The organism is Streptosporangium sp. NPDC050284, assembly GCF_044459525.1.
In the GTDB taxonomy this organism is placed as follows: domain Bacteria; phylum Actinomycetota; class Actinomycetes; order Streptosporangiales; family Streptosporangiaceae; genus Streptosporangium.
Window position 1 is genome coordinate 57,298 of sequence record NZ_JBITIZ010000004.1, and the last position, 56,130, is coordinate 113,427.

The 56,130-nt window shown below is 70.0% G+C and carries 64 protein-coding genes (2 of these 64 cut by a window edge); 7 read left to right on the forward strand and 57 right to left on the reverse strand.

From position 1 onward, the window contains the following. Positions 1–904, forward strand: the 3' portion of a protein-coding gene (locus ACIBH4_RS11000; protein WP_362766742.1) for an MFS transporter. The gene continues 548 nt to the left of window position 1, outside the view; the window shows 904 of its 1,452 coding nt (coding positions 549–1,452); the start codon falls outside the window, past its left edge; it ends in the stop codon at positions 902–904. An 86-nt stretch (positions 905–990) separates the two neighbouring features. Here the strand turns inward: ACIBH4_RS11000 and ACIBH4_RS11005 are convergent, their stop codons facing one another. After that, on the reverse strand, positions 991–2,082 hold the full coding sequence (locus ACIBH4_RS11005) for a hypothetical protein (protein WP_362516131.1): 1,092 nt from the start codon (positions 2,080–2,082) through the stop codon (positions 991–993). A gap of 48 nt (positions 2,083–2,130) precedes the next feature. Beyond that, the gene (locus ACIBH4_RS11010; protein ID WP_362766745.1) at positions 2,131–3,375 is read right to left on the reverse strand and encodes a transposase; all 1,245 of its coding nucleotides are present in this window, start codon (positions 3,373–3,375) and stop codon (positions 2,131–2,133) included. Between the two features lie 31 nt (positions 3,376–3,406). On the opposite strand from ACIBH4_RS11010, the gene ACIBH4_RS11015 reads away from it, so the two are divergent. After that, complete coding sequence (locus ACIBH4_RS11015) at positions 3,407–3,904, forward strand: ATP-binding protein (protein WP_362766748.1); 498 nt, start codon at positions 3,407–3,409, stop codon at positions 3,902–3,904. 21 nt (positions 3,905–3,925) lie between these two features. Continuing rightward, complete coding sequence (locus ACIBH4_RS11020; protein WP_362516125.1) at positions 3,926–4,075, forward strand: hypothetical protein; 150 nt, start codon at positions 3,926–3,928, stop codon at positions 4,073–4,075. Positions 4,076–4,091: 16 nt separating this feature from the next. On the opposite strand, the gene ACIBH4_RS11025 is transcribed toward ACIBH4_RS11020, so the two are convergent. Next, on the reverse strand, positions 4,092–4,376 hold the full coding sequence (locus tag ACIBH4_RS11025) for a DUF1540 domain-containing protein (RefSeq protein WP_362516122.1): 285 nt from the start codon (positions 4,374–4,376) through the stop codon (positions 4,092–4,094). Positions 4,377–4,711: 335 nt separating this feature from the next. Beyond that, on the reverse strand, positions 4,712–6,430 hold the full coding sequence (locus tag ACIBH4_RS11030) for a right-handed parallel beta-helix repeat-containing protein (RefSeq protein ID WP_362766750.1): 1,719 nt from the start codon (positions 6,428–6,430) through the stop codon (positions 4,712–4,714). A gap of 84 nt (positions 6,431–6,514) precedes the next feature. Here ACIBH4_RS11030 and ACIBH4_RS11035 point away from each other — a divergent pair, with 84 nt between their 5' ends. Continuing rightward, positions 6,515–7,525, forward strand: a complete 1,011-nt coding sequence (locus tag ACIBH4_RS11035; protein ID WP_362766753.1) for a TetR/AcrR family transcriptional regulator — start codon at positions 6,515–6,517, stop codon at positions 7,523–7,525. Between the two features lie 188 nt (positions 7,526–7,713). Here the strand turns inward: ACIBH4_RS11035 and ACIBH4_RS11040 are convergent, their stop codons facing one another. The 17 genes from ACIBH4_RS11040 to ACIBH4_RS11120 form a co-directional block, all read right to left on the reverse strand. Beyond that, a complete protein-coding gene (locus ACIBH4_RS11040; RefSeq protein ID WP_362516116.1) occupies positions 7,714–8,823 on the reverse strand; it encodes an LLM class flavin-dependent oxidoreductase in 1,110 nt (369 codons plus the stop codon). A 28-nt stretch (positions 8,824–8,851) separates the two neighbouring features. After that, positions 8,852–9,121 (reverse strand): hypothetical protein, encoded by a 270-nt coding sequence (locus tag ACIBH4_RS11045; protein WP_362766756.1) that lies wholly within the window; start codon positions 9,119–9,121, stop codon positions 8,852–8,854. Positions 9,122–9,362: 241 nt separating this feature from the next. After that, positions 9,363–9,572, reverse strand: coding sequence for a hypothetical protein (locus ACIBH4_RS11050; RefSeq protein WP_362766759.1), 210 nt, complete (start codon positions 9,570–9,572; stop codon positions 9,363–9,365). Next, positions 9,569–9,823 (reverse strand): hypothetical protein, encoded by a 255-nt coding sequence (locus ACIBH4_RS11055; RefSeq protein WP_362766762.1) that lies wholly within the window; start codon positions 9,821–9,823, stop codon positions 9,569–9,571. Before ACIBH4_RS11055 ends, ACIBH4_RS11050 begins: the two co-directional genes overlap by 4 nt. 387 nt (positions 9,824–10,210) lie before the next feature. Next, on the reverse strand, positions 10,211–10,366 hold the full coding sequence (locus tag ACIBH4_RS11060; protein WP_362766765.1) for a hypothetical protein: 156 nt from the start codon (positions 10,364–10,366) through the stop codon (positions 10,211–10,213). Between the two features lie 3 nt (positions 10,367–10,369). After that, on the reverse strand, positions 10,370–11,524 hold the full coding sequence (locus ACIBH4_RS11065) for a hypothetical protein (protein ID WP_362766767.1): 1,155 nt from the start codon (positions 11,522–11,524) through the stop codon (positions 10,370–10,372). Positions 11,525–11,935: 411 nt separating this feature from the next. Continuing rightward, positions 11,936–13,006 carry a helix-turn-helix transcriptional regulator gene (locus tag ACIBH4_RS11070; RefSeq protein WP_362766770.1) on the reverse strand — a complete coding sequence of 357 codons (1,071 nt, stop codon included), beginning with the start codon at positions 13,004–13,006 and terminating at the stop codon, positions 11,936–11,938. Between the two features lie 13 nt (positions 13,007–13,019). Next, positions 13,020–14,027 (reverse strand): hypothetical protein, encoded by a 1,008-nt coding sequence (locus ACIBH4_RS11075; RefSeq protein WP_362766772.1) that lies wholly within the window; start codon positions 14,025–14,027, stop codon positions 13,020–13,022. Next, a complete protein-coding gene (locus ACIBH4_RS11080) occupies positions 14,024–15,469 on the reverse strand; it encodes a hypothetical protein (RefSeq protein ID WP_362766775.1) in 1,446 nt (481 codons plus the stop codon). Before ACIBH4_RS11080 ends, ACIBH4_RS11075 begins: the two co-directional genes overlap by 4 nt. A 106-nt stretch (positions 15,470–15,575) precedes the next feature. Next, complete coding sequence (locus ACIBH4_RS11085) at positions 15,576–16,001, reverse strand: hypothetical protein (RefSeq protein ID WP_362766777.1); 426 nt, start codon at positions 15,999–16,001, stop codon at positions 15,576–15,578. 193 nt (positions 16,002–16,194) lie between these two features. Next, positions 16,195–16,470, reverse strand: coding sequence for a holin (locus ACIBH4_RS11090; RefSeq protein WP_362766780.1), 276 nt, complete (start codon positions 16,468–16,470; stop codon positions 16,195–16,197). Then, positions 16,449–17,231 carry an N-acetylmuramoyl-L-alanine amidase gene (locus ACIBH4_RS11095; RefSeq protein WP_362766783.1) on the reverse strand — a complete coding sequence of 261 codons (783 nt, stop codon included), beginning with the start codon at positions 17,229–17,231 and terminating at the stop codon, positions 16,449–16,451. Before ACIBH4_RS11095 ends, ACIBH4_RS11090 begins: the two co-directional genes overlap by 22 nt. Before the next feature lie 191 nt (positions 17,232–17,422). After that, positions 17,423–17,710 carry a hypothetical protein gene (locus tag ACIBH4_RS11100; protein WP_362766785.1) on the reverse strand — a complete coding sequence of 96 codons (288 nt, stop codon included), beginning with the start codon at positions 17,708–17,710 and terminating at the stop codon, positions 17,423–17,425. Next, the gene (locus tag ACIBH4_RS11105; RefSeq protein WP_362766788.1) at positions 17,703–17,999 is read right to left on the reverse strand and encodes a hypothetical protein; all 297 of its coding nucleotides are present in this window, start codon (positions 17,997–17,999) and stop codon (positions 17,703–17,705) included. The genes ACIBH4_RS11100 and ACIBH4_RS11105 overlap by 8 nt, the downstream gene beginning before the upstream one ends. After that, positions 17,999–18,589 (reverse strand): hypothetical protein, encoded by a 591-nt coding sequence (locus tag ACIBH4_RS11110; protein ID WP_350947003.1) that lies wholly within the window; start codon positions 18,587–18,589, stop codon positions 17,999–18,001. The genes ACIBH4_RS11105 and ACIBH4_RS11110 overlap by 1 nt, the downstream gene beginning before the upstream one ends. A 3-nt stretch (positions 18,590–18,592) precedes the next feature. Beyond that, a complete protein-coding gene (locus ACIBH4_RS11115) occupies positions 18,593–18,922 on the reverse strand; it encodes a hypothetical protein (RefSeq protein ID WP_350947002.1) in 330 nt (109 codons plus the stop codon). Between the two features lie 26 nt (positions 18,923–18,948). After that, the gene (locus ACIBH4_RS11120; protein ID WP_362766791.1) at positions 18,949–19,758 is read right to left on the reverse strand and encodes a hypothetical protein; all 810 of its coding nucleotides are present in this window, start codon (positions 19,756–19,758) and stop codon (positions 18,949–18,951) included. Positions 19,759–20,031: 273 nt separating this feature from the next. On the opposite strand from ACIBH4_RS11120, the gene ACIBH4_RS11125 reads away from it, so the two are divergent. Continuing rightward, positions 20,032–20,412 carry a hypothetical protein gene (locus ACIBH4_RS11125; RefSeq protein ID WP_362766793.1) on the forward strand — a complete coding sequence of 127 codons (381 nt, stop codon included), beginning with the start codon at positions 20,032–20,034 and terminating at the stop codon, positions 20,410–20,412. Here the strand turns inward: ACIBH4_RS11125 and ACIBH4_RS11130 are convergent. The 23 genes from ACIBH4_RS11130 to ACIBH4_RS11240 form a co-directional block, all read right to left on the reverse strand. Then, a complete protein-coding gene (locus tag ACIBH4_RS11130) occupies positions 20,409–20,639 on the reverse strand; it encodes a hypothetical protein (protein WP_362766796.1) in 231 nt (76 codons plus the stop codon). The two genes, ACIBH4_RS11125 and ACIBH4_RS11130, sit on opposite strands and share 4 nt — an antisense overlap. A gap of 840 nt (positions 20,640–21,479) precedes the next feature. Further along, positions 21,480–21,680 (reverse strand): hypothetical protein, encoded by a 201-nt coding sequence (locus tag ACIBH4_RS11135; protein WP_350946998.1) that lies wholly within the window; start codon positions 21,678–21,680, stop codon positions 21,480–21,482. A gap of 13 nt (positions 21,681–21,693) precedes the next feature. Next, a complete protein-coding gene (locus ACIBH4_RS11140) occupies positions 21,694–22,743 on the reverse strand; it encodes a hypothetical protein (protein ID WP_362766800.1) in 1,050 nt (349 codons plus the stop codon). A 3-nt stretch (positions 22,744–22,746) separates the two neighbouring features. Further along, entirely contained in the window at positions 22,747–24,072 is a 1,326-nt protein-coding gene (locus ACIBH4_RS11145; RefSeq protein WP_362766803.1) for a hypothetical protein, read from the reverse strand. Positions 24,073–24,087: 15 nt separating this feature from the next. Further along, positions 24,088–27,963 carry a hypothetical protein gene (locus ACIBH4_RS11150; RefSeq protein WP_362766805.1) on the reverse strand — a complete coding sequence of 1,292 codons (3,876 nt, stop codon included), beginning with the start codon at positions 27,961–27,963 and terminating at the stop codon, positions 24,088–24,090. A gap of 56 nt (positions 27,964–28,019) precedes the next feature. Continuing rightward, entirely contained in the window at positions 28,020–28,607 is a 588-nt protein-coding gene (locus ACIBH4_RS11155) for a hypothetical protein (RefSeq protein ID WP_362766808.1), read from the reverse strand. Between the two features lie 3 nt (positions 28,608–28,610). Next, positions 28,611–29,072 carry a hypothetical protein gene (locus ACIBH4_RS11160; RefSeq protein WP_362766811.1) on the reverse strand — a complete coding sequence of 154 codons (462 nt, stop codon included), beginning with the start codon at positions 29,070–29,072 and terminating at the stop codon, positions 28,611–28,613. A gap of 101 nt (positions 29,073–29,173) precedes the next feature. Next, positions 29,174–29,617 carry a hypothetical protein gene (locus ACIBH4_RS11165; protein WP_362766813.1) on the reverse strand — a complete coding sequence of 148 codons (444 nt, stop codon included), beginning with the start codon at positions 29,615–29,617 and terminating at the stop codon, positions 29,174–29,176. A 140-nt stretch (positions 29,618–29,757) separates the two neighbouring features. Beyond that, positions 29,758–29,994, reverse strand: coding sequence for a hypothetical protein (locus ACIBH4_RS11170; protein ID WP_362766816.1), 237 nt, complete (start codon positions 29,992–29,994; stop codon positions 29,758–29,760). A 61-nt stretch (positions 29,995–30,055) separates the two neighbouring features. After that, complete coding sequence (locus ACIBH4_RS11175; RefSeq protein ID WP_362766818.1) at positions 30,056–30,523, reverse strand: hypothetical protein; 468 nt, start codon at positions 30,521–30,523, stop codon at positions 30,056–30,058. Between the two features lie 10 nt (positions 30,524–30,533). Next, positions 30,534–31,154, reverse strand: a complete 621-nt coding sequence (locus ACIBH4_RS11180; protein WP_362766821.1) for a hypothetical protein — start codon at positions 31,152–31,154, stop codon at positions 30,534–30,536. Then, complete coding sequence (locus tag ACIBH4_RS11185; protein WP_362766825.1) at positions 31,151–31,960, reverse strand: hypothetical protein; 810 nt, start codon at positions 31,958–31,960, stop codon at positions 31,151–31,153. The genes ACIBH4_RS11180 and ACIBH4_RS11185 overlap by 4 nt, the downstream gene beginning before the upstream one ends. 4 nt (positions 31,961–31,964) lie before the next feature. Next, on the reverse strand, positions 31,965–32,669 hold the full coding sequence (locus ACIBH4_RS11190; RefSeq protein WP_362766827.1) for a hypothetical protein: 705 nt from the start codon (positions 32,667–32,669) through the stop codon (positions 31,965–31,967). 143 nt (positions 32,670–32,812) lie between these two features. Further along, positions 32,813–33,406, reverse strand: a complete 594-nt coding sequence (locus ACIBH4_RS11195; RefSeq protein ID WP_399171907.1) for a hypothetical protein — start codon at positions 33,404–33,406, stop codon at positions 32,813–32,815. Further along, a complete protein-coding gene (locus ACIBH4_RS11200; RefSeq protein ID WP_362766833.1) occupies positions 33,403–33,534 on the reverse strand; it encodes a hypothetical protein in 132 nt (43 codons plus the stop codon). Before ACIBH4_RS11200 ends, ACIBH4_RS11195 begins: the two co-directional genes overlap by 4 nt. Before the next feature lie 36 nt (positions 33,535–33,570). Then, entirely contained in the window at positions 33,571–34,215 is a 645-nt protein-coding gene (locus ACIBH4_RS11205; RefSeq protein ID WP_362766835.1) for a hypothetical protein, read from the reverse strand. Positions 34,216–34,255: 40 nt separating this feature from the next. Then, entirely contained in the window at positions 34,256–34,744 is a 489-nt protein-coding gene (locus tag ACIBH4_RS11210) for a hypothetical protein (RefSeq protein ID WP_362766838.1), read from the reverse strand. A gap of 3 nt (positions 34,745–34,747) precedes the next feature. Then, entirely contained in the window at positions 34,748–35,005 is a 258-nt protein-coding gene (locus tag ACIBH4_RS11215) for a hypothetical protein (protein WP_362766841.1), read from the reverse strand. Positions 35,006–35,125: 120 nt separating this feature from the next. Then, the gene (locus ACIBH4_RS11220; RefSeq protein ID WP_362766844.1) at positions 35,126–35,569 is read right to left on the reverse strand and encodes a hypothetical protein; all 444 of its coding nucleotides are present in this window, start codon (positions 35,567–35,569) and stop codon (positions 35,126–35,128) included. Then, positions 35,569–36,180, reverse strand: coding sequence for a hypothetical protein (locus ACIBH4_RS11225; RefSeq protein ID WP_362766847.1), 612 nt, complete (start codon positions 36,178–36,180; stop codon positions 35,569–35,571). Before ACIBH4_RS11225 ends, ACIBH4_RS11220 begins: the two co-directional genes overlap by 1 nt. 90 nt (positions 36,181–36,270) lie before the next feature. Further along, positions 36,271–36,651 (reverse strand): hypothetical protein, encoded by a 381-nt coding sequence (locus ACIBH4_RS11230; RefSeq protein WP_362766850.1) that lies wholly within the window; start codon positions 36,649–36,651, stop codon positions 36,271–36,273. Next, positions 36,641–36,769, reverse strand: coding sequence for a hypothetical protein (locus ACIBH4_RS11235; protein ID WP_362766853.1), 129 nt, complete (start codon positions 36,767–36,769; stop codon positions 36,641–36,643). The genes ACIBH4_RS11230 and ACIBH4_RS11235 overlap by 11 nt, the downstream gene beginning before the upstream one ends. Positions 36,770–36,843: 74 nt before the next feature. After that, positions 36,844–37,095 carry a hypothetical protein gene (locus tag ACIBH4_RS11240; protein WP_362766856.1) on the reverse strand — a complete coding sequence of 84 codons (252 nt, stop codon included), beginning with the start codon at positions 37,093–37,095 and terminating at the stop codon, positions 36,844–36,846. Between the two features lie 137 nt (positions 37,096–37,232). On the opposite strand from ACIBH4_RS11240, the gene ACIBH4_RS11245 reads away from it, so the two are divergent. Next, entirely contained in the window at positions 37,233–37,733 is a 501-nt protein-coding gene (locus tag ACIBH4_RS11245) for a hypothetical protein (protein WP_362766859.1), read from the forward strand. Positions 37,734–38,021: 288 nt separating this feature from the next. Here the strand turns inward: ACIBH4_RS11245 and ACIBH4_RS11250 are convergent, their stop codons facing one another. The 7 genes from ACIBH4_RS11250 to ACIBH4_RS11280 form a co-directional block, all read right to left on the reverse strand. Beyond that, positions 38,022–38,564: a hypothetical protein gene (locus ACIBH4_RS11250; protein WP_362766863.1), complete on the reverse strand. Its 543-nt coding sequence runs from the start codon at positions 38,562–38,564 to the stop codon at positions 38,022–38,024. Further along, positions 38,555–39,145, reverse strand: a complete 591-nt coding sequence (locus ACIBH4_RS11255) for a hypothetical protein (RefSeq protein WP_362766866.1) — start codon at positions 39,143–39,145, stop codon at positions 38,555–38,557. Before ACIBH4_RS11255 ends, ACIBH4_RS11250 begins: the two co-directional genes overlap by 10 nt. A gap of 321 nt (positions 39,146–39,466) precedes the next feature. Continuing rightward, entirely contained in the window at positions 39,467–40,153 is a 687-nt protein-coding gene (locus ACIBH4_RS11260; protein ID WP_362766869.1) for a hypothetical protein, read from the reverse strand. A gap of 412 nt (positions 40,154–40,565) precedes the next feature. Continuing rightward, complete coding sequence (locus ACIBH4_RS11265; RefSeq protein ID WP_362766872.1) at positions 40,566–40,868, reverse strand: hypothetical protein; 303 nt, start codon at positions 40,866–40,868, stop codon at positions 40,566–40,568. Positions 40,869–40,879: 11 nt separating this feature from the next. Next, complete coding sequence (locus ACIBH4_RS11270) at positions 40,880–43,075, reverse strand: hypothetical protein (RefSeq protein WP_362766874.1); 2,196 nt, start codon at positions 43,073–43,075, stop codon at positions 40,880–40,882. A 269-nt stretch (positions 43,076–43,344) separates the two neighbouring features. Then, positions 43,345–43,659 (reverse strand): hypothetical protein, encoded by a 315-nt coding sequence (locus ACIBH4_RS11275; protein WP_362766877.1) that lies wholly within the window; start codon positions 43,657–43,659, stop codon positions 43,345–43,347. Positions 43,660–43,662: 3 nt separating this feature from the next. Continuing rightward, positions 43,663–44,136 (reverse strand): hypothetical protein, encoded by a 474-nt coding sequence (locus ACIBH4_RS11280; protein ID WP_362766880.1) that lies wholly within the window; start codon positions 44,134–44,136, stop codon positions 43,663–43,665. A gap of 353 nt (positions 44,137–44,489) precedes the next feature. Here ACIBH4_RS11280 and ACIBH4_RS11285 point away from each other — a divergent pair, with 353 nt between their 5' ends. Continuing rightward, entirely contained in the window at positions 44,490–45,425 is a 936-nt protein-coding gene (locus ACIBH4_RS11285) for a hypothetical protein (protein WP_362766883.1), read from the forward strand. A gap of 173 nt (positions 45,426–45,598) precedes the next feature. On the opposite strand, the gene ACIBH4_RS11290 is transcribed toward ACIBH4_RS11285, so the two are convergent. The 6 genes from ACIBH4_RS11290 to ACIBH4_RS11315 all read right to left on the reverse strand — a co-directional run. Then, positions 45,599–46,273, reverse strand: a complete 675-nt coding sequence (locus tag ACIBH4_RS11290; protein ID WP_362766886.1) for a hypothetical protein — start codon at positions 46,271–46,273, stop codon at positions 45,599–45,601. Next, the gene (locus ACIBH4_RS11295) at positions 46,270–49,581 is read right to left on the reverse strand and encodes a hypothetical protein (RefSeq protein ID WP_362766889.1); all 3,312 of its coding nucleotides are present in this window, start codon (positions 49,579–49,581) and stop codon (positions 46,270–46,272) included. Before ACIBH4_RS11295 ends, ACIBH4_RS11290 begins: the two co-directional genes overlap by 4 nt. Continuing rightward, entirely contained in the window at positions 49,581–54,176 is a 4,596-nt protein-coding gene (locus tag ACIBH4_RS11300; RefSeq protein WP_362766891.1) for a hypothetical protein, read from the reverse strand. Before ACIBH4_RS11300 ends, ACIBH4_RS11295 begins: the two co-directional genes overlap by 1 nt. 1 nt (position 54,177) lies before the next feature. Continuing rightward, a complete protein-coding gene (locus ACIBH4_RS11305; protein WP_362766894.1) occupies positions 54,178–54,606 on the reverse strand; it encodes a hypothetical protein in 429 nt (142 codons plus the stop codon). Positions 54,607–54,616: 10 nt separating this feature from the next. Further along, the gene (locus ACIBH4_RS11310; RefSeq protein WP_362766897.1) at positions 54,617–55,456 is read right to left on the reverse strand and encodes a hypothetical protein; all 840 of its coding nucleotides are present in this window, start codon (positions 55,454–55,456) and stop codon (positions 54,617–54,619) included. A gap of 88 nt (positions 55,457–55,544) precedes the next feature. Next, positions 55,545–56,130 carry the 3' portion of a major capsid protein gene (locus ACIBH4_RS11315; RefSeq protein WP_362766899.1) on the reverse strand. Its footprint extends 1,046 nt past the window's final position, so the window shows 586 of its 1,632 coding nt (coding positions 1,047–1,632); its start codon lies off the right edge, out of view — the gene reads right to left on this strand; its stop codon occupies positions 55,545–55,547.

Consider the following 56,130-nt stretch of genomic DNA (forward strand, 5'->3'; position numbering starts at 1 on the left):
CTTCTACGTCAACGTGCCGATCGGCGTCCTGGCCGTCGTCCTGGCCTACCGCTACATCGGGCCCGCCGCCAAGGAGTCTCGCCCCCGGCAGACCATGGACCCGGTGGGCGTGCTGCTGCTCGCCGCCTGTGTCCTGCTGGTGCTCCTGCCACTCGTCGAAGTTCAGGAGTGGGACGCCTCGGCCAGGTGGCCGGCCCTGCTCGCCGGGCTTGCCCTGCTCGCGGCCTTCGTGGCCTGGGAGCGCCGGTACGGGCGGCACCACCAGCCGGTCGTCGACCTGTCCCTGTTCCGAAGGCGCTCGTACGCGCTCGGCGCCCTGCTCGGGGCGCTCTACTTCGCGGGCTTCACCGCCATCTTCTTCATCCTCACCCTGTACCTGCAGAACGGCCTGGGCTACTCGGCCCTGGAGGCGGGACTTGCGACCACGCCGTTCGCGGCAGGGTCGGCCGTGACCTCCCTGTTCGGCGGCAGGTTCGTCACCCGGCTCGGCCGCCCGCTGGTGGTGGCCGGACTCGTGACGGTCGCGGTCTCCCTCGCCGTCACCGCGCTCGCGGTGGAACTCGTCCCCGGCACCCAAGTGGCCTGGGCCACCGCGGTCCCGCTGCTCCTCGCCGGCCTGGGCAGCGGCCTGGTGATCTCCCCGAACCAGACACTGACCCTGTCGGAGGTGCCGGTCTCCGAGGCGGGCACGGCCGGGGGCGTGCTCCAGACGGGGCAGCGCATCGGCGCCGCCGTCGGCATCGCGGCGATCGGCTCGGTGTTCCTCTCCGAGGTCGCCTCCTCGGGCGGCGAGTATGCGACGGCGTTCCGGCACTCGCTGCTGGTCACCATCGCCTTCGTGCTGGTCGCGCTGGTCGTGGCCGTCACCGACGTGATCGCCTCCCGCCGCCTCTCCCGGACCTGAGCCCCGCCACCGAGAACTCACGGCTCCCCAAGCAGGATGCGAAACGATTCGCCACCCATGAATGACACTCCCGAGCTCGCGCCTGGTCAGGCGGCCAGCTCGCTGTTCAGGTGATCACGGAACTCGCGAACCATCACACTGTCCCCGTACGGCTCAAGCTGTCCGGCGAACTGGCGGGCAAGCTCCACCGTGCGGGCGGAGGTCAGCGTCTTGGTCGCCGGGATCGCGGCTCGGGCGAAGTCCAGAGCCTGCTCCAACTCCCCCATGCCGAGGTATGCCTCGGCGGCATGCAGCTGATTGAACTGGGCGGAGCGAGGAAGGCGTGCGCTGAACTCGGCCACGACCTCCTCCGCACAGACCGCCGCCCGCCGGTGCTCACCCAGCAGACTCCAGCAGCGCCCGGCCTGGGCCGTCAACTCCACCGCCTCGAACCTGCCGACCCATGTCGGATCGCGGTCGGTCGCTCCTTGAGCGTGAGCACGCTCGGCCTCGGTGATCAGTCGTTCGACCTGCTTGGCAGTGTGCCGGTCCTGGGTCTCGGACGGTCTGGCCTGCACGGCCATCGCCCTAGCCTCACCGGCCAGCACCAATGCCATGACACGCGGAGGCGCCTGCGCCCGGCTGGCCGTGTCGACGGCGGCTCGGGCCAGCCACACGGCCCAGGCCCCCTGCTCCAGATGGATCGCCTGGCGGGTCAGCGTCGCCAGCACCCAGGCGCCGGTCAGCGGGTCGTCAGCGTTCTTGGCCAGCCTCAGCGCCTGGCCGAAGTGCTGCTGGGCCTGGCCGTGCCGGTTCAGGTCGAAGGCCGTCCAGCCTGCCAGCCAGGTCATCCCGGCCGCCGCCGTCATCAGCTCGGAACCCACCCGCTCGTCGTAGCGGCCCCGCAGCAGCGGCGCCACCGTCTCGTGCAGGTATTTGACCACCACCGGGCGCACCAGCCCGGCCCCGAACCGCTGGTCTATCTGGCCGAACGCCTTCTGCGCCTCGACGATCCGCGCCACGTCGGCGAGACCCACATCTCGCCCCTCGTCCTGCCGGGCGGCCGATGCGGCCGGAGTGCCGTAGTTCCAGGAGACCAGCCACTCGCCCAGGGCACCGGGCACGAACGGCAGCGAGGCCAGTAGGTGACGCCGGGACGGGTCCATCTCCAACCTCCACAGAAGCGCGGCCGACTTCACGTTGACGCGCTCCCCGGTCTGAAGGCCGGGGGTTCAGTCCGTGCCGCGTCATGCGGCACCTCTGTGGCTTCCTGCTTCATCGGTGTCTGCCGCCGCGAGCGGTGGTCTTACGTCACCTCCACAGGCGTTTAACGTCTCCGCCTCCCGCCGCGTTTCAGCGATGGGTTTCCGTCCAGCGGCGACGGTTCGTTGGCCTTCGGTGAGGATGTTGCGTGCGGCGTTGACGTCGCGGTCATGGGTCACGCCGCAGGGGCAGGCCCATTCCCGCACGTTCAGCGGCATCGACTCTTGCCGGCTGCCGCACTGCGAGCACGTCTTCGAGGACGGGAACCAGCGGTCGATCTTGGCGAAGGTGCGGCCGTACCGTTTCGCCTTGTACTCCAGCATCCCGACGAAGGCCGACCAGCCCGCGTCATAGACGCTCTTGGCCAGCCGGGTGCGGGCCAGGCCGTTCACCGACAGGTCCTCCACGTAGATCGCTTGGTTGTCGCGGATCAACTGGGTGGAGAGCTTGTGGGCGAAGTCCCGGCGCGCATCGGTCACCCGGGCGTGTGCGCGGGCGACCTTGACGACGGCCTTGCTGCGGTTGTTCGACCCCTTCGCCGTGCGGCCGAGGGCCTTTTGCGCCTTGCGGAGTTTCTTGGCCGCGCGGCGCAGGAATCGTGGGTTGTCGATCTTCCGGCCGTCGGAGGTGACCGCGAAGTGGGTGAGCCCCAGGTCGACGCCGACCTCGGCCGCGACCCCGGCGAGCGGTTCCTCGGACGCCTCCACGACGAAACTCGCGAAGTACCGGCCCGCCGCGTCCTTGATCACCGTGACGCTGGACGGCTCCGACGGCAGGGGTCGCGACCAGCGCACCGGCACGTCGCCGATCTTCGGCAGGCGGAGTTTCCCGCCCGCGGTGATGGCGAACCGGGCGTTGCGGGTGAAGCGGATCGCCTGGCGGTTGTCTTTTCGGGACCGGAACCGGGGCGGGCCGATCTTCGGCCCCTGACGCTTACCGGTGATCGAGGCGAAGAAGTTGCGGTAGGCGGTGTTCAGGTCGGCCAGCGCCTGCTGCAGCACCACCGCCGACACCTCGCCCAGCCACGATCGTTGCGGCGCGTGCTTCGCCTCGGTGATGACCCGCTTGGACAGGTCGGCATCGGAGATGTACGGCAGGCCCGCCCGGTGGGCGTCGGTGCGAGCGCGCAGCCCGTCGTTGAACACCACCCGCGCGCACCCGAACGCCCGCGCCAGCGCCTGGCACTGAGCGGCGTCCGGATAGAGCCGGTACCGGTAACGAAGCTGCACGGCACCGATGGTTCCATGACCGAACGCATGTGTGTTCGAGAACTCCGCGACCAGTTGGGGCCCCGGATCGACGTCCGTGATGGGAGGCGGCGGCGTTCGCGTACTGATCAAGATCCTTCAGCCGGGCTCGGCCTCACGTCGCGCCCGCGCCGTGCTCCGGGAGGTGCTCCGGGAGGCCGGTCTGGACGACGAGGCCGTCTCCGACGCGGAGACCATCGTGGCGGAGCTGGCCGCCAACGCGGAGAGACACGCCCGTCCCCCGTACGAGCTGCGCGTTCTCAGCCTGGGCGGCGTCCCCACCTGGTGCGAGGTCGTCGACGGCGACCCCGACCTCCACGAGGTCCGCATCATCCTCGGCCTTCTGGACTCGGTGGAGGAGATCGGCCTGCCTCTGCTCACCGAGAACGGCCGCGGCCTGCTCCTGGCCCACCGGCTCTCCCAGGGGCGGTGCCACGTCCACCCCGCCACGACCCACACCACCGGCACCCCCGGCAAGGCCGTCGTCTTCGCCCTGCCCACCCAACGTTAATCTTGCCTTGCGATCCGTCACATGAGCCTGGGTGAGATCCGGTCGGCGGGCAACCGTACCCAGCGCAAGGTCGAGCTCGGCGTGACGATGGACAACGTGTCGGGTGGCGCCCTCTACGACGAGGTGCGTCTCATCACCGCACGGCTCGGCCCGGTCCTGCCGTCGTCCTGATCCGGGCCGCCCGATGTCAGGCGGGGGCGTAGGTGAGGCAGTCGATGTCCTGCTGCGCGTAGCCGACGACGATGCCGGAGGCCTGGCACTCGTACTGGATGTTGTGCTGGCAGTCGGCCATCTTGCAGGCGCCGACGCGGCCGGTGCGGGCCGGGTCGCCCCCCTTCGAAGGGACCTTGAAGAAGGTCTCGCACTCCGCGTGGCTGCTGTTGCCGACCGTGATGGCGAGGGCGTGGCAGCTGTGCGCGGTGTTGTACGCGCACGCCTCGACCTGGCACTCGTTGACCGCGGGCATCTCCATGGCTGAACTCTCCTTGCTCGGGCCGCTCCCAGGCTCGACGAGCCGTCGCCCAGTGATGTGTCGGCGTCACCCGTGGCGGCACCGGCGTGTCCCCCGGTCAGCGTCCGGGACGTCGGCCCGCCTCGCGCCGCGCCATGTCACGGCTGCCGATGCTCACGGCAGGACATGGCGCGGCCCGTGCCCACTACGGGCACCGGGACTATCCCGTCTCATACCGCGCCCGCGTCGTCTTCACGCTCCCGGCGGCCCCAAGGCTTCTCCAAGAGAGCCGGGGCGTTCGTTTCGCGTGTGACGGGTTTGGAAGGCGGCCGACGGTGCCCGAGGAGTGCCCGCGGTCACCGGCCGAGCAGGTGGGCGTAGCCGGGCTCCAGGCCGGCTCGCGCGGCGATGTCCGCCGTGCGGACCTCGAAGTCCTTCTCGTCGGTCAGTGTCGCGTTGTCCTCCAGGGTGACGCCCTGCGGCGGGTCGTCCCAGCCCACGGGGTCGGCGTCCCAGACGTTGCCTCGGAAGACGACGTTCTCCAGCGGCGGCCATGCCTGCAGGGTGGCGGTGTTGTCGGCGCGCTGGACGGCGTTGTCCTCGACGGTGACCCAGGCGGCGCCGTAGTCGGTGTAGAGCGCGAAGTTGTACGGCGTGAGCGTGTCGCGCACGACGTTGCCGCGGATCACCGCGCCGTTGTCGTGGGAGTCGCCCTGCGGGCCCGACAGGTAGACGCCGCCACCGTCGGCCAGCACCTTCAGCGTGTTGAAGGTAAGGTTTCGCAGGATTCGGGTGCTCCTGCCGACGCCGGCCACGATGCCGCAGTGCGGGACGTCGTTCACCTGGTTGTGCGCGATCGTGGTGTCCTCGCTCGCGGTCACCGCGATGCCGGGCGAGCCGGAGTATTCCAGGCCGATGTCGTGGATCCAGTTGTTCTCGACCGTGGCGCCACGGCTCCCGCTGATCAAGATCCCGCCGCCGCAGACGCCCTCGAACACGTTGCCCCGCACCAGGATGCCGGTGCTGTCGCCGGAGAACCGCAGGGCCGTGGCGCCCAACCTGGTGAAGCGGCAGTCTTCGACCGAGACACTTCCCGCGCCCTCGAACACGACGTTCGCGGGGATCGCCAGCGACTCCCCTGGAACCGTCACCCACGCTCCCTCGCCGAACGACACCTTCTCGATGGGTCCGCCGTCGTAGTAGCCGGTGCCGTGGTAGTGCAGGAACCCCTCGGGGCGGCTCGGCCGCATCCAGGTGGCGTCGGCGAAGGTGATGCCCAGGAAGGCGACGTCACGGGCGCCGGTGACGTTGACCAGTTCCTCCAGCACGGGTGCGACGACCTCCGTCCGCCCGGGATCCTCACCGGGGCGCGGCCGGTAGCGCAGGACGTGACGGCCGGGGCGGGATCTGTCGAGGGCGAAGGTGCCGGGCTCGGTCAGGAAGCCCACGCCGTTCTCCACCCGGGTCGGCAGGCCGGGGCCCTGGGATTCGATGCTCGCCCACGGGACGGCCGAGTTGTAGAGGTCGATCGCCCAGCCGAAGGCGGGCTGGGCCATGGTGATGACGGTCGACTGCTCGTCCCCCTCGACGGCGGCGACGCCGAGGCGGGCCTCGGTCCACGGGTAGACGCCGCGCAGGACGAACTCGACGTCGCCGGGGTTTCCCCAGCCCTGTGGGGCCGTGCTGTCGGTGACGTAACCCGTGTCGGTTCTGGTAGCGTTCCCGGGAATCGTGTCGATCGCGGCCCGTTCGGCCCTGCGCCCGTCGACGTGGAGCTGCCGGGTGTCGAGGTCGCCGACCTCTGCCAGCCACACGCCGTCCCGCTCGTGCCAGCCGGTGATCACCCTGCCCCCGCTGATGACGGCCTCGCCCACGGCCCGGTAGGTCACGCCCGAGTCGGCCTCGGTGAGCCGGAAGGTTTCTGTGAGCCTGTGGGTGCCCGCCAGCAGGTTGACCACCGTGCCGACGCCGGTGCCGCGTGCCAGGTCACGGGCGCGGGTGAGGCTCGCGAGGGGTTGTCTGCCGGTGCCTGGCCAGGTGTCGTCGCCGGATGGGGAGACGTAGAGCTCACTCAAGGAACGCTCCTCGTTTATAATGTAAACAGCGTTATACAGCATAAACAGATATTGGGTCTAAGCGTCAAGCCGGAAGGAGGACGGGTGGCCGTCGAGGAGGGTCCCGACCGGACGGTCGAACTGCTGTGGCGAAAGCCGCATGACGCCGTGCCGAGACAGGGGCTGAGCGTCGACGCGATCGTGCGCGCGGCCGTCGAGATCGCCGATGCCGACGGGATCGAGGCACTGTCGATGCGCCGGGTCGGCGAACGGCTCGGCTTCACCAGCATGTCGCTCTACCGGCACGTGCCGGGGAAGGCGCAGCTCGTCGAGTTGATGTGCGACGCGGTGCTGGCCGACACCACGCCGGATGCCGCGCCGGGCACGGGTGGCGCACCGGGTCAGGCGGCGGGTGACACGGGGAGTACGTCAGGCGAGGCGGGCACGGCGGAAGCGGCGGCGGGCGAGGCGGGCGGGGGCGCCGCGGCGGCGGGAACCTCGGCGAGCACGGCACATGGGTGGCGCGAGGCGCTCGAGGGGTGGGCGCGGCGCGGCTGGGCCCTGCGCCTGCGCCACCCCTGGCTGGCCGGAGCGCGCGGCAGCCGGCACATCCCCGGCCCGAACTCCGTCGCCAACTTCGAGTACGCGCTCAGCACCGTGGCGAAGAGCGGCCTGAAGCCCGCCGAGATGGTCGCCGTGGTGGGCCTCGTCGGCCGGTTCGTGGACAGCGAGGCGGCCAGGGCCGCGGAGATCACCAGGGTCGAGCGGCACACCGGGGTCTCCGAGGAGGAGTGGTGGGGCGCCAGGGAGTCCCTGTACGAGAACCTCCACCGCTATCCCACGCTGACCCACATCTGGGAGGCGGGCGGCTACGACGAGCCGGAGGACTCCTTCGAGTTCGGCCTGCGGCGCGTACTGGACGGCATCGAGGCACTGATTCGCGAGCGTGATGTAAGCCGTGACGAAAGAGCCTTGTGTGTGATGTGCGGAACGAGCATGGACCGGGCCGAGGCGGGCCGCCCGCGCGCCTACTGCTCGCGCGCCTGCCAGCAGCGCGCCTACCGCAGGCGCCACCGCTCCACGCCGCGACCGGGCGACCCGCCGGACCGCACCTGACCCTCTCGAACGGGTCCTCACCGAACGGGTCCCGGCCGGTCACCTCCCAGCCGAGGTCCGGCCGGGTTTCAGCCGAGCTGCTTCCAGCCGGGTTTCGGCCGGGCCTGTTTCGCCGGGCCGCCTCCGGCCGGTCGCATTCCGGCGAAACAGGCCCCGGTCGGCGAACCCGGCCACGACCGTCCTCGCGCTCACCTCGACGCGGGTGCGGCGGCGAACCGGGGAAGCACGTTCTCACCAAACCAGTACGACTCCTCCAAATGGGGGTAGCCGGACAGGACGAACTCCTCGATGCCGAGCGAGGCGTACTCCTCGATCCGCTCGGCGACCTGGGAGTGGCTGCCCACCAGCGCGGTCCCGGCGCCGCCCCTGACGAGACCGACCCCGGCCCAGAGGTTCGGGTGGATCTCCAGGTCGCGGGCGCCGCCACCGGTGAAGCCCTCGTGCAGTTCCAGCATGCGTTTCTGGCCGACCGACTCGCTGCGGCCCAGCAGCTTCCTGGCCGAGACGATGTCGGCCGGGTCGATGGCGGCCAGCAGTCGTTCCGCCTCCGCCCAGGCGTCGCGCTCGGTGTCGCGGGTGATCACGTGCAGCCGGATGCCGAAGCGGAGCTTGCGGCCCTGCTCCTCGGCCAGCCCGCGGATCCACTCGATCTTCCTCGCGACCTGTTCCGGTGGCTCGCCCCAGGTGAGGTAGACGTCCACGTGCCTGGCCGCGACCGGTCCCGCCGCCCGCGAGGAGCCGCCGAAGTAGATCTCCGGGACGGGGGCGGGCGTCTCGGAGACCATCGCGCCCTCGACCCGGTAGTGCGTGCCGTCGAAGTCGTACGGGGTGCCGCTCCACGCTCCGCGCACGATCGAGAGGAACTCGTCGGTGCGCTCGTAGCGTTCGTCCTTGGACAGGTGGTCGCCGAACCTGGCCTGTTCGACGGTCTCCCCGCCGGTCACCACGTTGAGCAGGAGCCTGCCGCGCGAGAGCCGCTGGTAGGTGGCGGCCATCTGCGCGGCCAGCGTCGGGGACATGAAACCCGGCCGGAACGCGACGAGGAACTTCAGCCGTTCGGTCTCTCTGGTCAGCGCGGCGGTGACCAGCCAGGCGTCCTCGCACCAGGTGCCGGTCGGGGTGAGGACCGCCTCGAAGCCGAGTTGCTCGGCGGAGCGGGCGACCTGCGCCAGGTATTCGATGTCCGGCGAGCGGAACGCCGCCGCCTCGGAGCGGCCGTGCCCCCTGGCGAGGCCGTGGCCGCCCCCGGTGAGGACCCGGCTGTCACCGGCGGTGGGCAGGAACCAGTGGAACTTCATCGAGTGCCTCCGGGCCTCGGAAGGGGGGTCACGAGGGGTTCTCCAGGGTGGCGTCGAACCGGGTGTCGACGACGTCGGCGAACGTTATGGACACCGGGATGAGCTTCTCCTCGCTGAAGGCGTCGGCCACGAGCTGCTCGCGTTCGACGACGTCACCGGCGAGCTTGAGGTCCCGGTACGAACTGCGCTTGATCGCCGTGCCGACGATCCCCCGGTCCAGGCCGGTGAGCTCGGAGAAGACCTTGGTCCACCCGATTGTTAATTCGCCATATAGGTGTGACACCGCTGCCCTTAACAATTAACCTACTGAACATATCCATAATAACCGGTCGGACATGCATGGAACAGGGGAGCGAAAAAGCGGTACCCGGCTTTGAATCCAGAAGCCGGGCACCGCTGATTGAGATGATCATGATCAGGGCGGCGACCCCGCCCGCGCCTGGCCGACTCAGCCCGGACCGGCCGCCCGCCACCCCGGCTCACAAGTCAACCGGGCCGTGCCGGCCTCGCGCGGTAGTGCGCCGTCCACCGCCGGACGTCTACGCGGGTTCCCGCACCGAGACGTTCATCGTCGCTGGACAGCGAGAGCATCTGAACCGGTAGTCCGACAGCTGCTCGCCCTGGCCTGGTTTGCCCGTCCACCCCGTGGTGGAGCCGCGTTCTTCCATCCGCTGCCCGCAGTGCAGCAGCGTGAACTCGCACCCGTCGGGCAGGAACAGCGCGGTCGGCGGCAACGCGCTGGCGGTCACGCGGCCTTCCGTTCCCAGCCGCAGTCCAGGCAGCGCAGCGCGCCCGGCCACCAGAAGTGGCCCCAGCTGAGCGCGCACCAGATGATCCGCCACGGCCGGAACGGGATCGGCGCGGAAGGCGCCGCCTCGGCGGTGACCGCCGCCAGGGGCAGCATCGGGATGGGGGCGGTGATCCGCGGGGATGGCACGGTGACGCGCGGGATCACCTCGGTTACGGCATCAGGGCTCGCGGCCCAGGAACTGCTGCTCATGGGCCGAATGTAGCGAGCCACACCGCCGCCGTGCGGGGCTCGGCTCGCGTTCCTCGCCTTGACGGTTTGTGCGATGACCTGATCAAACACCGATCTGCGTGTGATGTCACAAGCTGCACGGTAAAGCGTTTTTTACATTGTAGATTCCTGGATTGTGGGTTCGGCTGGTCAGGTTCGGCGCCGGCGCAGCGGGATCACGTTGTCGAGCCTCGGCTGCGGCGGGGCCGGCGCCGGGGGGCGGCCCAGCGGGTCGGTGGCCAGGCCGGGAATCACCAGCTGGACGGCCGACCTGCGGGGGCGGCACGTCACCTGGTGCGGGACGAACCGCTCCTCCAGCGGGTGCGGCGGGTAGTCGGCGTCGGCAGAGGCGAGCAGCGACCGGCACCACTACAGCCGCACCCCCTGCCGGTAGGCGGCGACGCTACCGCGAACCGGGTCGGATTTCACATCGAGCGGCTGCCGTTCACCGTTCCGCGTCACCGCGAAGAAGATCGGCTTCCCGCACTGTGTGCAGCTGGTCTTCTCCCGGCTGTTCGGTTCCACCGCTCACCCCTCCTGCACGTCGGCGAGCTCATCTTCGGTCACGCCGAGCTGTTCCAGGGTGCGCTCCCAACCGGCCAGGTCCTCCTCGGTCCACGCGGCGTCGGCGGGCCGCGCCTCCGTCGGCCGGCACCGGCACCGGCCGGGGTGTTCGCCGCAGCCTCTGCAGGCTTCGCCGATCTGGACGGCCTGTCCGAGCAGGCGCAGCGCGTGCCGGAACTCCGGGATGTGCTGGTGCGGCTGGAACAGCTCCGGGTCGACAAGGTGGGTGTAGGCGACGATGGCGTCTGGGCCAAAGTGCTGCAGCGCCGCCTGGGCGAGCTCGCCGAGGTGGGTCTTCGCCCAGGGTGGCGCCTCCCGGTAGCGGGGCACCTCCGAGATCAGAGCCCTGCCACGCATGATCTTTCCTGGTTGCGCCGCAGGCGCCTCGCTCGCGCGGCCAGTACGGACCGTAAGCCCGCCTACGGCGGGAACCGGAGTTCTCTCTTCTCTCTCTTCTTCTCTCTCTAAAACCCCTTCTCTTATATGTCCGCAGTTTGCGGACTGGCGGTTCCGCAAACTGCGGAGCGGCGGTTCCGCATTCTGCGGACTGGTACCGACCTGCGGAGACTCGGTGTTTTCGCAGGTCGTGGCCAGTCCGCATTCTGCGGACTGGTCGGCCGCCGCTTCGTCCTCTTCGCCCGCCGTGTCACCTTCTATCCTTTCCGCATTTTGCGGACTGGCTCCTACCTGCGGTTTTTTCTTCTGCGTGGCACGGAGTTGACGATTCTCTTGCTCCAGTTCCAGGACTCTTGCCGCCAACCGGTTCTTATGGCTGTCCTTGAGGAGGTACTGGGACGTTTTCCAGTTGCCGGTGCGCTCGTCACGGGCGCGGATCACTGTCAGATAGCCGCACTCCACGAGGTTCTTGACGCCCCTGTCGAAGGTGTCAGTACTGATCGCCATCGCCGACGCCAGCCGCTCCCGCGTGATCTTCTGCGGGCGCCTCTCCTTACGCCAGCCCAGCGCCCGCACGATGCACACGTACGCGTCACGCCCCTGACGAGTCACCCGCGGATCGTCCAGAACGTGATACATGATCATCGCGAAGTACTCGCGCTCCGGATCCGCATCGACGTCGATCTCTTCGTCGGGCGCCTGAGTCGGCCACTCCTCACTCACCAGTCACCGCCGGAACGCCGCACGACCACCACGCGCCAGCGCACCCCGGGACCCGTACCGTTCCAGGCCCGCACAACCGGCGAGGACACCCCCACACATCCCGAACCCGACTCACCTTTTGTGCGGGTCTGCAACCCCCGATCGCCTGTGAAGCTGGGACCTGTATGGGTACAGTGGTGCTTAGCACCGCGACCTCCTCGACTAGGTCGTTACAGCCCCGGACCGCTGGCAGGCGGACCCCGGGGCTAAACACTTTTATGGGCTCTTGTAGGGCTCTTCGGCACATTCGTACGGAACCGGGGCGCCAGGAAAGCCGTAAGGGAACAGTAACGAGCGTTTGACATGCACCGCCGGAGATCCGCGCCAGACACGGATCTCCGCAGCCCCCGCGCTTTCCGCCAGCGGCCTGGCTCAGCCGTCGCCCACCCCCTGGTCTTCCTCGCGTTGCCGCTTCTGGGCGTCGAGGTCTTCCAGCCAGGCGACGAGGAGCGCGGCTGCTTTCACGATTTCGGCTCGCAGCTCTTCCGGGTTGTCCCGGCGCAGCACTCGGCCGAACACAGCCTGGGCTCGCACCGCCCACGTGAGCCGATCGCGCCGGCCAGCTTCGACTTCCTGACGTGCCGCCTCCTCGGCGACCGGCCCCCACTGGGGGCCGGTGCCGTCGGCGTGGAAGGGGCCGCCGCCTATCTGTGCTTCCCGGGTGCCGCGCTCCACCTCAATCTCCCGCAGCACGTCACGGCGGCGCCGCACCTCGGGCGCGGCCTCCTCGCTGCCGCGCCGCACCACGTCCAGGTCGCAGTGAAGCGTCCGCGCGTACGTGATCAGGTCATTGAGGCTGGGGGTGACGAACCCGCTCGCCCACCGTTGCAGCGACGTTTTCGTCAACGCGTGCGACGACCGGCGCGGAATCTCCGACCGTGGCCAGCCCAGCTCGATCCGGATCGCTTCGAGCAGGACAACCAGCCGGTGCGGCGGCCGCCGTACCCGCTGCGCCGAAGCGCCGCCATCAGCCGAGGCCGGGGGCGGGGCGGTGGGACGGGCCGGCGGTGGTGTCCGCCGGGTGAGCGTCACCGCCCAGCCAACCGCGTCGGCGTAGCCGACGAAATTGGACAGCGACGGCGGATGGCCGACGCTCCACCGGTTCGCCGTGTTGTACGACACGCCGACGGCCCGGGCGAGTCCTCGCCGTGACATGCCGATCTCGGCACGGCGGCCTTCCAGCACCTCCAGCAGCCACGCAACACCTGCTGGTTCAGCGCCAGCTGGCCCGGCTGGGGCTTCGGGGCCGGTGAACCCGACCGTGTAGCCGAGGGCAGCCGTGTAGCCGACGACCTCGCCCAGCGACGGCAAGCGCAATCCCGCCGCCCACCAGCAGACCTCTTCAGGAGCGACGCCGACCGTGTCGGCGACGTCTTCAACGGGAACGCCGAGCTCGACGCGGACCGCGTCAAGCTCGGCGACCAGGCGGTGTACGGTTCTCACCGGGTTAAGCCTGCTACTCCGCGGCGTCACCCGGGCCGGGTTCGGGTGCGGGGCCGAGCGCCAGGACGTCACCCAGCGCACCCGCCCGGTACAGGTCCTCGATGCGCTGCTTGCCGTTGGGGCGGCCGTTCTTCGCCGTGGCGTAGCGGGTGACGAACGCCCCCTTACGCTGGCCCGGGGCGACGATGGCCAGCTTCACCAACTCCCCCGTTTCCGGGTCGGCCTTGCAGCCCTGCTCGTCGATCTCCGACAGCAGGCGCGTCAGGTACGCCTCCCGCACCAGGGTCTTCACATAGGTGGGGTGGGTCATCGCGATGTACGCCACCACATCGGTCAGGGCCAGCGCGCCGGGAGCCGCCTCCTGGTACAGCTCCGTGCTGGCGTGCTTCTCGCAGAACGCCCGCACCGCGTCCATGTCCCAGGTGATGTCCGGCTTGACGTCCTGGATGTGGAGGGTCGCCACGGGCGGGCCGCCGCCGTCGTCAGCCACGTCCAGCGATCTCATGCCGTGCACCAGCTGGGCGGCGGCGAACAGCTTCTCGGCCCGCTCGCGGGTGCGTTTGACTTCCCGGCCCAACGCCTTGTGCACCTGGTCCTGGTAGGCGAACGCGTGCGCCAACTCCAGCGGCCCCTCCCCCCGCTCCTCGGCCTCGGCCAGCAGCTTCCTCGCGGCGGCCGTCTCCTCTTTGAGGATCTCCCCTTCGAGGATGTCGTCGCTGCCGGGCGGGGTGGGGACGCCCGCCATGCCCGCAAGCTGGGCCAGCTCCCGGAAGGACAGGTTGTCGAAGCCGGGCAGCGCGTCGCCGCCAGTGAACACGACAGGCTCGTCACGGCCAGGGATGTCGTGAATGACAGTGGACAGCTCCGGCTCCGGATCAGGCTTGGCCTCGGCCAGGGCCGGGTCGGCGGGGGCGGCGGGGGTGAACTCGCCCTTCTCGAAGTCGTACGTTCCAGGCCCCATGTCCGGCTTCCACACCCGGCTCTTACGGGTGGTCTTCTTGTGGGGGTTGCGGCGGCTCATGCGGCGGACCTTTCCTCGGTCGGGACGGACGTGCGGGCGGTCATGTTGGCGGTCAGCTGCGACTGCATCAGGGCGCGCAGCGCGTCGTTCGGTGCGGGGACGGCGACCACCGGGGCGAGCATGACGACGAGTTCGGCGCCCATCGCGGTGGTCAGGGTGCGGCTGTTGGCCAGCCGCTTGCCGGTGAGGATCTGCAGCACCACGTGCCGCTCGTCGGGGGTGGTGATCCCGCAGTCGGCGAGCATGCGGTGCACCACCAGCAGCGTCTGCTCATCAAGCGGAGCCCCCGGATCCACCACCTCCTCCACCACCTGCTGCTGCTGGGGGGCGGCTGGTGGTGCGGGTGGTGGGGTGGCGGGGATTTCCGGCCGGTCAGCGGACCCCTGGATCACCTGCCCGCCGGGGCCGGGCTGGGCGACCACGCGAACCGGTTCGGTACCGTACTCGTCGCCGCCCTGACCGGACAGCGCCCGCAGGCGGCGGCCGATCAGCTCGGTCAGCGTCTCCTCGGCCCCGTACTCGTTGTCGACCGGCAGGCCGCGGTGAACCGGGTGGGCGGCCTCGGTCAGCAGCTGCTGCAGCCGTTCCCGGTCGACGGTGGCCAGCGCGTCGTCACGGATCGCCTCCGGTAGCCGTTCCTGACCGAGCCTCACCAGCTGGCGGGGCTGGCTGCCCGGCGACACCCGCAACATCTTGAAGATCAGGTCGGCCAGGTTCAGGTCCGGGACGATGCGCGCCTCGTCCGTGCCGTGCGTGATGTTCAGGTGCTTCGACTGCGCACCAATGATCGTCGGTGGGGCGTCGAGGCTCAGGCGGATCCACACGGTCGCCGCGTGCAGCAGGTCCCGGTGGCAGTCGACCTTGTAGCTGGCCATCTTCGGCACCGGGTCGGTGCTCTCCTCGTCGATCCACATTTCCCGGCCGCGTGCGGTGATCACCGTGATGCCGGGGAACGTCGTGAGCAGGTGCAGGAACTGGTTGTGCCGGTCGCGGACGTCGTCCCAGATGTTGTTGGGGATACGCACCTCGGCGTTCGGGTCCCAAGCCAGCAGCCGCTGATGCTTGATCGACCCCTTGGCGCGGGCGTTGCCCCACGACTTGAGCATGTCCCACACGCGGGAGCCGCTGTCGACGCACAACACGACGGGCTTTTCCCCGGCGGCGTGCGCGCGGGCCGCTTCGGCGTGCGCCGCCTCAACCTGCCCGATGATCGACGACCAGGTGCCGTCGTGCTCGATGAGCTCGTAGGTGGGAGTGCCGGTGATGGCGTCGCCGTACTCGTCGCCGCGGCCGTCGCCGAGGTCCAGCAGCAGGCAGCGGCCGACCAGCGGGGAGGTGGTGAGCTGCACGAACATCCACGTTTTGCCGGAGTCCGCGGGCCCTTCGACGAGGATCGTCGGGTAGGGCACCACGCAGGTCGGCGGGCGCGTTTGAAGAACCACGGTGCTGTTTTCCCTTTCCACGGGGGAGCTGTCCGGGAACTTTCCTCGACTGTCCCCTTGCAGCTAAAGGTCAGAGTTCGCCCCAGGCTGGGGCGAACGGTGGTGCTTACTGCCGGTCGGCCTGGTTGATTCTGTCCAGAGCTGACACGTCGATGGGCCGGCCGGTGCGGTGGGCGAACTCCTCCCACGGCGGAACCGTCCAAATCCGCGTCCGGCCGATCTTCACGGCCGGGGCGGGCGGCCCGTTTCTCCGCTGGAACCAGGCGGTCACGGTGTCGGGATCCACCTCGAACATCGCCGCCACTTCCTTCACCCCCACCAACGGCGGGAGTTTCGGCAACGGCGCATCCGGGTCGGTCCAGCGTTGCTTCAACCAGAACGGGGTGCCCGAGACGACGACGTCGGCTTCGCAGAGCTTGTCGTAGTCCTTCCGTCCCCGCCACGAGTGCAGCGTGTTGATGGACACGCCGAGCATCGCGGCCAGGTCGGGCTGCCCCACCAGATCAGGCAGCGTTTCGGGCGTTTCAGTCACTATTTCACCTCCCTCAGAACGCAACTCTTACACTACACCTAGGGGGGAACTCTGTGCAACTTTTCCCCAACAGTGAGGGTAAAGGGAAAGCAATGCGGTACTCTTCAACGGCTGGGCGCTTACGGGCGCAGCTCTCCGACCACGGGGGAGCGAAGAAGGGCCTGCCACCTCGACGGCGGGCCCTTCGCCCATTTCAGGGCGCGTCGGTGAACGACGCCGATTCGGCGTCGCCGGTGCCCGCCGCGGCCAGCGACAGCAGCAGCGACACCAGCGCGCCGCCGCCGAGCAGCAGCACCGTGCGGAGCGTCGACATTCGCACCGCGCCGAGCTGTTCGGCGCCGACCCCGGTGAGCGCGGCGGCCGCGCCTGCGCGCACCGCCCGTTCCACGGCGTCGCGCCACCACACCCGCGACCAGATACCGCCCTTCCCCGGCCGGCGATGCCGGCCTACGTGATCGGCGCCAGCCACGCCGCGTCCCAGTCGTCGCGGCCCACCTTGCCGTCCGTCCGTAGCCCCTTCTCCCGCTGGAACTGGCGGGCGATGTCCCGCGACTGCGGCCCGTAGGCGCCGTCCACGGTGATGCGCCACCCGCGCAGCCGCATCTGCTCCTGCCAGGCGCGGACATCCTCACCGACCGCGGCCGGCGGATACTCCAGGATCCGGCCTGGCCACGGCGGCACCTTCACCCCCGTCGAGGGCTGCGTCGCCTCGCCGGGCCGCGGCCACCCGTCCTGAATCCACTCATACAGCCAGTCGCCGGGGCAGTCGGTGGCCCACCCGTCGCGGTGCCCCAGCACCTCGTACCCGCATGGCCGCTGTTTCTCCGGCAGGCCCCGCAACCACTCGATGGCGTCGACCAGGCCGTGCAGCATGTCGTCTGGCGGAACGACCAGCCCGGAAGAGCCCACCATCGCCATCACCGCGTAATGGCGGGCGTTGAGATCCTTGCCGTTCGCGGCCGGCAGCACCCCGGGGCCGCGCCCCACCAGGACCTGCCGGTGCGGGCAGCACAACCCGGTGTACCCCAGATCCGCCCACAAGTTGCTGTCCATGTGCTGCTTCTGGATGGTCTTCGTCAACGCCAAACACTTGCTGTGATCTTTCACGATGCCCGGGTCAACACGATCCCCCACATAGTGGATCTTCACTCCTTTGGGCCGGGCCTGCAGCAGCGTCTCTCCTTTCGACGAGCGCGCTCCCCACTTGTCGCGACCCACCAGGTGCACCATCAGCGTTTCCCCCTCGCCATTCGGGCGGCGCGCCGCCGCGCCGCCTGCTTCCGCCGGTCCCGGTAGGGCCGCCCCACCTGCGGCGTCTCCCCCCTGCCGGGCTTGCCCGGCAGGACCGCCCCCGCCGGCGTGTGACGCTCACACGGCATGGTGTCCGCCACATACCAGCGGACGATGTAGCCGGAGCCCACTCACCACCCCCGCCACAGCGCGACCGCGGCGACGAGGAACGCGCCGAACGCGATCAGCGTCGGCAGGCTTTTCGGCCACCGGTTCGCCTCCAGGTCGCGGACACGGTTCTGCAGATCCGACACCGTCGTCACCACCCCGTCGACCTTGTGGTCCACGGCGCACACCTTCCCGTCGACCAAATCGACCTTGTGGTCCACGCCGACGACCTGCTTGCCGACCTCCACTACGGCGTTGTAGACGTGCGCGGCCGTGACCACTCCGCTGAACGGATCAGGCAGGTCACTCATCACCACCTCCGCCGCGGTGGCCGGACAGGCGCCGCGCCGTCGCCTCCGGGACACCCAACGCCAGCAGCGCCTCGTAGTCGGCGCGCCGCACCAGGTCGGCGGCCGCCCCCTGTTCCGCCACCCACGCCTTAGCCTGGGCTGCGTGGCCGGCGCGGAGCTTCTCGGCCTGCTCGGCGGAGATCTCCACCGCGTCGGACGGTACGGTGAGCGCCATCGCGTAGGAGCCCTCGACCTCCAGGGAACGCGACAGCAGCGTCCCGTCGGCCCGCCGGAAAAACTTCGTGATCATCACAGTCCTGCCAGGGCTAGCACTCTCATCTGCCATCTGATCTCGCCGTACTGGGCGCCGCCCTGCCCGGACCCCACATCGATCGGGCTGGTGAACGTGTTGCTGCCGCCCGCGGGAATCGTCCCCGACACCAGGGTCTGGTGCAGATCCCAGTGGACGCCGGTCTCCTGCGTGCCGCCCGCCGGCGACGAGTTCTCCAACGCCATCATGCTGTTGCCGTTGATGCGGAACCCGGCCCGCGAGTCCGTGCCCGGCGGCAAGTAGAAGTCCACGTCGACCTGGATCCACTGCACGACGATCGCCGTGTAGCAGTCGGACGGGTTCTGCACCTCGATCTCCGCCTGGGCGACCTCGGTGAACCCGGCAGGGACGGTGACCAGGGCGCCGCCGGACGTGCCGGACGCGGACGCCCGCCCGGCCTTCGCGTACGGCGGCACCCACAGCCCGCAGTTCGGGTCGATCCGCAAAGGGTTACTACTGGTGGGGCACGCGTACGGCCACGCCTGCTCGGCGGGGCCACCACACAAATCCAGTCTCAAACGGCCGTTCGGGTCAACGGTGAATTCGGGGCCGACACATACCTGAGGCATCGGTCACTCCTCCCCTGCGGGGTAGCCGGCCAGGCGGCGGGCGAGGCCTTCGGGGATGCCGGCGGCGCGCAGCGCCTCGTGGTCGCCGCGGATGCGCTCCTCGTCCTGCGCCCGCAGGTCGGCGAGCAGCCGCTCCGTTCCGGCGCGCAGTCCGGCCAGCTCCCGCCGGTACTGCCTGGCGGTGATCTCCACCGCGTCGTCGGGCAGCGACGAGATCCCGGCGGCGGACTCGGCGACCTCCCCCACGCTGCCGGTGCCGGTGCGGAAGTAACGGACGTGCTCCAGTGCGGCACGGTCCCCGCGGAACCCCTCCGGCGGTGTGGTGTCGTCCATCCTGTCTGACCTCCTCAACGTGTCGGCTACAGCGCGATCAGCACGGCGCGGATGAACGACTGGATCCTGTTGTACGTGGCTCCGGCCAACCCGAACCCCAGCCCGATCACCAGGTCGATGTTCTGCGTGGCACCAGGCGGGACGATGGTGTTTCCGACCACTTTCGTCGTCTGCGTGTGCACGTTGCTCACCGTCGCCGACCCCCGGTTCTCGAACCGGTACGTTTCGTCGCCGTACATGAACATGCCGGCGCGGCCTCCGGCGGGAATCACGAAGTCCACGTCGAGCTCGGTCATCGTGATGGCCAGCGCGGGTCGGCACAGGTCGGGGTTGGTGACCGACAACGACCGCGTCTCCACGATGGTGCCGCCGGTCGTGGTCGTCGTCGGCACCGCCAGGTTCGCGTACGTCTGATTCAACGTGGTGGTGAAATACTCCGTTTTGCCGCGTGGCTCTGATCTGAGGGTGCCGCCGCTGTCGCAGTACACGAGGCCCGCCTGCGCGTCGATCGGGCACGGGTAGGGCCACGCGGAGACCTTCGCCGCCAGCGGCGACGCCGCGGTGCCGGCGCCCTGCAAGCCACACGCGCCGACGGTCAGCGACGCCTGCAGTCCGTTCGCGGCGCACGCCAGCAGGTTCCCCGCGGTCGGCGCGATGATCGGCGCCGCCCTCAACGGCTGCGGCGCCGTGCCCAGGCCACTCAAATCGATACACGGGGTGTCCTGGATCGCGACCGTCGTCAACCCGCCGCTACCGCCGCCTCCGGCCGCGTACAGGCCGCCGTCGCCGCCGATGACCATCGCGTTGCCCGCGTCGCCGGAAATCAGCGCGGACACAACGTACGGGTTCGAGGCACTGCCGTTGCCGGTGACTCTCACCCCGCCACCGGCGGAGATCAAACATGAACAGCCGGACGCGCACCCGCACCTGGGAATCGTGACCACCCCGCACCTGTCCGCAGGTAGGCCCGGCCCTCACGCCAGCAGCTCACGGCCAGCGTACCGGGGGCGGTCGCCTCCTTTCCGAAGCGCCGCCACCCGGCAGGCTCCGCCACGGAGGAGAGCTCTGCGCGTTCTTCGCCCGCCCGGGCGAACTTCTACGATCGGCGCATGCGTCTTCCCGCCACCTGCTGGGCCGCCCTGGCGGTGGTCGGCGTGCTCGGCGTCGCCGTGCTCGCCCTGCTCCTGCCGCGACGCCGCAACCCGTCCCGGGCGCGAACACCGGGCCGCCGAAGGACACCGGTCGGCGGCCGTCTCCCGGCGTACGCCCTCCCAGAAGACACGTACCTGATCTCAACGCCTGGCCTGCCGGAAAACACCGAACCTCCACCGGTGCTGTTCCTGCCGTCACCTGCCGCCGCGCAGAACGGCTACTGCTGCCCGGAGGTGTACTTCTGTCCCACGTCAGGCGACGTCGAATGCCCGCGACATGGCGGGTTCGACGTGTGCTGTGCCTGGCCCGGGGCGCACCGGCCAGTCACCGCCCCTTAGAACAGCTCCAGGGCGACCCCCTGCGCGGCTGCGGCGTGACTGCTGCCGCGCTTCAGGCAGCGCCGGCAGTTGACGGGTTCCTGCGACGCGCACAGCCGCCGCGGATCCCACCCGCCGATCGGGGTCTGGCATTCGGGGGCGGGAAGTTCCACGCCGTACCGGTCCCTGCTCGTGCCGGGCCGGTGCACGATGCGGGAATTCTCAAGGCGTAGGCCGTGTGTTTCCACACGTCAACCCTACCAAGATCACAATTTGTGATGACTTGATTACCCGTGTTGAGTGACAACTTTGTCGGTACGGCAGCTCAGCGCCGCCGGGAACAGTTCGTCGACAGTGACCAACCATCGCGTGAGCCGGAAGCGTCCATTGCTTCGCGCACCGGGACCACGCGAGGCATAATCGTGACATAAATGATCGCCCGCCCATATTTGCCAATACTGGCGGGCGGCCGCCTCTTGATCGAATAGCCGAAGTACGCGTCCAAGGGGCAAGGCAGATGGAGTGTCTTTCCCGTTGGAGAGACCCCATGAAAAACCGATACAGAAACTGAAGATGCACATGTAAAAGACACACATGTAGGTGCGGCACATGAAACTGCGACAGGAAAGGGAACAGGATGGCCGATCGTCTGACGGGCATTTCGTTCGCGGTGTAGATAGCGAATGGCTGGCCTCTGGAGCTTGCTCCAGGCGGCTGGCCTTTGGGGAATCCTGCTGCTCGCCCCCGTTCTGGCCGCTGTCTTCTTCGGAGTGCATGCGCTCAACGCGCAGGCGCTTGACAAAGGGGTGGAACGGTTCGAACTCAGGATCCCTATTCTCGGTATCTTCATCCGCTGGAGCAGAAACGCGCAGGTCGACGCTGAGGAGGAACCGCCCACACAGGGCGTAGAGCCCCCCGCGTCCCCGGGAGAAATCCCGCCGCCCGCGGCCCCCCCGAGCAGCTCGGGAGGTGGTCCCGGCACAACGTGAGAGCAGGGCGCGGGCACCTCCTGGCAGAGGCACCCGCGCCCCGCCTGTTTCACCTCCGGACATCACCGACGAAAGCCCGACCGCGGGCAGGGCTGCGCGTTACGGCAGGGCGACGATGGTGACGGTGCCCGTCATGGCGTGCCGGGCGGTCAACCTCCCGGAGCCGTCGACCTCGAGAACGAACGCGTCCGGGGCCACGCCTACGACCACGCTGGTGCGGTGCTCCAGGACGCGTAGCCGGTCGTCCAGGTCGCGCAGGACCTGGGCGGGTGTGCGTGGCCGTGTCTGCACTCTGGCCATGGCGTCTCCTCGTCTATCCGGTGGCGGTCGCCGCGGTGTCGACGCCGAGCGGCGCCAGCGTGATGCCGACCTTCTCGCCATCGGCTTCGGTATAGGTCACGCGGACGCGCAGCAGCCGCAGGTCGGCGGCGATCGTACGGCACGTGGCCGTGGAGGTGACCGGCACGACGACGCCCGGGATCAGGTCCTCGATACCGACCGGCGCTTCTGGCGCCAGCTGCGCGTCGTCGGGGACCTCCACGAAAACGGGGGCGGGTTCACCGGCGCCCACCAGGGCAACCGCTTCGGCTCGGGCGGAGGCGACGTCCTGGATCTCCTCCTCGGAGGCGAGGTACTCCAGTAGCCCGCACGCGCCGATGCCGCCCGACTCGGCCATGACGCCCTTGCCGAGGACCGTCGCGTGAGTGATCGCCGACAGGCCGTCCTCGATCACGTTGAGGGGGCCGGCGAAGTGCCCGTCGGTCAGGCCCGGCAGCCTGCCCAGCGGGCCCTCCCCGGTCAAGATGATGCGCCGGCCCAGCACGGTGAAGTCGACGCCGGTTCTCGCGAGCTCACGCAGGTGGTCCAGGACGTAGCCGGAGTTGGCCGCGTACTTGCGTTCCCCGACGATTCCGGAGGCCGACACCCACAAGTACATCAATACGTTCGGATCGTCGGGGCCGAAGCCGTGTTCGACGAGCAGGCGGGCGATGACGGCAAGGTCGGCCTTCTTGGTGCCGGTGTAGTCAAGCAGGGCGCGGATCTTGCGGCGGAACAGCCACTGGGTGACGTCGCGGGCGCTCAGCACGGTGTCCTCGCCGCGGTGGGTGATGCGCGTGACCGGTCCTTCCCAGACCCGTTGCTGATCCCGGTAGAAGATCAGCGAGTTGCACCAGGTGCGTGTCTTGCCGAGCAGCGCGCAGCACTCCGCCCCCTGGTAGGGGACGGTGACCGACGCGTCGGAGGTGTCGTCGAGGATGCGGGACCAGTCGAGCGCGGACGGTTCGACGGAGCCGTACTCGCGGCCGCCGGTGCGGTCGGCGATCGCGACCGTGTACGTCTCGGGGCATCCGAGCGAACCCACGCCTCACACCTCTCTCACGACGGTGCGCAGCGTGACGGTCGCGTCTGCGGCGATCGTCGTGGAGTCGGCGCTGACGCACACCAGGTAGGGGATGCCGCATTCCAGCGTCGGCCAGCTCAGGGGCCGTCCCTGCGGCCCGGACACGATGTCCTCGGCGGGGGTGTCGGCCCGGCCCGGGCACTGCACGAGCACGGTACGGCGGGTCGAGTCCAAGGTGAGCTTGGCCGCGGCGGGCAGGTAGGAGATGTTGATTTCGCTGCACCAGGCGCAAGGGTCCAGGTCGGCGAAGGCGGCGTCGAACGGGTTGGGGTAGAACCTGATGCGGATGCCGCGCAGGAGGGCGGACCCGGAGTAGATCTCCACCAGCGGCACCAGGTCGGCCCAGATCGGCGCGGCCCCTTGCGGTACCGCGATGCATAGCTGCCGTCTGGTGAACGGCTCGCACAGGCACGGGTTGGCGGGCAGCGGCAGGTCGGGCAGGGTCGGCGGCGGGCAGTTCGGATCCAGCGGGCACGGCTGCGGCTGCTGGGCGGCGCATTCGCCGGCCTCGTCCAGGCATCCGGGGTCGGTTGACCATTGGACGCATTCGTCGTCGGGTGTTTCCGGCGGCCAGACGACGGCTTCGGCCACGGTCACCGCGGGGCGCAGCACGTGCGGGCGTCCGGCCGTGAGCTCGAAGGTGACCTCACGCAGCTCGCCCGGGCAGCAGCCGCAGCCGGTGATGCTGCGTACCTTCCTCACCCGGCTGGTGAGGGCGACGTCGCGCAGCGTCCGGAACACGCCTTGGGCGCACGTCGGCCCCGGGCAGGGGCCGGGGCAGCATTCCCCCGGCGCGAGCGGCTGGGTGGGGCAGCACGCCATGAACTCCAGGTCGTCGCCGCCGCAGGAGGCGGGGCCGCATGCCAGGGCGCCTTGCAGGACGCTGGAGAGCCACCGGTGGCCGTAGTCGACCGCGCAGGAGGTACGGCCGATCAGCACGCCGGTCACGGTGATCGTGCGGGCGCCCAGCCGCTGGCGGCCGATCACCGCGCCGTCGCCGAGCCGGTTGGTCACCGCTCGGGAGACCGGCGCCGACTCTATGTCCTCGATGTCGGTGCACAGGAAGCCCGCGAAGTCCGTTGAGGAGGGTTCCGCCGGGTCGTACCAGGGGGCGTCGTCGGTGGCGGGCAGCGTGTACGGCTCGTCGCCCAGCACGGCGGGCAGGCCCTCGCAGCCGCAGTCGCGGACGCTGGCGTGCTTGGGGGCGAGGCCGGCCTGGCTGTAGGCGTACACCCGGGCGCTGTTGGCCAGCTCGACGCCGGAAAAGCAGAGCCAGTCGGTGGATGCCATGAGGTGTCCCTTCTCCTATCGCAATGCCTCGGCGAGCTGGCGTTCCTGCTCGGCCCAGATGTCGGGGGCGCTGGCCATGACCTGGGTGTAGGTGTTGTTGAACGTCACGTCGCGCACTGAGGAGCCACCCTGCGTGCGGGCCGGGGTCTGCCCGGCAGCGGCGGTGGCGGCGCGGGCGGGCTGGAACGGGGCGGTGCGGGCGGAGGGGACGGGGGCGACCATCTGGCGGGCGGCCCGCTCGATCTGCGGCGCCAGGTCCTGCAGGCCGAGCAGGTAGCCGCGGCCGGTGTCGCGGCCGTCGGCGCGCAGCCGCCTCGACGGGCTTTTGATCTTCAGTTCTTTGCGGATGGTCGTCGACACGCTCTTGGCGATCGCCGTCATCAGCGCGGTGATCTCCTTCTGCTGCGATTTCAGGCCCGCGAGGAAACCCCGGCCGGCGTTGACTCCGGAGTCGAACAGGAAGTCGGCGCTTTCTCGGCCGAGGAATTTGCTGTCGGCGTTGATGCGCCGCTGCAGCTCGTTGATCTCCCGCAGGGTGGTGGTCGACGCGCGGGAGAGGCTCGCGGCGAGCTGCCCGGACTGGTCGGGGCCGCCGGTGACGAGCTGCTCGATCAGCGACTTGTGGGCGCCGCGCCGCTGCAGCCGCGCGATGTCGTCCTGAAACGTGTTGATCGCCTTCAGGCGGGTGCGGAGACCGGCCGCGATGCTCTGGGGGGTGGCCCGCTCCTCGTCGGTGAGGGTCGACAGCGCGGCCGAGGAGCGTGCCCGCTCGGTGACATCAGCCGCGGTCTGGGTTGCCTTCTCCACCGTGGCGGCGAGCCGGTCCCGTTCGGTTGCGAGCTTGCCCAGCGCCGCGTTCAGCGTGGTCAGCCGGGCGACCAGCAGGTTATCGACCCGGGTGTCGGTCTTCTTCAGGGCGGCGCTGATCTGCCGTTGCAGGTCGCGCAGCTGGCGGGAGATCTCCTCGGGGCTGGCGGAGACCAGGTTGCGGACGAAGTCGGCGCCCACCGACCGGTTGATGTCGGCGAGCTTCTCCTTCACCGCCTTGCTGATCTTGCCGAGTTCGGCGTCGATCGCGCGCTGCGAGCGGGCCAGGCCGCGCGCCAGATCGGTGCCGAGCAGCGCCCCCAGGTCGATCACCGGGTTGCGTCCGCGGGCCAGGCCGCCGGTCGCGAACCGGGGCAGGCTGTCGCCGACCTTGCCGCCGGTCGCGAACTTGTTGCTGTTGATCGCCCGCAGCAGGTTCTCGTAGCGTTTGGTCGCCTTGGCGTTGACGACGAACTCGCCGGTCGACAGGCGGGCGATGATCGAGTCGCTGGTGCCGGTGCCCGGGCCGCGGAGCTTGCCTCCGGCGGCGAAGCCCGGCGGGAACACGCGCGGCTTCAGCTCCTCGGCCATGCCGCCCGTCGCCCCCGCCGTGGCGGTGGTCTTGCCGATCCGCAGCGTAACGTCGACGACTTTGCCGCTGCTGTTGCGGATGAACGACTGAACAGCCGCCTGCGCTGGCGCCGTGTTGGCGCGGATGGTGACGTTCTTGGACTTCAAGCCCTGGATGCTATTGGCTAGGTCGTCGACCTTCGGCGCCGCGGCGCTGGAAGAGTTGCCGGCGGTCTGCGCCTGGGTGGCCAGGTTGGCGACGTTCCCCGCCGCCCCCTGGGCCCGCCTGTCCAGCACGCCCGCCTGGCGGGCCGCCTCCGACAGGCCGCCCTTCGCCGCGTCGGCCTTGCCGCCGAGGCCACCGATCGCGTTCCCCGCGGTCTGGGCCGCGGTTCTCGCCCCGGCCAGCGCCCCCGCCAGCTCGTTGACCAGTGCCCGGCTCTCCCGGCTCTTGCCGGCCAGCCCGGTCAAGGTGGGCAGCTGGTTGCGGAACGCCGCACTGGTCTTGTCGACGGACTGGTTCGCGTTGAACTCGGCGTTGGCCTGATCCCGCAACGTGGTGATCAGGTTCTGCAGGGCGGTCCGTCGCGCCTGTGAGGTGGCGTTGCCCTGCGCCAGCACCGTGTTGGCGGCGGCGTAGGCGTCACGAACCCGGGTCGTCGCGGTGTACAGGGCAAGGCTCGGGTTGATGGTCAGATCAAACGCCGCCTGCAACGCTTTGACCCGGTCGGTCAGGTTCAGGGCTTCGTTGGCGGTGTTCGCGAACGCCGTCTGGATTGCGAGCGTCGGGTTCTGTGCCGCCTGCACCGCGGCCTGGTAGGCAGCGAACTTCCCGGCCGCCGCCGCCGTCAAGGTGCCGCTTCGAGTAACGCCTTGAGACAGGTCGACGCCGACCGCGTCCGCCAGAGCGATCGCCTGCCCTGTGGTGATCCCGTACGCGGCAGCGACGGCGCGGGCTCCGGCGTCGATGTTGTTCAGCGCCGCCCGGTTCTGCTCCATCGCCTGCGCGGCCGCGACGTTCACATCCGACAGGCCTCGCTGGGCCAGCGCCGCCTGTGCCAGGGCGACCGTGTTGGTGTTCAGGTCGCGGTTGACCCCCTGCAGTGCCCGGCCGATCGCGGCTTCGGTCGGGGCGAGCTCACCGGCCAGCACCCTGTTCGCGTTCCGGTAGCCGTCGACGTTGTTGCGCACCGCCAGGTTGCTCGCCTGGATCGCGTCGACCAGCTCCTCGCCGCGCGTCTTCGCCGTCGCCAGGGAGATCGCGAAGATGCCGAGCGCGGCGGCGCCGGCGAGGTAGATGTTCGGCCCGGCCGCCGCGGCGGCGGTGAGCACCTTGGAGGCCAGCGAGGCGCCCTTCGTCTCCCGCGAGTACGCCTTGACCTTTCCCACACCGGTGCTGAAGAGGTTGCCCAAGGCAGCGACCGGGCCTCGCAGCGCGACCGTCGTCACCAGCAGCTGCACCAGCTCCGGCGACAGCTCGGAGACGGCGGTCACCAGCTGCAGCGTTCCGGCGACCACACCACCCAGGACAGGGGCGAGCGAGGCAAGGGCCTGCAACAGCGCCGCGGCCGCCGCCCCGCCGTCTTGCACGATGGACACGAGGCCGCTGATCGCGCCGGGCGCTGAGCGCTCCAGGAAGGAGAAGAACTCCTGCGCGCGGTCGGAGTCGAAGCCGTCGCCGAGGGTGGCGACGGCTTCGGCCAGCTCGGTCGCGGTGGTGCGCGCCAGCGGCACCAGCTCGGGCAGCAGCTCGCGCGTCTCGGTCAAGGCGGCGTTGTAGACGCGCAGCGTGTCCGGGGCAAGCGACGCCGACAACGCCTTGTACTCGTCGACCAGGGCGGACGTCGACACGGCGGCGATCTTCTGATCGTCGGTGAGGGACGCCCACTCGTCGGCCATCTCCGTCTGCGCCTTGATGACCTTCGTGATCGTTGGGACTGCGAACAGGCCGAAAGCGCCTGCTCCGGCACCGGCCGCGGCGAACGCGGGCGCCAGCCCGGCGGCGGCGGCGATCACCGAAATGATCGCCTGCCGGGTGAAGGTCAGCCCGCGCACCGCCCGCTGCGACGCCGGCGGCAGCCCGGCCAGGTCCCGCAGCAACCCCTGCAAGCCGCCCCGATTGCGGTCTCTCTCACCGATGGCCGCGAGCGCTTCACGGACTTTCGTCGCGGCCGGCACCAGCCGCCGGTTGATCGTGTCGGCGGCTTCGTCGCTGGACTTCTTCGCCTCCACACCGACCCGCGCCGCAGCTTTCGCCGTCTTGTCGAGCTCGACGGTCGCGGCTTTCGCACCCCGCTGCACCGCCTCAACGGCCGTTTCAGCGGTTCGGGCTGAGCGTTGTGTTTCCGTACCGATCCCCGAGGCGGCTTTCTCCACCCGGGTCAGCTCTTTGGCCGCCACCGCGGCGGCCGCCTTGACCCGCCGCTCCAGCCCTTCGCGCAGTTCCTCCGACAGGCCCTCGAAGTTGAGGACCAGCTCCACCTCGGCGCGCGAGAGCGGCTGACCTGCGGCCATGGGCGGGCACCCCTACCGTACGGCGATGGTGTCCGGCCCTCAGCACAGCGACAGCCCTAGGCTACGGGGACCGGGCTTCGCCCTCCCGCATCGCCTTGCAACCGGTACGCGTTCATGAACGCCCGTCCTTGCTCCTCCGGCGACCAGGCCGCCGCCGCTTGCCGTTTCGACATCCCCGCCGGGGGGCGGGTCAGCTGCATGTCCAGGCGGCGCCGCCCTTGCTCGTCGGCGCCGTCGACCAGCCACCCGTACACGAGGTTGCACATGCGGGCCGGGTTCGGCAGCATCGCCGCCAGCTCCACTCCGCGCAGCGACAGCCGCCCGTCCAACTCCCCCCAGGAGGCGGCCAGCGTCGCGTACAACCGCTGGGCGACCCACCACTTACGGCCGGTCGCCTGCTGCACCAGCCGCTCGGCCACCGCCCGCACCTCCTGCCGGGTCAGCGGATCGTCGTCGTCGTCGAGCCGGTCCGACAGCCGCTCGGCGTCCAGCGGATGCAGCAGCCCGTACAGGACGAACATGTGCCACCGTTCGGCCGGCAGGTACTCCAGCAGCACCTGCCACGCCCCGGACAGCTCGTAGATCTCGGCGTCGAGGACGAACGACGCCGGCGGCCCGAGGACCGCCGGCCGCCACTGCTCCACCAGCTACCCGGCCGGCGTGGACGCCGAGCGGGCGGCGCTTGCCCGCGCCGGGCGCGGCACCGACACCTTCCCGGCGGTTTCCTTCGCCTGCAACTTCCGGATGATCTTCGGGATGAGGTCGAACAGGTCGCTGCGCTCGAAGTCGTCGCTGTCGTCGCGGGCCCGACCCATCAGCCTGCGCAGCGACTCAGGCGTGACGACGGTCTGCAGGAAGTCCCAGCCCTGCCACAACACGTCCGCGCCGGTCGCCCGCCGCGCCGCGGTCTCCTCCAACGCCATCAGCGCGTCCTCCCACTTACGCGGCTTGATCAAGTAGTAGGTCTGTCCGTCGAGTTCGAACCCGACGGTCCGCTCCACCGTCGACTCCGTCGACAGGTGCGGCTTGGGCGGCGTGGTGAACACCAGGTCGGGGTCAACGACGACCCCTTCATCGTTATCGCCGCTCACCTGGGCGTCGTCCTTCACAGCCACTTCGCTCATCGTTCCCCCCGAACGAGTCGATCCCTTGACGCCCCCATCATCGCGCGGACGGTGACCTCCTCGAACGCCGAAGCGTGAGCATGCCGCTACGTGGGCGCCAGGTCTGTCACCGGGTACGGGCACGCCACCGCGAACGCCCTGCGCAGCCACCGGTCGCCTTTCAACCCCTTCACCGAGGCGGCGAACACCGTCACATTGCTGCCTTTCGGCGTGAACACCAGCACCTTCGCCCGCTTCGGCACGATCGGCTTACCGAACGGGCCGTAAACCCCCGTGCCGACGTCGAGCCAGTACGCGTAGTGGGCGTATGACCCGGCTTTCCCCACGACCCGCGTCCCGTACGGCAACACCAGGCTGTAGATCTGCGCACGCGCGAACCCCCGATCGACGCGGATGGTGCGCTTGCCGAGGTTCGCCGTATCCCGCATGATCTTCTCGACGTGCTGGACGACCGGCCCGTCCTTGCCGCGCAGAAACCGCTGTAACGCCACCTGGTTGTTACGCACCCGCACCCGGTACGTCGCCACCACCCACCCCCCTCTCGCTCCTGTGGCGGGTCAGGCTGCCTCGTCGTAGTCGGGCTCGCGGACCTTCACCGTCAGCTCGATGTCCGGCGGCCGATGCAGCGCCTCCAATTCGGCGTCCGGGTCGGCGACCAGCCGGAGGTCTTTCACGGCTTGCGCGCCTTGTCTCGCGCAGCCTCCGTCTCCTCGGCCGCTGGCCCCTGGCCGCCGTCGGATGAGCCGGTCTCCTCCCCCACCAAGGAGGTGTCGGCCAGCAGCGTCAGCTTCCCCGACGCGATCACCTTGCGGATGAACGGCGAGTCCGCGACGTCGTACTCGTGGCCGTCGTGCATGCCCAACACCGGCGCGTTCGCTTTCACGGTCAAGCCCATGACCAGCAGCAAAGCAGAAGGCCGCCCCCGTTTCCACCGGAGGCGGCCTTGAGCGGCCGAACGTGTTGCGCGTTTACGTGGGGTCGGTGTTGTGCCAGGCCAGCAGCCGGGCCACGAGATCGCCCGCGCCGAGCGCGGCCGCCATGTCCGGGGCGTCGACCACGACCACGTCATCACTCAACGCCGCCCACACCTTCGCCGCCGCAGGACCGGGCACGTTTGGACGTAGCACCGCCGCGGGAAAGTACAAGCCGCCCGATCCGACTGCTTGAGCAGCGGACAGTGCCTGGCCCTCAACGGGCGAGTAGGGGCGGCCGTCACGTACCAGCAGCGTCAGCGGACGCACCGGGACGTCTTCGGCCACAGACCCGCTGACCCCCGCTCCCCCGCCGGTGAACGAGCGCGCCGTCTCACCGGGGTAGCCCCATGCCCAGCCCTTCACCAGGTCCTCCTGGTAGGCGCGCACCCACAGGGCGCCGTCGTCGGCGATGACCAGGTCACCTTCCCGCCAGCTCTCCCCCACGTCTCCTCTTCCCGTCATACCAGGCATGCTAGACGCCGCCTCCGACGATCCGGGGTCCGTCGGGGTGCCGGGTGGTGCCGTACCCGTGGCGGGTGCAGCGCGGACAGATCGCCATCCACTCACCGGGCGAGCCTGACACCGGCAACGCGTCAGGGCGACCCTTCACCCGCCGCCACTCGTGCCCGCCGAACGGCCGGCCGCACACCGGGCACGGCTCCCAGAACATTCCGTACCGCGCCGCGACCCGTTCGTGTACGCCCCGCCACGAGTACGGCAGCCATGACGCCCAGTGCCGCCGTTTCCGCGGCACACCCCCTTGCCGGGCGTGGGGCCGTCGCTGGGAGGCGCTGAGCGGGCCTGCGACGTCCCGGACGTAGTCATCCAGGAAGACGGTGAGGACGTCGGCCGCATGGGCGACGTTGACCTCCCCATCCTCTGCCGTGACCTCGACGAACACCAGCTGGTCCTCGGGGTGAACCACCTCGCTGGCCAGCTGCGCGAGGACCTGAACCCGTTCGGCCGCGAGCCGCTTGTGTACCCCCAGCGTGTCCAGGGCGGCAACAGCGGCCAGCCACCCGTCCATGTCAGACGGCAGGTGCGCCCGCACGTCGTAGTCGCCGACCCGTACCGTTGTGATGGTGGTCGTCACCGGCTGTCTCCCCCGGCTGCGACACCTGCGGGCAGGCTGGCGAGCACCGGGTCGGTCAGCTGCGCGTACTCCTCGCGGGTGACACACCGGATGCGCGCCTCATCCCAGGTGGGTGCGTCGACGAGCTCGACGCCCGTGACCCGCCATCCCGGCTGCAGTCGGCCGTGCCGCACGTAGTCGCCGGACCGCAGAACGTTCGGGTCGGACGGGATGGCCCACTCCACACCGGAAAGATCAACGGTGACGGGTGTCGGCTGGTCGAGGACACCCGCCGGGGAGGCTCCTTCAGCGGACGGTCGAAGGTAGCCGGCGCCCATCAGCTGGCCGCCCGACACCCAGGCCAGCTGCAACACGCCGACGGAGGCCGCGTCCGCAGGGTCACCGCGCCGGTCGACCAACGGCACCGGCAGGTTCCGGACGTCGACCGGCAGCTTCTCCGGGTTATAAATGCGCCGTCGGCCGCCGTGCTCGAAGACGGCCAGCACCCCGCACCACGGCACCAGGCCGGCGTTGGCGGCGTCACCCGGGTCGAGCAGGTCGCCGCGGCCCAGGGCGGACACGCAGTCGCCCCAGTTCGCGGCGATCGCGTTGTGGAGTTCCGTCAGGGCGGCTCCGGTGCTGGCGACGGCGGCCGCGATCCGGTTGCCGCCGTAGCGGCCGCCCACGTCGACACCGCACCGTTCCAGAACGTCGGTGAGGTGGCCAAGGTCGAACAGCTGGCGGACGATCAGGAAATGAGCAGCAGCCTGGGCGGCCACACCATCCCCCTCGGACGCGTCCACGACTGTTTCGCTGGGTACATCCACGCTACTACTCCTCCGGAAAGTTAAACATTGAAGTTTCTGGTGGCTGGGTGCCTTCGCCGGTGGCGAGCTGCTCCCGCAGATTGCGCGCCATCTCGTCCAATTCGTCGCCCGTCTGCCCGTCGGGGGCGGCCGCTGCGAGAACCACCGCGGTCACGTTGATGACGAGCAAACTGTTGAGGCTGCTGCGGCTACACGCATCGACCAGCCGCGCCGCCTCCCCTTGAGACAAAACCGCGCTGACATCAGCGAGGTTGCGGGGGCGGTGAGCTTCCAGCTCGTCAGCGGCGGCGGCCAGCAGCGGCGCCACGAACTGGTGCGCCTGCCCGCACACGCTTCCCGACGGCGACGACCAGTGAACGTCGTGCGTGCCGGCCAGCAGCCTCGGATGGTCGGTGCCGCCGCGGAACTCCACGTACTCGCCTTTGTCCATGCCCGCGCACACCGCTTCGTCGCTGTCAGGCTCCGGATACCGGCACATGTACAGCGCCGCCGCAGCAGGCGCCGCCGCCGGTTGAAGCGTCTGGTACAGCAGCACCCCCATGGCGGCGACCAGCACCGCCAGCGTGCCCGCCAACGCGACGGTGACAGCTCGGGACGCCCGCTTGTTCCCGTGTTTGGTGCGGCACCACCGAACGTAGGCCCACACGCCGCACGCGGCGAACACGACGACGAACACACCCACTAGGACGGCGTAGTCGGCTTGGCTCATGGCTACGGACAGCTCCTAACTTGGGGGGAACCCCTGCACCTACAGCCGGTGGCCGGGCGGTGACGGGGCGTACGACCTACCAGGGTGGCGGGCGCGGCCCCACCAAACAGCCGATTCGCCCCACCTGGCCGGGTCGTGTCACGTCAGCCACGGCTCACCGCCGCCAGCACCCACCGCACCGCCGCCGCCTGGCTTTTCAAACGGTCCGTCGTGTCGCGCGGCTGATACCTGTGCCAGGCGGCCGACAGGGGCTGGTAGTTCGCGTGGGCGTACCACCTCGACGCCAACTGCCGGCCACGGGTCCGCGCCTGCCCGATCACCCCCAGCACCTGCGACCAGTCCGAAGGCCGCTCCGCTGATTCGGTCACCACGTAGTAGGCGGGGCCTTCGCCGTTGTTCCAGTAGCGCAGCAGCGGCCCACCCGGGTGCAGCCACACCCCGGCCACCGGCAGCGGAGAACTGCCGTACCCGACCTGGTCAACGGTCATCGTGTGCCACTTCCACCGGTCGCCGGGCCCGCCGGAGGGGGTCGTGGTGGGCTCGTTGTCGAACTCGAACTCGACGACCTTCCCGCACCCGTCCGGCAGCGGGCACACCAGCTGCACCGCGGCCTGCCTCGTCGTACCGTCGGGGCTTTCCTCGCCCTGCTGGCGCACCACCCAACCCCGCGCGCACCCCGGCCGGTGCTCAACCGGCTGCCACGCGAAGTACTCGTAGTGAACGCCCGTGCCGTTCACGCCGTACCGCCCACGGGCTCCTGCCACGCCTCGCAGTACCGTTGCCCATCCTGGCGGGACTTCCTCAGCGGCCGCTGGGCGCGGGCGCCTGCCCGCTGGGGCGGCTCGGCAGGGCTGGGATCAGACATGGTGTGTTCCTCCACAACTCGGCAAGACGGGGCCTGTCAGATGCCGGACGGGTGAGGGGCGAGGTAGGCGGTGATGACCGCCTCCCCCCACGGGGCCTGGCCGGCGCCGACGAGTTGCACCGCCGTCACCCGCCACCCGTTCAGCAGCACCACCTCACGGATGCTGGAGCCGTCGTGGCCGTGCTTGCGGGTGCGGGCGTCGTCGAAGTGGACGGTGACGTGCTGAACGGACGCGATACAGGCGGCGGCGACCCGGCCCGCCGGGGTGGAGGTGTCCACCCGGCCACGAGCCCGTATCCTGCGCTGTTCGTCCACCCACACGTTGTCGACCAGGCCGACGAGTGCGCCGTCCTGGTCGCGCAGCGCGGCGGGCGGCCCCACCGGCTGGTCCTCCCCGGCGCAGATGATGACCAGTCCGCCGCGGTCGGGAACACCGCACCGGGCGATCGTCCCCGCCCACGGCACCGGATCCATGATCAGCGGCTGCAGGTTTGCCTGCAGGGCAGCGCCGATACGCCGCACGTTACGCACCGCCCGGTGCGCGGCCTCCAGTTCTTTCACACCGTCCCGGTGGTCGGTGGGGCTCAAGCCCTCACCGTTGGAGCGCAGCAGCGCGTTGACGCACCGGTCGGCGTCGCCGAGCTTCTCCTCCACCTCGTCCAGGATGGTGAGCAGACCCATGACGGTTTCCCGCTGGTCGGCCAGGCGGCGCCAGTGACGATCATCGTGTTTTTCCTTTCCAGGTCAGGGCTGCGTTGATGGTGTGCTGGGCGTCGGCGAGGGCGGCCCGGTCGGTTTCGTCGGCGCGGCCGGTTTCCTGAATGGTCGAGATGCGGTGCACCGCCTGGTCGAACGCGTCGGAAACCCTGGTGAAGGCCGGCCCTTTGCTTCGGTCCGCGGTGAGGCAGGCGTTCACCGCGGCGATGACATCCGGCTCGGTGAGCAGGTCACGCGCCGCGGTGATGCTGGCCACCCTGGCGTTTCCGGCGTTGGTCTCCTTGATGGCGGCCCGCGCGAGGCGCAGCGCGGGCCGCACTGCCACCCGGGCGTCCCCGCACGCGTCCACAGCTGGGGCGGAGCGGCCAGGCGCGGGCAGGGCGGGATACGTCGCGGTGGCGGGACCCCACCCGCATGAGTAAGCGGCGAAGACGAGCAGGGCGACGGCGACGAACAACACGCCGACCCGGATGGGCTTCACAGAGGATGCCACCTTTCAACGGTGAGACGCCGCCCGGGAAGCTCCCGGACGGCACAAACGAATGATCAAACCTGGGGTGGTGTCAGGGTCGGCCCCGGCAACCTCGCCAAGGTCGGCGGGGCCGCGAATGAGGTCGTGGCCCAGCACGTCGGACAGGTAGCCGTCCACCAGGGCAGCGCCGGTTTTCGCCTGCTCGTACAGGGCGCACCCCCTGTCCTGGCCGACCGCGTCAAACCCTGCGGCCTGCGCCGCTTCCGACAGGGTGCGGTGCACGTCGGTGGTTTCGCGGAAGTCCAGCCACCAGCTGGCGGAGAACTGTCTGCGCGTCCTCGGCGAGTTGCTCGGCGGCGTGCCGTTCGGCGCCGGTGAGCGGTACCAGGCTGTGGGTGCCGCTCACCGGCCACCGTCTGGGGTGAGCGCGGCACGAAGGCGGGCAGCGGCTTGGCGCGACAGCAGCCCGGTCTGGCGCAGCTCCTTGATTTCGCGGTGGGCGGCGACGATCGCCGTTGAACTTCTGTCCGCTTCCCGCACGGTGGCTTCGAGCAGCGCGACGCTTTCCTTCGCGGCCACCCGGTACAGGGCGGCGGCGTGGAGGGTTTGAGCCGGGTCGTGGCCAGCGGTGATCAGCTCAACGAACCGTTCAAGCCGCTGCCATCCGGCTTGAATGTCCTCTACCCGGATATCGGCGGGCTGCGCCTGCCCGGCCTGGGTGGCGAGGAACTCCGCGCCGTTCAACGCCCGCACCGGGTCACGCGGCCGCCCCGTCGACGAAGGAGCAGCGAACAGGAATCCCAGCAGGTCGAAAACGGCTTGCGCCTCTCCTACGGTGAGCGCCATCAGTGGCCACCGTCCCCGCCTGGCCGGGTGTATCGCTGCAGTTCGAACCGCCACGACAAGGCCAGGACGTCCCGCAGCCACGGGTCGGTGCCTCTGAGCAGGATTTGTGCTTCCTCTTCGGCGCGGGCCTGCCGCTGCACCCGAAACGGCGCGTCCTCCCCCAGCTGGTGGCTGGCCCACACGCAGTACAGGGCTCGGGCGACCGGCATCAGCTGCACCAGCACCTTCCGCGGGTCGGCGGCGCCGCCGAACAGCTGCCTGGTGCGGGCCTGCAGCTCCTGGTCCTGGCCGTGTTTGCAGGAACAGCGGCCCTGGTAGCGGGATCCTCCCAGGCGGGCCGCGAGCTCGGCGACGCCAGCTCGGGTCGCCGAGCCGCTGTCGCCGCCTGCGGCGGCGGCGGCTTCGAACGCGGCGACGAGTTCCCGCATCTGTTCAACCGTGAGGTCGCCGGGCGAGGGAATCACCTCGTCGACCATGCCGGTGTCGTAGCAGCGGCCGCAGTCAGGGGCGGTGTCCTGCCCGCCCCTGCTCGGGGCGATGTCATCTCCGGCGTTCCGCGGGGCGGGCAGACCAAAGGGGCCTGGGGCGTCTGGCCCCGGGGGTTCGTTCATCACAACAACGTCCGTTCTGGTGTCGGGTGCCGATCCGCCCGCCCAGCCTTCGGGCGGCTGGGCGGGCGGAAAGAAAACTCAGGGCCGCGTCTACAGGTCGCGCGGGGCCGTCTCCTGGCCGCGCAGCCGGCCGACAGTGGCCAGCCACGCGCGGTGCTCGACAGGATCGCGGCGGCCCAGTCCGCTGGCGGTGCCGAGGGCGACGGCGAGCGTGTTCGCGACCAGGGCGTGGCCGACGCCGAGGAGCGCTTGGATCAGGGCGGCATCGCGTTCCCGGTCGGCTTCGCTGACGGACTTGGAACCACGGTTTCCGGGGTTGCTGCAGCTGGCTGCCAGCAACGTCCGGGAGGTGGTCAGGGAGTCGATGGCGGCCAGCAGGTTGTCCTGGCCGGTGTTCGGGGGGCATTGGTTCTCCTGGCAGACAGGCGGAAGGCGCCCCGCCCTGGGGCGCCTTCCGCGTTTACAGGTCATGGAGATCGAACAGGCCGTCACCTTCGGTTCCGGTGGCGGCGTGGGCGTCGAACAACGGCGGTGGCGGCGTTGGTTTGATGCCGAAGTCCGTCGGCGTGGTGTCGATCCATGCAGGCATGCGAACCTCCGCAGCTCATCCAATGAATGCAATTCATACACTACACATGTGTGGTGACTGCTGCAAGTGTTTCACTACACCCGGCGGGAAGGGCGTTTTTTCGCGGAAGCCTCGGTCACCCGGGATGGGCGCGGCAGGTGGCGCAGCTGCGCCCGCACCTGGGCGCCGCTCCCCGACCCCATCAGCAGGTGCGCGGAAACCTCGGGACGGCAGGTCCGGCAGGGGATGACGAAGTCACGGCCATCGGGCCCCGCCAGGGTGATCCACCCGTACTCACAGCCGACATGCAGGCATTCGCAGGTCGCGAACGGGCAGGGGATCGCCATGTCACCCACACCTCCTAGGAGGGGACAATGATGATTGCCTTCCTTCATGTGGAGGATACGCGTCGTGACCGACAGAAACACCTGCATAAGTGCGATCACACGGTGCGCCCGTCACTCACGGGACACAATCGGCTGCCATGAGCGACGACGTGTTCGACGTGCGGGCACTCCTGCCCGGCCTCGACGAATTCCCCCCGACCCTCTACCTGTCACCCGAAGTCGGCGACCCGGCAGCCGACCTGCTGCCGCTGATGACCCACCTCGGACTGGCACCCCTCACCCTCACCGGCGGCGGCGGCCACACCACCATGAGCCTCTACAAGGCGCAGGGCCGGCAGTGGCAGGTCAGCATCGGCGCCCGCCGCGACGTGGAAGTGCGCTGTCCCGGCCCGGCGGGCGGCGACCTGCCCTTCCTCACCGGGGTCACGATCACCGACCCGGCGCCGTGGTGCGGCGCGGCCCTGGAACAGGGGCGGGCGCTGCTGTTCGTCGGCCCGCCCCTGCCATGGAAGCGCGGACAGGTGAGCATGCCCCAGGTGCTGTCCATGCTCGGCACCCGCGCGGCGTGCGCCGGCATCGTCCCCGTCCGGCCCGCCCACCCCTGCGACCCCTTCCAGAACACGGCCGCCACCCCCTGACGGCGGGCACGAAGAAGGGCTTCCGCCCTCGACAGCGGAAGCCCTTCGTTCACACGCGGCGCCTACCCCCACTGCACCGCCGGAGCCCACCAGGACAGACCCTGAAGCGCACGGTTACCGCAGGTCAGAACACTCATGACTTTTCCCTTCCACGGGGGCTATTGATGCAATTCATACACTACAGGCATGGGGTGTCAGTTGTACATTGTCCCCATATCTCAATTACATAAAGAAGCGCCTGTGAGGCCCGCTTCGGGTAGGAGCGCTCCGCAGCGGCACCGCGTGAAACTACTCCGGGCAGCAGTCGTACGCGGACACCGTGACGGACATCTGACCGCCCACGCAGCCGCCATCGGGGCCGAGGGGCCGCCACGCGCCGACGAGAAGTTTCCGCGCTGAGCGGCGCCCCTCCTCGCTGTCACGGAAACAACAGGTCACAGCGCGGCGCATCGCGGCCGCGTCATCCAGGACGATCTCAGCGTCGCGGGTCAGCCGATCCGCGCTCGGAAACCGCCCCCGGTTGTCGACCTTCGCGGCGCACCGGTAGGCGCCCACCTCCAGCTCGACCGCCCACAGATTCAGCGGGCACCTCTCCACCTGGGCGACCCGCTGCGGCCACGCCGCGGTCGTCGGCCACATCTCCGCCACCCGCACCCACGCCTGCCCGTTACCGTCGCCGCAGTCGCAGCACAAATCCGCAGCGACCTGCGCGCCGGGCAGAATCGAGCACCGGCACGCCGCCCCGCCCGCGCTGGCCGCCAACGCCTCACACAAGCAGCCCAGCAGCTCCTCCGCGAGACCGAACGCCACCTGGTCGACGTTCACGGCCACGACGTCCTCCTCAGCCGGGGCCGGTCCGGCGACAGCACCCGGGACCGTTGCCGCAACCCGTACGGGTTCACCGCGCTGAGCCACAGGTCGACTTCGGGGATGCCGGTCCGGCCGCGGTCCAGGAAATCCATCGGGTCGACGAAACCAACCGTCACCCCCTGCCGGGTGATCGTCGTCACCCGTTCGGGGAGCCGGCAGCAGTCGTCGCCGTTGCACGCGTTCAGCAGCTCACACGCGTACGTCGAGTAGGCGTGCATCGCCGCCTCGTCGAGCGGCAGCCCCCGCATGTACGTCACCAGGAAACCGCCGCCGCCGACCTCGTCGGCCGGGGCGGCCAGGTCCGCGCATTCGGGCCAGCATTCGCCGTCGACGCGCACCAGTTCGCGGTGCAGGTCGATCCGGTACGCCTCCGGCGGCAGCTGCACCCCGTCGACCACCACCCGCACGATCTCCTGCGCCGGGCCTTCCAGATCGACTTTGCACACGTGGCAGCAGGAGCAGGCGCCGGAGCAGACGCGGCAGTTCACCCACCCGGCGCCGGTCAGCATCGGGTAGAACGGCGGCCCGACCCCGACGTCCAACGGCCCGCCACCACCACACGTCTTCCCGCACGGGCGGACCGTCAGCTCGCACACCCCGTACTGGTTGCCGGCCAGCGGCGACAGAATCCTTGCGGCGACCCTCCCCAAGCGGGTCCGCAGCGCCGGGTCGGCGTCCGCCCACCCCGGGCAGCACGACGGGTCCGGGTCAGGGTCCGGCCAGCAGGGCCCATGGTCGGTTACCCCCACAAGCCACCCCTCTCCCCCAGCCACACTGTTACAAAAACGCCCCTTTCAGGGGTGAGGGCTCCGTCTTCGAAGGCCGAGGGCGGAGCCCTGGGGCCGGAACGCCCGGCCGTGCCGCTACGCGGCCAGCGGGACGCACCCGCAGGCAGGCTCGGGCGGCGGCACCGTCGTCAGGTGCAGGTCCATGTGGTCTTTCGACCCGATCGGGGTGAGCAGCGGCCCCGCAACGTTCGCGGCATTGGTCGCGTCGACGTCGTGCGGGCCGACACCCCAGCCGGACCCCTTCTCTGACCGGCCCGACAGGGTGAACGTCGTCTCACCGTTCTGAATCTCAAAATCACCGATGATCATGTCTTTGAGCCACGGGATCAGGAAGTACCCGTACTGCGGCAGGCCCGTCGCGCCGCAGCGCTCACCCGGCACCTCCGACCAGATCTCCAGGCCGACACCACCGGCGCAGAGGATGTCCTCGCCGATACGGTTTCCAACACTGGTGCCCTGCCAATCCAAAACCGTCTCATAACCCGACAACAGGGTGAAAAGGTCTGGGTCCACGCCGCAGAGGTTGATTTCGAAGTTCACCCATTTCAGCTGGGGGCAGTCCTTCGACGCTATGCAGATCTTCCCCGCGGCGTTCTTCACCTCGATCTCATCGCCCTCCGCGATCTCAGGCGAGTACGACGCGGTGATGAGCCCATCCGTAGTAACAACGGAGCAGGGACCCACGACCGGAATACCGCACGCGTCGACCTTGGTCGCACGGACCACCAGCCCGTGAATCGACTTCCAGCATGTCGCCGGCAAAGGACGCACCTCCCATCGGAGTTCGCGCCCGGCCCACGACCAGCGGCAATCTACGAGGTCAGGCTATCCGCTGCGCCGCTCCCCTTTCCGCCTTACCCCGCACGCGGCATGTCTGCCCCGGCCAGGACACGCGCCAGCTGACCATCTGTGAACATCCGTTCAGCATGCCGCCCCCAGATCACCCGCACGCCACGAACAGCACCGTGCCGACCTTCTGCCATGCCCCGTAGGATCGCCGCGCGGCGCTCGGGCACCTGGCCGGGTCGACGGCGGGTGGGGGCTGACCACGTCATGGTGCGCCGGTGCCGGCCGACTACCCCGGGCCGCCCCGCACCCGCACAGGGCCGCCCCCGCTCAACACGCCGGGGGCGGCCCCTCCCCTCCAGGCACCGAGCCGGGCGGCACGCGCGTCTCAGCGACTACGACGTTCCACGTCGTACCCAGACAGACGCTGCGCCGTTGCCTGCGGAATCCCAGCGGCGCGCAACGCCTCGTAGTCCTCCTCGGCCCGCTCAGCTTCGGCCTCCTCCAGGCCAGCGACATGCTCGGCGACCCCGGTCTGCCACCCGGCGTAAGCCTCCTGGAACTCCTCCTCGCTGATTTCCACCGCCCCCTCGGGCAGGCCCCCGGCACCCGACTGTGACTCGTTGATCTCACCGATGCTGCCGCCCTGGCTGCGGAAGTACCGCGTGTGCTCGCCGTTCCGCGTTTCCATGCGTCCCCCTTCTACAGCGCGAACACCATCGCGCGAATGTACGACTGAACCCTGTTGTAGGTGGCCCCACCCAGCCCGAATCCCAACGCGATGTCCAAACTCACGGTGATCGTGGCGCCCGGCGGAATCGTCGTGTTGCCCAGCACTTTGGTGGTCTGAGTGTGGACGTCCGACACGGTCGCGGAACCACGATTTTCGAACCGGTACATTTCATCGCCGTAGACGAAGTGGCCGGCCCTGCCGCCCGGCGGAATAACGAAGTCGACGTCGACTTCGACCGACGTGATAGCGATCGCCGGCCGGCACGGGTCCGGGTTCGTGATGTCCAGCGTCCGGGTGGCCACCACCGTGCCGCCCGTCGTGGTCGTCGCTGGCACGACAGGGTTTGCGGGAAACAGCTCGTTGAGCGTGGTGGTGAAGTACTGGTACTTGGCGCGCGGCTCCGCCCGAAGCTGCCCGGAGCTGTCGCAGTACACGCCGCCCGCGTTGCCGTTGACGTCACACGGGTAGGGCCACGCCTGCACCGCGGCCCCCAGCGGCGTTCCTGCGGACCCGTCACCGGTTAGGCCACACGCTGTTTCCACGGTCGCAGCACCCGGCGGCACGAACAAGCCGCCGTCTGCGGCGACCGCGACCTGGTTACCGGCCTGCGGGGAAATCTCCACCTCGAACTCGCCGGTCGCCGGATCGTACGCCAGCCCATCACCAGCCGACAGGCAGGTCCGTACGTCGCCGCACTCGACGAACAAGCCGTCCGCGCCCGCCTTCAACAGGTTCGCCCCGCCACCCGGAGGCGCCGCATCCAGCACCACCTCCGCAGTCACCGTGTACGGCGCCCCCGCCGACCCATCCCCCGTCAGCCCCAAATCCACCGTGGCACTGTCGGTGACGGCCACCACCGTCCCACCGCCCCCGCCACCTGGCGGCACGAACAAGCCGCCGTCCGCAGCAACCGCGACCTGGTTACCGGCCTGCGGGGAAATCTCCACGCCGATCTGGCCCGTCCCCGGGTCGTAGTTGATGCCGTTCACCCCGGTCAGGCAGGTCCGTACGTCACCGCACTCGACGAACAAGCCGTCCGCGCCCGCCTTCAACAGGTTCGCCCCGCCACCCGGAGGCGCCGCATCCAGCACCACCTCCGCAGTCACCGTGTACGGGTCCGCGGCAGAGCCGTCGCCGGTGAGTCCCAGATCAACGGTGGCACTGTCGGTGACGGCCACCACCGTCCCACCGCCCCCGCCACCCGGCGGCACGAACAAGCCTCCGTCACCGCCGAGGGCCAGCTGGTTACCGGCGTCCGCGGAAATGTCCACCTCGAACTCGCCGGTCGCCGGATCGTACGCCAGCCCATCACCAGCCGACAGACAGGGCCGCACGTCGTCGCAGTCCACGGCTGCCGGGGAGATGAACAGGCCGTCGTCAGTGCCGAAGACGACGGCGTTCCCAGCGTCTCCCGACAACCTGGCCTCGATCACACCGGTCGCCGGGTCGTAGGTCGCGCCCGGCCCGGCCGACAGGCAGGTCCGTACGTCGCCGCACTCGACGAACAGCCCGTCCGGGCCCTCCTGCAACAGGTTCGTGCCGCCGCCCGGAGGCGCCGGGTCCAGCACCACGTCAGCGGTCACCGTGTACGGGTCACCGACGGCGCCGGTCCCGGTGAGACCCAGGTCGACCGTGTCGGTGTCGGTCACCGCGAGCGCCGTACCGCCCGCCCCGCCAGCGGGAACAAACAGGCCGCGGTCGCTGCCGAACTCCACCTGGTTGCCTGGGTCTTCGGACAGGAAGGCGCTGATCTCACCGGTGTCAGGGTCATATTCGATGCCGTCGCCAGCCGACAGGCAGGTTCGGACGGTGTCGCATTCGACGAACAGCCCGTCCGGGCCCTCCTGCAACAGGTTCGTGCCGCCGCCCGGAGGCGCCGGGTCCAGCACCACGTCAGCGGTCACCGTGTACGGGTCACCGACGGCGCCGGTCCCGGTGAGTTCCATGTGAGCTGTGGGCGTGTCCTCAACGACGAGTTCCACATCGCCGCCGCCAGCGGGAACGAACAGGCCGTCATCGGTGCCGATCGTCACCTGATTCCCGGCGTCGGTCGACACCAGCGCGCCGACCACCCCGGTCGCCGGGTCGTAGGTCGCGCCCGGCCCGGCCGACAGGCAGGGCCTCACCTGCTCGCAGGTGACCGCGGCGCCGGTCGTGCTGATCACGTACGGGGCGGTGGTGCCTCCGTCGCCTTCCACGGTGATGTTGTCGCCGGCGACGACGACGCATTCGCACCGTCCGCCGCCACAGCCGCATCTGCTCAAGGGTGCTCCTGTAGGGAGTGCCTGAGCCCGGCCCGCAACCAGCGGCTGTTCCACAGACTACCGTTGGGCCTTCTTCCAGGGCTTGCCTTGCCTGTGCGGCCGGTGAAGGACGGAGGGCAGCCAACAGTCAGGGGCGGAAACATCCGCCGGTTCGTCGAAGGGCTCGGCGTCTAGATCGAATCCGCCTCGACGGCCATGCAGTGCACGGTCACCCCTGAGGCGGGCTGCGGCACCTGAACGACTGAGATGCCGAGGAGAGTCACCGCCGGGGAGCGGCGGACGTTGAACGTCACCGAACTCACTGACAGGGAAGTGATCCGACACTCCGTAAGGTCAGCAACGCCCGTCTGTGTCGCATGAGTGATCACGGGCACGTTGGTGAAGGCCGGATTGAAATTGAAGACCACGTTGCCCGAAGCGTTGGTGATGCCTGTGGCGGCGAATACACGCCGTCTTGCTGGCGTGTATTCGCCGCTGGTGGCCACTGGTTAGACCTCGCGCGTGGAAAGCACGGCGAAGTCGCTGCCGGCTACGCCGGTGAAGATGAACTCGTCCTGCAGGCTCTCGCCGGCCTCGCCTCCGCAGTCCACGCTCCAGGTGGCTGCGGATCCCGCGGGGAACACCACTGCCGCCCCACCACCGATCGACACGGTCGGCGCGCCAGCGAACACCATGAACGTCACCGAGCGGGCGCCCGCCGCGATGGTGACGGCGCCTGCCCCAGCCTGGCGCTGCGCCGTGCTATCGATCTGCGGATTGGCTGCGGGCGACTGCTGGGCGTCGCAGCGGACGACGGTGCCGGTCGGCGTGTAGGCCGTGGTGCCGTCGAGTTCGGTGTCCATGACGACGGTCGCGCCGTCCTCGGTGCTGTACCGGCGCAGAAAGCTACCGACGTCGTCGCAGAAGACCTCGTACTCAAGATCCAGGGCAGCGTGGGAGACGCTGCCACTTGTTCCGGCCATACGAACCTCCAGGCTTAGCAAAATGAACGTTAATTTTGGCTGATGATTCTGCAACCAGACGGAGCGTCAGACCGTTGAACATGGCGAAGGCCGCCGTGGCTGGTCCCCACATGCGGCCTTCTGACCGACGCCCTTGAGCAAGCAAGGAGACGGCTGTGGCCGACACTACGCCACCCCCTGCCCCCACGCCCAAACCACTCCAGCGGCAAGCTTCCTCGATCCGTGCTGAGGCCCGCTTTCGAGAGCGTGTTGCCGAGCTCGGCGGCACTGTCGTCGGACAGTACGTCGACAGCCAGACGCCAGTGGAAGTGACCTGCAAACGAGGACACCGGTGCACTCCTCGCCCCAACACCGTGTTGAGAGGCAGCGGGTTCTGCATCACCTGCGCGGGCAAGGACCCCAGGGTGGCCGAAGCCGCGTTCCGCACCCGCATAGCTGAGTTGGGCGGCACCGTCACCGGCGCCTACGTGAGACTGCGCACCCCCGTGGAAGTCGTCTGCCGGAAGGGGCACACCACGACCGTCCGCCCGGCCGATCTGTCGCAAGGCTCCGGCCTCTGCCGCACCTGCGCGGGCAAGGACCCGAGGGTGGCGGAGGCCGCGTTCCGCGCCCGCGTGGCCGAGTTGGGCGGCACGGTCACCGGCACCTACAAGAACCGGCTCACACCTATCGATGTGGTCTGCAAGATGGGTCATTCGGTACAGGTCTGGCCTTGCAGCGTGCTCAGCGGTCAGGGCATTTGTCGCACCTGCGTCGGCAAGGACCCGAGGGTGGCGGAGGCCGCGTTCCGCGCCCGCATCGCAGAACTGGGGGGCACTGTCGTCGGCCAGTACGTCAACGCCCTGACCCCGGTGGATGTGACCTGCGAGAAGGGACACCGCTGTAAACCTCGACCACACGATGTGGCGACCGGCAACGGCATCTGCTGGGCGTGCAAGGGCCGGAGCTGGGACGCCTTCTACGTGGTCCAGGATGAGGGGCTGGAGGTCGTCAAGTTCGGCATCACCAACGGCGACCCGCGCCCCCGCCTGCGTGAGCACGCCCGGGATGGTCTCGACCAGGTCGTACGCCTCCACGCCGACATGCCGGACGACGCCGCTGTCCTGTTGGAGCGGACGATCCTCGCTGCTCTCCGAGACAGCGGCGAGGAGCCCGTGCGCGGCCGTGAGTACTTCTCCAGCCGCGTCCTGCCTGTGGTCCTCGATCTCGTAGACAACCATCCGGCGCTCCGTCCTCTGTCGTCCGTTTCCCTACTTCCGCCGCGCCGGGAGCAACTGACCCTGTGGTGATCTAGGGGTCCATTGCGTCCGAGGCGCAGCGGGCCTCACTGCTCGTACTCGTCATCGGACGTGGCCGCTGCCATGCTTCCGCTGGTACCGGACATGGGGCGCCTCCTCGGGCGGGGTTCGGTGCAGGGCGTCAGGGGCCCGCCGGTGGGACCGGCGGGCCGGGACCGCTCCGCCTAGTCGCTGATCTTCTTGAAGGCCAGGCGCGAGTTCGCGACCTGGAGGCCGGTGGTGGAGACAGGCGTGCCGCTGGTGTTCTGCCGCATGACCTCCAGGCGGACGGTCGTCGGCACCGTGACCGCCATGAACTTGTGGAAGGTGCAGAGGTCGGCGTCGGACTGGAAGTTCGGCGGGGCGGCGTTCGCGGCCCACTGCTGTGCCGTGTACTGGCTGCCGACCACGGCCGCGCCCGTCTGGACGTTCCACAGACGGCCGGAGATCGAGATGTTGAACTCTCCGCTGGACGGGTTGACCGCGATCACCGTGTGAAGGGTCGCGGACACCTCGTAGACGCCGGCCTCGGGCAGGTCGACGGTCAGCGTGCTGTCGATCCATGCCCCACTCGGCGTGGCCACGAGGTCCACGAACGCCTGAAGCAGCTTCTCGTCGTACGCGGGGGTGAGCCGCGCCCCGACCTGCCACTCCTGTGGGCAGGCCCCGGCGGCCGGGGCGACCACGTCCACGTCCACGGAGCGGCCGGTGCCGAGCGCGCCGCCGGGGGCGATCCCTTCCAGGGCCGTAGAGGGGACGAGGAGGCCGCCAGGCCCCTCTACGAGGGCGTTGCAGGGGTCGGGGTCCACGGTGGCCGCCGCTGCGCCCACCGTGCCGATTCCGGCGTTGGTTCCACTCATGACAGGTACGTCCAGTTCAGGAGGTAGGAGGAGGAGGGGTCGGCCCCGGCGAAGGAAGCCGCGGCGAGGGCGGTGTCCGTGTCCTTGGAGACGGACCAGGTGAGGGTGACGCCGGCCGGGATCGGGACGGCGCTGCCGGCGCTCGTGGTCACGTTGACCGTGCCCGCGAGGACGGCTAGGGAGACGGACTGTAGGTCCGGGAACTCGGCCACCAGGTCCTGCGCCGTCGTGCCGGTGACGGCCCGTACGCCGGTGTCGACCGGGCCGCAGTCGCCACACGAGCCCGCATCCCCGCCGCAGCAGCCGCCCGGCTCCACCGTCATCCCCTGGAAGGACAGCGCGGAGCAGGAGACGCCGCCGCCCTGGTTGAGCACGCTCCAGCCGACCTGTGCGGGCGGGTTGTCCCAGTACATGTAGCCGGTGCCGTCGTTCTCGGAGGGCACGATCCTCGTGTGGGCGGCGTTCCATCCGGCGGTGCCGCCGAGGCGGGTCGGTAGCGGGTAGGTCGTATTGATCGCGACCGGCTCGAAGGTATCGAAGTCGGCCAGGTCGACCCGCAGGTAGCTCATCTCTTGCGCCACGGCGTCCAGGGTCAGCGTGTACGCCGAGGTGTTGGAGAAGACCAGGTTGTTGATGTTGTAGGCGCTGCAGGGCGCACCTGCCGCCCGGGAGACGTGCACGCGGATCGTGCCGATCCGGGCCGGGTCGTTCTCCGGGGACACGGTGTAGATGAAGTCCTGGCGCGGCAGCCCGGCCGGGTCCTCGACGACGCTGACGACCTGCCACGGGACCTCGATCGTGGACGTCAGGCCCTCGCCGCTCTCACACTGGCAGTCCACGACCTGGACCGGCGTGTATGGGGTGGTCCCGTCCAGGCTGGTGTCATGGAAGCTGCTCAGCTCCCCCGCGCAGTCGTAGGCGAGGTGCCGCAGGAACGGCACGGCGCAGCGCCGGCCCTCCGCGTCCGCCTCCACTGTCGGGTCCAGATCGCACAGCCGGACCGTCTGCACCGCGGTGGTCTCGCAGTCCGACGCCTGGCATTGCACCGTCGCCCCGGCCGGGATCGGCTCCCTGGTGTCCGGGTCCACGGTGGTGATGACACCGTTGCAGTCCGCGAGCCTCACCGCGGGCCACGGCACCGTATTGACCGTGACGCCACAGAACCGCTCGTTCAGGGACGGCGGGTCGGCGAACCCGGAGGTGTTGACGGTGAGCCGCACCGGCTCCGAGAAGTCGAGGCGGAACGCGTCACCTCCGCCGAGGTACAGGCCGGTGTTGTTGGCCTGCCAGATGCCGAGGCCGTTACCGGCCGTCGCGGTCAGGGTGACCGTGACGCCGTTGATGACGGCGGTCCCCGTGTAGGCCGCGGCGGACTGGGCCGGGTTGACCGGCAGGGCCGGGGCGAACGCGGTGAAGGGGATCGCGCCGCCGAGGTCGGGGCTGAAGAACAGGGCGACTGAGGCGCTGCCGGTGTCCGACTGGTACACGGCGGCCCACGACGTGACGCGGTCCCCGAACGCGTACGAGGGGGCGCCGGCCGTGCCGAGCCAGCAGCCGGGATAGGCCGGGTCGGTGAGGCTGAACCCGGTGGGAGTGTCCGGCAGGCTGTAGGTGCACTCGGCCAGCACCGTGGTGTCACAGCAGCGGCCCACCGCGCCGGTCACCGCGTACGGGGAGGTCCCGTCCAACTCGGTGTCGATGACGTTGATGACCACGCCGGTGCAGTCCCGGCACACGGTGCGTAGGAAGGAGCGCGTGCCCTCGTCTTCTGCGACGTCACATAGGACGACCTGCTCACAGTTCCGGCAGTCGGCGGTGTCGCTGCTCGCGGGCTGGCACTGGCCGACGTCGCCGGTGACGGTGTACGGCTGCCCGTCCAGCGTAGTGTCCGTCGTGGAGACGACGTCGCCCGTCTCGCAGTCCGTGACCAGGGTCCGCAAGAACTGGGTGCTGCTGGTGGCCTCACAGCCCTCCAGCTCCAGAACCGCGGTGAACTGGTCGGCGGTCCACGACTTCGCGCCGAGGTGGTAGGTCTCCAGCATGAGGGCGATGTAGATGTCGCCCGCGGCGATTTCGGCAGCCGTGACGGGCGCGGAGACGGTGAGCGTCCCCTGCCAGCCGACCGGAGCCCACTCCAGCGCGTTGTGCGTGGCAATGGCCGTCGTGCCCCGGAAGAGCCTCAGCGCGCCATCCCACGCCTGGCCTGTGTCCGGCCCGTTGTTCCTGACGCGCACGGAGATCGTCAGCGTGCCCGAGGCGCCGTCACAACCTGCCATGTCGGCCGTGATCTGCCCGGTGGCGCCCAGGTGCTCCTGCACCGGGCCCGGCCCGGCCGGGTAGATGAACGCGCCGCCCGACCACAACGCTGTGTACGGGCCGGGATGGTTCTGAAACTGCGTCTGCCCGACGTCGGCCACCACCCCGTCCACGATCGTCGTCGGGATATCGGTCGAGGAGGCGGCGGGGACGTCGCAGACGAGGACCGTGCTGGAGTTGCGGCACTCCTCGGCGCTGCTGCTACCGGCGCAGGTGCCGACGTCCCCCACGGGCGTGTACGGGGCACCGTCGAGGTCGTAGTCCGAGTGGCCGACGATCGCGCCGTTCTCGTCCCGGGCGAAGTCCCGCACAAACGGCGTGACCGCGCCGTCCGTGGCGATGTCGCACAGTTGCACCAGGTCGCGCTCGGGCTGCTCGACCCCGGCCGGGCAGACAGTGACAGTGCCGGCCGGGGTGTAGGTGCCACCCGTGACGGCGTCGACCAGGCGGACGGCGGAGATCGCGCCGTCCTCGTCGTAGGTGTACTCGACGAGGACCAGGCCGAGGACGTCGCCGGTCGCCTCGTCCACGTCGCAGAACGTGCCGCTCACGGTGATGGTGCGGGAGTCGCCGCAGGCGACCGTCCCAGCCGGCGGGGAGCCCGCCGACCAGGCGCCGGTGACGAGGTTGATCCACCCTTCGCTGGTCACCACGCCGTCGCAATCCCGCTGCACGGTGACGGCGATCGGCGTCCCGTCGGCCAGGCACAGGCCCACGCTGGCGACCGGCGTGGTCGGCGAGAAGCAGTCCGCCGTCTGCGGGCACGGCCCCAGCGTGCCGGCCGGCGTGTAGGCGGCGCCGGTCGCCGGGTCCACGACCCGCGTGCCGACCCGCTCGCCGGTGTTCGTGTCGTAGACGGCCTCGACCAGCGCCTGCCCAGCAACACTCCCGTCGGACAGCACGTCGCACAGGACGCTGCCCTCGACGTCGAGGCGCGGCGTCGCCGCCGCCCCGGAAACGATGACGGGCCCTTGCCCGCAGCAACCAGCCATTACAGGGTGACTCCTTGCGTCCAGGTAACGGTGACGGTGCCCACGCCCGCGCCCGCCGAGATAGTGAGCGGTCCGGCGAGAAGGACATCCGCGTTACGGCCGACGCTCCACGTGGCCGCCTCGCCCGCGTGCAGGGTGCTCGCCCCGTCAGCGGTGACAACAACGCCGCTGCCGCCGTGAGCGACCGCCGTGACCGACTGCAGGCGCGGCACCACGGAGGCGTCCCACGAGGCGCCAGCGGCGAGCTCCACCCGGCGGGCCTGGACCCCGGTCACGGGAGGAGCACCCTTAACCGGGCACTCGGTGGTCGGCGCGACCGGCGTGTAGGGCGCCGTCAAGTCGTCGGTGTACGTCCCCAGGCTGGAGATGGCGCCAGAGCAGCCGTCAACCTGGAGAAGCTCCACATACGTGACGTCGCCCAGGCCGTCGCCGTCGGTGTCGTCCCAGCGGCACTCCTCCAGCAGATGCTGAGGGCATCCGCCGCAGTCGCCCACCTGGCCGGCCGGGGCGTACGGGGTGACGGCGTCCAGGGCGGTGTCCACGACGGTCGGGGTATCCGCGCCTGGCTCATAGGTGAGCTGCCGTAAGAACGGCGTGGACGAGCCGTCCGAAGCGACGTCGCAGAGTCGGATGACTTCCGTGTCCGGGCCGGGCGCGGCGCCTCCGCCGCCGTCACCTCCGCAGCCGCCTTCTACCCCTTGCAGCGTGTACGGCGTGACGCCGTCCAGGCCGAGATCCTGGGTCGAGGTGAGGCCGCCGTCGCAGTCGAAGGTGAAGCGCCGCAGGAACGGCGTGCGCGTGAGGGTCAGCGCCGCCGTCCGCACCTCCAGCGGCATCAGGAACAGGTCCCGGTCGTTGACCGGGCCGCCGGTCGTCTGGTCGGTGAAACGGATCGTGACCGCGCCCGTGGCGGGGGCGATGAAGGCGAGCGGCGGCAGGTCTTCGGTCAGCACGCCGCCCGGGAACACGTTGGACCCGTTGGAGACGTTCCGGGTCCTCGTGGCGAGCACCGTCGCGCCGTCGAGGACGTCCAGCCGATAGACCGCGTTGTTGCTGGCCGGGTCGGGAGCTCCCGCACCGATCCATGCGGACGCGAAACTGAACTCGTACAGCACGGCCGGAAGCAGCCCGCCCACGGTCAGCTCAGCCACGCCGTTGGCCACCTGGTTGGCCTGGGCAAACCACAGCGTCGTGCCCCCATTGGCGGCCACCACGTTTCCGGTCAGCGTGAAGGCGCTCGCCGGGGTCGGGATCGGGGCCTGCGGGTCGTAGGTCAGGTCACAGAGCTGTACGACCTCGGTATCCCCGCACGGCTCCGGGGACGGGCAGCACTCGCCGCCGCCGGCCGCCGTGCACTGGCCGATGCTGCCGGTCGGCGTGTAGGGGGTGCCGTCCATCGTGGTGTACGTGACCGACTCGACGGTGCCGGACTCGCAGTCGGTGACGACGTTCGCCAGGACCTGGGTGGCGCATCCAGTCTGGTCGTAGGTCGTCTCGGCCGTGAACGCGGAGAGCTGCCACGACGTCTGCCGGGCGGTGACGCCGTCGCAGGAGTCGTAGGTGTCGAAACCCAGCACCGCGGCGATCTGGCCCGCCGCCAGGTCGGCGGCGGGCACGTCCGCCTCGACCGTCAGCGTGCCCGCCCAGCCGACCGGGGCATTGTTCGGCGGCGCGTGATGGGTGACCTGCGTGGTGCCGTTGAACAGCATCAGCCAGCCGGTGGGGCCGCACGCGGCCGTCGGGCCGAGCTGGGCGACGTCCACGGACAGCGTCACGTGCGCGGTGCCGGTGTCACAGTCCGGGCGGGCCGCCTGCACGGTCGCCGCCACGGTCCGCACCACGCCCGCCGGGTGCGGGCCCGGCGCCGGGTCCGGCCCGATGGTGACGCTGCCCCCACCCCACAGGGCCGGCACCCCACCGGGCACCGGGACGGTCGGCGGGCCCCCGACGTACGCGTTCGGGTCGGTGCCGGTGACGGTCGGCGTGGGCGTGCCGCCGGTCGGCAGGTCGCAGACCAGCAGCGTGGAGGTGTTGCGGCACGGTTCGGGCTCGGGCTCCGTGGGCTGGCAGACACCGACCGTCCCTGCCGGGGTGTACGGCGTCACCCCGTCCAGCGCGGTGTCGGCGACCGTGGGCGTGCCGCCGCCGGCCGGGAAGGTGAGGGCGCGAAGGAACGGCGTGCTGGCGCCGTCCGAGGCGGTGTCGCACAGCTGGACGACCTCGGTGTCCGGCTCGACCGGCCCGGCCGTCTCCTCGGGGGCAGGCTGGCAGACGCCCACAAGCCCGGTCGGGGTGTACGGCGTAGAGCCGTCCAGGAGGGTGTCCGTGGTGCTGACGACGTCCCCGGTGCAGTCCCGGCATACCGTGCGCGCGAACTCGGCACCGAGGGAGACGTCGAGGGCGCCGAACACCCAGTGCCCGAACACCCGGCAGGCGACGTTCACGGCCCGGGTGCCCAGATACCGCGCCGAGAAGGAGGTCACCCCGGTCAGGCGGAAACGGGCGCTCGCCGCGCGGGTCGGGGTCGTGACGGTGCAGGCGGTGAGGGAGTTGTCCGCGCGCAGGATGCTGGTGGCCCAGTCGTAGGTGTACCCGGCGGGCAAGCTGACCGGGACCGCCCCGGCCGGCAACTGGACTTGGTTCTCTCCGGCGCCGGTAGCGGGCGACCAGTTCATGATGACGCTGAACTTGACGTTCACGGGCCGATCGAATGTCCACACGGTGGTGGGGACGACCGGGTTGGGGAAGAGCGCCGTGCCCCACCAGGCCGCGCCGTCGCCCTGCCTGGTCGGCGGGAAGGCGTTCGGGGCGGTGACCGCGTAGGTGACCCCGTTCGGAAGCGTCCCCGACGCCGCTGTCCCGGCGATGGTGGCCGGTGGGCTGGCGTCGGTGTCGCACAGGACGACGGTCTCGCAGTCGTGGCACTGGTCGACGCAGCGGCCGACGGCCCCGGTCGGGGTGTACGGGGTGCCGTCGAGGAGGTAGCCCGTGTGGCCGGTGATCTGCCCGTTCTCGTCGCGGGCGTAGTCCCGGAGGAACGCGGTGACGGTGCCGTCGTCGGCGGTGTCGCAGAGCTGCACCAGGTCCCGCTCCGGCTGGGCGACCCCGGCCGGGCAGGTGGTCACCTCGCCCTGCGGGGTGTAGGTCTGGCCGGTGGTGGCGTCCACCAGGCGCACCGCGGCCACCGCGCCGTCCGACCCGTACGTGTACTCCACGAGGACCAGGCCGAGGACGTCCCCAGTGACCGGGTCTACGTCGCAGAACGTGCCGGCGGTGGTGATGCTGCGGGGGTTGCCGCACGCCATCGTCCCGGCCGGCGGGTCCCCTGCGCTGTAGGTGCCGGTGGTGAGGTTGAGCCAGCCGTCCTGGGTGACCGTGCCGTCGCAGTCTCGGGTGACCAGGACTGCAATCGGTGTCCCGTCGGCGAGGCACAGGCCGAGCGTGGCCGCGGGCGTGGTGGGTGCCTCGCAGTCCGAGACGGCCGGGCACAGGCCCACGGTGCCGGTGACCACGTGCGGGGTCTGCCCGTCGAGCGCGACGTCCTCGTACGAGGCGGCGCCATTAAGCCAGGTGTAGCGGCGCAGGAAGGGCCCGTTGTCGTCGCATAGGGGCAGCGCCTCGGAGGCGACGGCACCGTACTCGCACTCGATGGGGGCGATGGGGGTGTACGCCACGGACGGGTCGTCCTGGTAGGTGAGGACGAGGTCGGCGGAGCCGTCGGTGTGGACGCACCACAGCTCGCTGTAGGTGGTGTCGGATTGGCCGTCGCCGTCGGTGTCGTCGCATCGGGTGCGGCATACGGTGTCGAGGCAGTCGCTATCGGAGGCGCAGACGCCGACGGTTCCGGTGACAATGTGCGGGGTCTGGCCGTCGAGTTCGACGTCCTCGTACGAGGCTTGGCCGGTGAGGAAGGTGTAGCGCCGCAGGAACGGCCCGGATGCGTCGCACAGGGTCACCGTCTCGGTCTCGGGGCAGCCGTAGACGCATTCCACCGGCGCGATCGGGGCGTACGGGGTGGACGGATCTGCCTGGTAGGTCAGCACCAGTTCGGCGCTGCCGTCGGCGTGGACGCACCACAGCTCGCTGTAGGTGGTGTCGGATTGGCCGTCGCCGTCGGTGTCGTCGCATCGCTGCACGCAGATCGTTTCGACGCATCCGGCCGAGCACGCGGCGCAGTTCCCCGCCGTGCCGGTCACCGTGTACGGGGTGACCCCGTCCAGGGTGGTGTCCACCGAGCCGGTGACCGTGCCGTCACAGTCCCGGACCAGGTGCCGCAGGAACGTCTGGCAGTCGCCGTCTGGGAGCAGGTCGCACAGCTGGACGGTGGTGACGGTTGCGCACCCGCCGTCGCATGGCCCCGCCTCCGCCGGCGAACCCCCTGGCGTGAAAACGCCCGTTTGGGGGTTGATCCAGCCGGTGGCCTGCGGGTCGGCGGGGGTGGTGCCGCACTCGACGCAGCCCGAGCGGACGACCAGCAGGATGGGTGTCCCGTCGGGCAGGCACAACGCCTGCGTGGCGATCGCCGGGGCACAGCACGACGGTGGCGCGTCAGGGTCGCCGCCCCCGGGCGGGCACGGTTGCGGCTCGACCGGCATGTCATCGCCCCTTCTCGCTCTTGCCGCGGCCTCGCCGCCTGGCTGAAGCCGACACCGAGCCGGCGGGCTGGTCTTCCTGCACGGCCGCAGGCTGAGAGGCAGGCTCGCCGCTGGCCGGCGGTGGCTGCTCCTCCTGCTCGCCGGTGTCCTGGGCGGCAGATGGGGGCGGCACCTGCCCCTGGTCGGCGGATGGGAGCGGCACCTGCCCCTGGTCGGCGGCCCCTCGCGTAGCTCGCGCGTCGGGGGCAGGTGCCACGTACAGCTGGCCATCCAGCCGGGCACCGGCGAGGAGGTGCTCAGGGATGGCTGGGATGAGAGCGTCGGGGACGGCGAACTCGACCGGTGAGGTGGTGCGGACCTTCGGTCGCTGCTGCACCGCCCACGCCGCGAAAGCCTGACGGAGGTCTCGACGGGGCCAGATTCTGATCACGCGGTCTCCCTCAGGGGCAGCACAGGCACAGGTCGACCAGCACGGCTTCGACGGCGCACGTCGTCGAGGGGACGAACGTCCTCTCCGCGAGCACCAGCCGGTCGTTGTTGCGGATGTTCACCGAGGCGGGCGCCTGGCCGGGGATGACGTCAACGGGGCCGCGCCGCACCACCACCGGGCCGGACGCGTACAACCACGCCTGCCCCGCCGGTGCGGGTGTCCCATCCGGGCCGGTGTTGACGGCGTAGCCGGCACCGAGCACCACGCAGTTGCCCAACCAGGTGCGCAGCCGGGAGCCTTGCACCATCAGCTGGTTGAATCGGCCGAGCAGCGCGGCCGCGCCAGCCGGGACGTGGATGACGCCGACGCCGCCGTAGTCGGCGGCCAGCCACCCCTCCAGGATCGCGATGCCCTGCGTGACCGACACGGGTCCGGCCGCCGGGGTGCGGTCCACCGCCTTCGAGGCGAGCACGTCGCGCCAAAACCACTCCTCCAGGGCGCGGCCCTCGCCTTGGGACAGGCCGGCGCGGGCATGCTGTTCCGCCTCCGCGTACGAAAATCCCGGCGCCGAGCACACCGCCCCGGCGTAGATGGTGACCGGGCCGGCGGTTTCACTGTCGGGCCTTTCGAACGTTTTCGGGCCGGGTGCCGGCAGCGGGTTGCCGGCGTCGTCGGTCGGGCACCAGTCGGTCGGGTGCGCCTCCTTGCACGACAGGCTGATCCAGTCGACGCCGAGCAGCTCGTGCGGGTCCTCAACGTCGAGGATGGTCGTGCAGCCGCCGAGCAGGCCGTTCGGCATCGGCGTGCCCGGGATGGCCTGGACACGGCGCCGCATGCCGGGGTGCGGCATGCTCCCACCTCCTCACGAGGGGTTCGTGCGGTGCCCGGGTACGGGGGGAGGGTCCGCCTCGCGCCCGGGACGATCCGGCCGGGGTGAGTCAGGCGATCGGGCAGGCGGCGGTGATCTGCGCGGCGGTGGCGCCGTTCGGGCAGATCGGCATCGTGACCAGCCGCAGGTCCGGCCCACGATTGATCAAAGCGACACATTCCTCACTAAATAGGGCCGTGTAGTCGTTGACCTGGAACTTTGTGCTGTCATGGATGACGCCCAGGCTGATTTCCCCGCCTCGGCCGGCCTGCAGCGACCCGGCCACGTAGATGAGGAACTGCAGCTGGGCGGGCCAGTCGACGGCGGGGGTGGTGCCGCCGATGTCAGTCGGGACCGCCGGGCCGAGGCCTCGCGCCCACTGGATACGCACACCCAGCGTGGCGAACAGGTCGACGAGCTCCTGCACCCGCACTTCGTCCAGGCGGCGGCCGTTCTGCCGTGCCAGGTCGGCCAGCATCAGGCTGCGCGACCACCACGGCAGCGTCACCTCGATGTTGATGCTGTCGCACAGGCTGTGCCGTTCCACCATGTCGGCGGCCTGCAAAGCGATCGCGGCATACACCGCCGACAGGGCGCCGAACGTCGGGGCGATAGCGACCGCGGTGGCCTGCGCCAGGGCCTGCTCGAACAGGTGC

Bases quoted from the DNA above. Each gene is read 5' to 3' on its own strand.
- ACIBH4_RS11025 (WP_362516122.1), bottom strand. From the start codon at position 4,376: ATGGAGATGCCCGCGGTCAACGAGTGCCAGGTCGAGGCGTGCGCGTAC.
- ACIBH4_RS11295 (WP_362766889.1), bottom strand. From the start codon at position 49,581: ATGGCTGGTTGCTGCGGGCAAGGGCCCGTCATCGTTTCCGGGGCGGCG.
- ACIBH4_RS11145 (WP_362766803.1), bottom strand. From the start codon at position 24,072: ATGGCATCCACCGACTGGCTCTGCTTTTCCGGCGTCGAGCTGGCCAAC.
- ACIBH4_RS11100 (WP_362766785.1), bottom strand. From the start codon at position 17,710: ATGAGTGACCTGCCTGATCCGTTCAGCGGAGTGGTCACGGCCGCGCAC.
- ACIBH4_RS11020 (WP_362516125.1), top strand. From the start codon at position 3,926: ATGAGCCTGGGTGAGATCCGGTCGGCGGGCAACCGTACCCAGCGCAAG.
- ACIBH4_RS11190 (WP_362766827.1), bottom strand. From the start codon at position 32,669: ATGAGCCAAGCCGACTACGCCGTCCTAGTGGGTGTGTTCGTCGTCGTG.
- ACIBH4_RS11075 (WP_362766772.1), bottom strand. From the start codon at position 14,027: ATGAGCCGCCGCAACCCCCACAAGAAGACCACCCGTAAGAGCCGGGTG.
- ACIBH4_RS11290 (WP_362766886.1), bottom strand. From the start codon at position 46,273: ATGAGTGGAACCAACGCCGGAATCGGCACGGTGGGCGCAGCGGCGGCC.
- ACIBH4_RS11220 (WP_362766844.1), bottom strand. From the start codon at position 35,569: ATGGCGCTCACCGTAGGAGAGGCGCAAGCCGTTTTCGACCTGCTGGGA.
- ACIBH4_RS11095 (WP_362766783.1), bottom strand. From the start codon at position 17,231: ATGGTGCACCTGGTGGGTCGCGACAAGTGGGGAGCGCGCTCGTCGAAA.
- ACIBH4_RS11235 (WP_362766853.1), bottom strand. From the start codon at position 36,769: ATGCCTGCATGGATCGACACCACGCCGACGGACTTCGGCATCAAACCA.
- ACIBH4_RS11300 (WP_362766891.1), bottom strand. From the start codon at position 54,176: ATGCCGGTCGAGCCGCAACCGTGCCCGCCCGGGGGCGGCGACCCTGAC.
- ACIBH4_RS11125 (WP_362766793.1), top strand. From the start codon at position 20,032: ATGCGTCTTCCCGCCACCTGCTGGGCCGCCCTGGCGGTGGTCGGCGTG.
- ACIBH4_RS11105 (WP_362766788.1), bottom strand. From the start codon at position 17,999: ATGATCACGAAGTTTTTCCGGCGGGCCGACGGGACGCTGCTGTCGCGT.
- ACIBH4_RS11230 (WP_362766850.1), bottom strand. From the start codon at position 36,651: ATGACCTGTAAACGCGGAAGGCGCCCCAGGGCGGGGCGCCTTCCGCCT.
- ACIBH4_RS11115 (WP_350947002.1), bottom strand. From the start codon at position 18,922: ATGGACGACACCACACCGCCGGAGGGGTTCCGCGGGGACCGTGCCGCA.
- ACIBH4_RS11135 (WP_350946998.1), bottom strand. From the start codon at position 21,680: ATGGCCAGAGTGCAGACACGGCCACGCACACCCGCCCAGGTCCTGCGC.
- ACIBH4_RS11175 (WP_362766818.1), bottom strand. From the start codon at position 30,523: ATGACGGGAAGAGGAGACGTGGGGGAGAGCTGGCGGGAAGGTGACCTG.
- ACIBH4_RS11265 (WP_362766872.1), bottom strand. From the start codon at position 40,868: ATGGAAACGCGGAACGGCGAGCACACGCGGTACTTCCGCAGCCAGGGC.
- ACIBH4_RS11205 (WP_362766835.1), bottom strand. From the start codon at position 34,215: ATGGGTCTGCTCACCATCCTGGACGAGGTGGAGGAGAAGCTCGGCGAC.
- ACIBH4_RS11110 (WP_350947003.1), bottom strand. From the start codon at position 18,589: ATGCCTCAGGTATGTGTCGGCCCCGAATTCACCGTTGACCCGAACGGC.
- ACIBH4_RS11240 (WP_362766856.1), bottom strand. From the start codon at position 37,095: ATGGCGATCCCCTGCCCGTTCGCGACCTGCGAATGCCTGCATGTCGGC.
- ACIBH4_RS11310 (WP_362766897.1), bottom strand. From the start codon at position 55,456: ATGCCGCACCCCGGCATGCGGCGCCGTGTCCAGGCCATCCCGGGCACG.
- ACIBH4_RS11055 (WP_362766762.1), bottom strand. From the start codon at position 9,823: ATGAGCAGCAGTTCCTGGGCCGCGAGCCCTGATGCCGTAACCGAGGTG.
- ACIBH4_RS11040 (WP_362516116.1), bottom strand. From the start codon at position 8,823: ATGAAGTTCCACTGGTTCCTGCCCACCGCCGGTGACAGCCGGGTCCTC.
- ACIBH4_RS11280 (WP_362766880.1), bottom strand. From the start codon at position 44,136: ATGGCCGGAACAAGTGGCAGCGTCTCCCACGCTGCCCTGGATCTTGAG.
- ACIBH4_RS11245 (WP_362766859.1), top strand. From the start codon at position 37,233: ATGAGCGACGACGTGTTCGACGTGCGGGCACTCCTGCCCGGCCTCGAC.
- ACIBH4_RS11200 (WP_362766833.1), bottom strand. From the start codon at position 33,534: ATGTCTGATCCCAGCCCTGCCGAGCCGCCCCAGCGGGCAGGCGCCCGC.
- ACIBH4_RS11150 (WP_362766805.1), bottom strand. From the start codon at position 27,963: ATGGCCGCAGGTCAGCCGCTCTCGCGCGCCGAGGTGGAGCTGGTCCTC.
- ACIBH4_RS11225 (WP_362766847.1), bottom strand. From the start codon at position 36,180: ATGAACGAACCCCCGGGGCCAGACGCCCCAGGCCCCTTTGGTCTGCCC.